We start from the raw sequence: 41,513 nt of genomic DNA on the forward strand, positions 1-41,513 counted from the left end.
ACCTCACCGGAGGTGTCAGCCATAAACACGGTATCGCCGCTCACCACCGGGCGCAGACGGGTATAAGCCGTACCAGCCCCCACACCAAGCTGCTTACGCCACTCGATGGAGATATCGGTTTCATCGTTATAATCGGGCAGCCCTGTCTCGTCGGCAGCGTCAGCCGCTTCTGCCTGATTGGCTGGCTGACTGGCACAACCACTCAGCTGCACAGCCAGCAGAGCACTCAACAGGACGACAACAGGACTCAGGCGCATCAGGCGTCTCCGCTCGCAGCCAGATTATCAATCTTACGCTGCAGCTGCTGGGTGTTCAGACCCAGATTCGCAGCGGCTTCCTGCGCACGGACATAAGCCGCACGGGCTTCACTCAGTTCGCCTTTACGGAACAGGGCATCGCCTTTAGCTTCTTCAAACTGCGCGGCATAGGCAGCGTCCGGTACAGTCGCAACCAGCGCCAGCGCTTCGTCCATTTTTTCCTGTTGAATCAGGACATTGGCCAGACGCGCCTGAGCGGTAAATTTGATCGGACCTTCGTCAGCCGTGGCAATGATGCTGTTCAGTTCAGCAGCGGCGGTATCAAAGTCACCGGCATCGGCAGCAAAGCGCGCCAGGAACAGAGCACCAAACTGTCCATAACTGGTTTTGCCGAAGTCTTTTTTCAGCTGAGTCGCCAGTGCTTCCATTTCGGCTTTAGCCGCTTCATCCTGCTGCGCTGCCGGCTGTGCGACTTTGTCGACCAGCTGTGAGTACAGCATGGAAGCTGCTTCGGCTGTTGCCTGCTGATTAGCCTGATAGCTGTTCCAGCCAAACCAGCCACCGGCAACAATCACGATGGTCGCCAGCAGGCTTTTACCGTTCTCTGCCCACCATTTTTTCAGCAGTTCTGCTTGTTCTTCATCCGTACGATATTCAGTCATGCGTCCACTTCCCCAAAAAAACGAATATTGTGAGTTATTGGTTATTAAAAAGTTTCTTGTGCCAGCCATTCGCCCACGTCGCTCAGCGCCAGCGTCTGCTGCCCACCTTCACCACGCAGATCTTTAACGGTCACAGTACCGTTGGCAATTTCGTCTTCGCCCAGCAACAGTGCCAGATGTGCACCGCTCTTGTCGGCTTTTTTCATCTGGCTCTTGAAGCTGCCACCACCACAGTGGGTCTGAATGCGTAACCAGCTGTGCTCGTCGCGCAGACGGTCTGCCAGCAGCAGTGCCACCTGAGCACTGCCCTCACCGACCGGACAGATGTATACATCGATGGTCTGCAGCACTTCGGCCGGAATCAGCTCCAGCGTTTCCAGCAGCAGAATCAGACGCTCAACGCCCATGGCAAAACCAACCGCCGGGGTTGGCTTACCACCCAGCTGCTCGACCAGGCCGTCGTAACGGCCGCCGGCACAGACGGTGCCCTGCGAACCGAGTTTGTCGGTGACCCACTCGAACACGGTTTTACAGTAATAATCGAGACCGCGCACCAGACGCTGGTTGATTTCGTACTTCACCCCGGCGGCATCAAGGATGCTGCGCAGCAGAGCAAAGTGCTCGCGGCTTTCGTCGTCGAGGTAATCGTGCAGCTGTGGCGCATCGGCCAGCAGTGCCTGGGTGTTCTGATCTTTGCTGTCGAGTACGCGCAGCGGATTGGTTTCCAGACGGCGCTGGCTGTCTTCATCCAGCTGGTCTTTGCGCTCGCTCAGATAAGCTACCAGGGCATCGCGGTAATTGGCACGCGCTTCGTTGGAGCCCAGGGTGTTCAGCTGCAGGGTAACCGCATCGGTCAGACCCAGCTGCTGCCACAGACGCGCGGTCATCAGAATCACTTCAGCATCGATATCGGCGGTAGCCATACCAAAGGTTTCCACACCAATCTGATAGAACTGGCGGTAACGGCCTTTCTGCGGACTGCTCGTGATCGGAACATCGGGCCGGTGTACCACAGACGCTGCGTCTGCGTTGTACAGCAGACCGTGTTCTTCACAGGCGCGCACGCAGCTGGCGGTGCCTTCCGGACGCAGGGTCAGGCTGTCGCCATTGCGGTCGTCGAAGGTGTACATCTCTTTTTCGACGATGTCGGTCACTTCGCCGATGGAGCGTTTGAACAGCGCAGTCTGCTCCACAATCGGCATGCGGATTTCGTCATAACCGTAAGAAGCCAGCAGGTCTTTCACTGTGCCTTCCAGATACTGCCACACCGGGCTCTGGGCCGGCAGGATGTCGTTCATGCCACGAATGGCCTGGATTTTCGTTGCCATAATGTCCGTTCTTGTCTGGGTCAGCGCTCAGCTGTCGCTGGCAATCAGATTTTTGCGTTCTTCATCGAGGCTGGCGGCGCGTTCGCGGATCATACGCTCAAGGTCATCCACCAGAGTCTCGTTACTCAGTTTGCCGGCTGGTTTACCGTCGATATACACCAGATTCGGCTGCCCACCGGCCAGACCGATATCAGTTTCCTTGGATTCGCCGGGGCCATTCACCACACAGCCAATCACCGCCACACTCATATCGGTGCGGATATCATCAACGCGCATTTCCAGCTCGTTCATGGTTTTGATCACGTCGAAGTTCTGACGTGAACAGCTCGGACAGGCAATAAAGTTGATGCCGCGCGAACGCAGCTTCAGCGATTTGAGCATGTCCCAGCCCACTTTGACTTCTTCTATCGGATCAGCCGCCAGCGATACGCGGATGGTGTCACCGATGCCTTCCCACAGCAGCAGGCCAAGACCAATAGACGATTTAACCGTACCACCACGCAGGCCACCGGCTTCGGTGATGCCAAGGTGCAGCGGCTGCTCAATCTGGCTGGCAATCTGCTTGTAAGCCGCCACGGTCATAAAGATGTCGGAGGCTTTCAGGCTGAGTTTGAAATCCGGGAAGTTCAGGCGATCGAGAATATCGATATGGCGCATGGCGGATTCCACCAGCGCGGCCGGGGTCGGCTCGCCGTATTTCTTCTGCAGATCTTTTTCCAGTGACCCGGCATTCACCCCGATACGGATCGGAATGCCGTTATGACGCGCCGCATCCACCACCGCGCGCACACGGTCTTCACGGCCGATATTGCCGGGGTTGATACGCAGACAGTCAACACCCAGATCAGCGACGCGCAGGGCGATTTTGTAGTCAAAGTGAATGTCTGCCACCAGCGGAATATTCACTTCTTTGCGGATTTTGCCAAAGGCTTCCGCTGCGTCCATGGTCGGCACAGAAACGCGCACGATGTCGGCACCGGCATCCTGAGCGCGCTGAATCTGCGCCACAGTGGCCGCCACATCGGTGGTTTCGGTGTTGGTCATGGTCTGAATGGCAATCGGCGCATCACCGCCGACCGGCACATCACCAACCCAGATTTTGCGGCTTTGACGACGCTTGATGGGATTTTCGAAATGCATGCTCATTATTTGGCTCCGGACAGGGAGTCCTGATACAGACGGTATTCAACCGATTCCGGGAAGTTACGCTTCAGGTCGGTCGCCAGCGCAATCGCCCGCTGAGTGTTCTGCTGCAGCGTTGCCAGCTTGATGCCCAGCCACAGGGTGTGGGCGGTCTGACGCGCCTGATCGCGCTGCACCAGACGCTCAAAACGATCGTAGTATTTCAGTGACTCATCGTAACGCTGCGCTTCAAACAGCAGGGTCGATATGTTGACCAGCCCATCAACATTGTAAGGAGCAATACGCAGGGTCTGACCGTAGCTGTCGATTGCCTGCTCAGTGTTGCCCTGGCGGTAAGCATTCAGCGCCAGATCGTTGTAGGCTGAAGCACGATTATCGTAATAACGGTCGTTGGTAACCCGCTGGAGATTGCCCTCGGCTTCATCGTAACGCTTCAGTTGCACATACAAGCGCCCCAGATGGTGACGCGCCAGAGTAAAGCTGCTGTCGTTGCTCAGCGCTTTCTGAAAATATTCTTCCGCCAGATCCATCTCGCCTTCGGTCTGCCAGACCAGCCCCATGGCATCGTTGGCCGGGGCGTAATCAGGATCAATCGCCAGTGCTTTCTGCAGACGCTGACGCGCCCAGTCCGGACGGCCTTTCTGCAGGTAGCCCAGACCTAACTGGGTATAATTTTCCACCGCTTTTTCCGGTGATTTTTTCTTGGTAAAACGACTTTCAGTGACGGTAACGCAGGAAGCCAGAGTCAGGCTCAGCAGCACTATCAACAGGCTCGCTGCGCGTGTGGTGATTAATTTTTTCATGCCCATCCCGGTCATTTTATTGGTTGCCCTGTGAAGACTCGTCGATCTGCACCGCATTGATATAACGCTCACTGCGGCGCGTGCGGTCCTGAACTTTGCCCACCAGCTGACCACAGGCGGCGTCGATGTCATCGCCACGGGTCGAGCGGATGGTGACAATATGCCCCTGATTCACCAGATAATCGCGGAAGCGGTACACACGATTGTTACTCGGGCGTTTATAGCCGGAGTTAGGAAACGGGTTAAACGGAATCAGGTTGATTTTGCACGGCACCTGTTTCATCAGCACGGACAGCTGCTCCGCGTGCTCCATCTCATCGTTAACGCCTTCCATCATGGTGTATTCGATGGTGGCCTTACGACGGTCCGGCAGTTTCGCCAGATAACGGTTAGTGGCCGCAATCAGCTCTTTAATCGGATATTTTTTATTAATTGGCACCAGCTGGTTACGCAGCTCGTCATTCGGTGCGTGCAGCGATACCGCCAGTGACACATCGGTAACATCGCCAAGCTTATCCATCATCGGCACGACGCCGGAGGTGCTCAGGGTGACACGACGCTTGGACAAGCCATAGGCGTTGTCGTCCATCATCAGGTTCATGGCATCGACCACGTTGTCGAAGTTCAGCAGCGGCTCGCCCATGCCCATCATCACCACGTTGGTAATACGGCGTTCGCGACGCTCGCCCGGTGCATGGAAGCTCATAGCCGCCACGTATACCTGACCAATAATTTCCGCCACGCTGAGGTCGCGGTTAAAACCCTGCTTACCGGTGGAGCAGAAACTGCAGTCGAGCGAACAGCCGATCTGCGAGCTCACACACAGGGTGCCCCGGTCTTTTTCCGGGATATAAACGGTTTCGACGGCACTGCCGCCATCCATACGCATCACCCACTTACGGGTGCCGTCTTTGGAGAAATCTTCGTAAATCACTTCCGGCAGGCGGATCTCACACACTTCGGCCATGCGCGCACGCAAGGGCTTACCCATGTTGGTCATGTTGTCGAAGTTGGCTTCGCCATATTGATGAATCCATTTCAGCATTTGCTGAGCACGGAATTTCTTCTCGCCCATATCGGCAAAAAAGGCTTCCATTTTGGCGGGCGACAAGCCCAACAGATTAATTTTTTCTGGTGTTTCGGACATCAATTGGTTACCTGGGGCCTGTTGGCACTGGTGCATCCCGGAGGATTGATCAGAGGGCATTCCTGCCCTCTGAGTTCCGCTCATTAACGTGAGCAGATTTCGTCGGCAGCGAAGAAGTAAGCGATTTCGCGCTCAGCAGAAGCTGCAGAGTCAGAACCGTGTACTGCGTTAGCATCGATGCTTTCAGCGAAGTCAGCGCGGATAGTACCGGCAGCCGCTTCTTTAGGGTTGGTAGCACCCATCAGTTCGCGGTTAGCAGCGATAGCGTTTTCGCCTTCCAGAACCTGTACAACAACAGGACCAGAAGTCATGAAAGACACCAGATCTTTGAAGAAAGGACGCTCTTTGTGCTCTGCGTAGAAACCGCCCGCTTTTTCGTCGTCCAGTTTGATCATTTTAGCGGCAACAACTTTCAGGCCAGCTTTTTCGAAACGGGTCAGGATTTCACCGATTACGTTTTTGGCCACAGCGTCTGGTTTAACGATGGACAGAGTGCGTTCAACAGCCATTTTTAGCTCCCAAGGGTAAATTATCAGGGTTACGGAAAATAAAACCCGCGGATTATACGCACCTTTTCATTAAAGTTGTACGCGTACGCGGGCGCGCTGGCGGATTATTTGACCGCCAGCGGCAGGAAATACGGAACTCAGCGATCAGCCGCGCAGCATCTGCACCACACGCGTAACTTCACTCAGGGCAAAACCGATCTCTTCGGCCGTAGTGAAACGCCCGAGACTGAAGCGCAGACCGGCATGGGCCAGCGCATCGCTGCGGCCAATGGCCTTCAGCACATAGGAAGGCGCAATCGTCGCCGAGTTACAGGCCGAACCGGAAGACACCGCCACCTTAGCCAGCGAGGCCAGCAGGATCTCACCATCCACACCATCAAAGCTGACGTTCAGATGATTGGCGGTACGCTGCTGCGCATGGCCATTCAGATACACCCCACCCAGCGCCTGCAGCCCGTCCCACAGACGGGCCGACAACTCACGGATACGGGCTTCATCGGCCGCCAGCTCTTCCTGCACCAGACGTGCAGCCTCACCCAGACCCGCCAGCTGATGGGTTGGCAGCGTGCCGGAACGCATACCGCGCTCATGGCCACCGCCGTGCATCTGGGCCGCCAGTTTCACCTGCGGTTCACGGCGCACATAGAGCGCACCAATGCCTTTCGGGCCGTAGAACTTATGCGCGGACACCGACAACAGATCGACCTGCCAGTCTCTGACGTTCACAGCAACTTTACCCAGCGCCTGAGCGGCATCCACATGCAGATACGCCGGGTGATCTTTTAACAACGCGCCGATGGCGGCGATATCGGTAATGGTGCCCAGCTCGTTATTAACCGCCATCAGACTGACCAGACAGGTATCGTCACGCAGGGCATCAGCCACCTGCTGCATACTGATCAGACCATCAGCATCCGGTGTCAGGTAAGTAACCTCAACCTGATGCTGCGCCTGCAGCCAGGCACAGACATCCAGTACCGCCTTATGCTCAATCGCCGAAGTAATAATGTGCAGCGGACGGCCGGCATCGTCAGCACGCAGCGCTTCGACCACACCTTTTAAGGCCAGGTTGTTGGACTCGGTTGCACCTGAGGTCCAGACGATTTCACGCGGATCGGCGGCGAGCAGATCAGCCAGCTGGCGCCGGGCATTTTCCACCACCTGCTCAGCCTGCCAGCCATACCGATGGGAACGTGATGCCGGATTACCAAAGGTACCATCCAGAGTCAGGCAGGCTGCCATCACCTGAGCCACACGGGGGTCGACCGGCGTGGTCGCTGCATAATCGAGATAGATGGATTTCATGGGTCACCGCTGGAAAATCTGAAACCTGAGGCGGCGCATTGTCCGCGCTGCAGCGCTCAGGTCAAGGGGCGCTCAGATCAAGAGGAGCGCTCCGGTCAAGGACCGGCCATTCAGCCGGTAATGTCTTCTGTACTCAGTACTGCATCAATACGGTTTCGTGTATTGCTGTCCTGACGGTCGGCGGTATTACGGATCTCTTTACGCTGAATCAGTTGCGCCAGCGTGATGCCGCGCAGAAATGCGTGAATCTGATCACTCAGCTCCAGCCATAAATGATGGGTCAGGCACTCTTCGCCATCCTGACAATCACCACGGCGGTTGCAGCGTGTGGCATCCATGGATTCGTTTACCGCGTCCACCACCTCAGCCACATTAATATCACTGCCATCACGGCTCAGGCGATAACCACCACCCGGGCCACGCACGCTGGCTACCAGACCACCGCGGCGTAACTTGGCAAACAACTGCTCCAGGTACGACAGGGAAATGCCCTGACGACCGGAAATATCATTCAGACTTACCGGCCCGTCCTGCGCATGAATCGCCAGATCCAGCATGGCCGTCACCGCATAGCGGCCTTTGGTCGTTAAACGCATGGTCTATCCCCCACATAAATCGTGGTGGCATTATGCGTATATCCGACTATTTCAGTCAACTTTAGCCTGCATGCCTTTACACAACAAAACACGCCGGACTGGTTTCAGTGCTTTTCCACACCCGGACCAGCACTGTCAGCCGTTTCGGCACTGTCAGCATCGTCACTGCTGACCGCTTCGCTGAGGCTGACAAAGGTTTCCGCCTCAAGCTGCGGCAGCGCCTCAGAGCAGGTGCGGTCACCCAGATCGTGCAGCGCTTTGCACATGGTGTCGATTTTACGGTCCACCGCGTGCATGTGATCCATCAGGTTATGGATGGAACGGGCAATCGGATCGGGCATTTCGTCGGCCATACCATAGGCATCAAAGCCGATTTTCTCGGCGATTTTGCGCCGCTGCTCATCTTCAGCCGTGCTCGCTTTACGCACAATACGGCCCGGAATACCGACCACCGTCGCCCCCGCCGGAACTTCTTTGGTCACCACGGCATTGGAGCCGATACGGGCGTTTTCACCAACGACAATCGGCCCCAGCACTTTGGCGCCGGCACCAACCACCACGCCATTTTGCAGGGTCGGGTGGCGCTTGCCTTTATTCCAGGTAGTACCACCCAGCGTCACGCCGTGATACAGGGTGCAGTCATCGCCGATTTCAGCGGTCTCACCAATCACCACGCCCATGCCATGGTCAATAAAGAAACGCCGGCCAATGGTTGCTCCCGGATGAATCTCAATGCCGGTCATCCAGCGACTGAAGGTCGACAGCATGCGTGCCAGCCATTTAAAGCCCTTGCGCCACAGCCAGTTGGCCACCCGGTAATGCAGCAGAGCATGCAACCCCGGATAGGTGGTGACCACCTCAAAGGTATTGCGCGCTGCCGGGTCACGCTCAAATACACTGGCAATGTCTTCACGCAGTTGTCTGATCACTCAGTATCCCCTTGTGTTTTATGGCTGGTGTCGCCCTGACGCTGTACCGCCGCCAGAATGCCACGCAAAATATTCACTTCTGTTTTGTCCGGTGCAGCGCGCTGATACAGACGACGCATACGGGACATCAGGTGCTTCGGAGTATTGGGGTCAAGGAAGCCGATATCAATGAGCACAGTTTCCATATGACGGAACAGTCCATCCAGCTCGCCCTGGGTTGCCAGCGGATAATCCCAGGGCACGCCCCAGGCTCCGGCCTCATCTTCCGGTTCGGCTTCGGCGCGGAAATCATCAGTCACCATTGCCAAACGCATTTCATAGCACAGCACCTGAATGGCCTGGGCAACGTTCAGGGATGAGAAGTTTTCGTCGGTAGGAATATGCACGTGCGCAGTACACAGGTGCAGCTCTTCATTGGTCAGACCACGGGATTCACGGCCGAACACCAGCGCCACTTCATTACCGGCGGGAATCATTTCCGCAGCTTTTGCAGCCGACTGGCGCGGCGACATCAACGGCCAGGGAATATGGCGGCTGCGCGCGCTGGTGCCAATCACCAGACCACAGTCGGCAATGGCGTCTTCCAGCGTCGGTACGATGACCGCGTTGTGCAGAATATCTTCTGCGCGCGAAGAACGCTGGATCGCTTCTTCGTCAATGCTGGCGATCGGATCAACCAGCACCAGCCGGCTCAGGCCCATGTTTTTCATCGCACGGGCGGCCGCTCCGATATTGCCGGAGTGGGTGGTATTAACCATTACGATACGGATTTTATCGAGCATAACGCCTTGTCTGCGCCGCAACGGCGCTTATCGGAGAATGGCGGCCGGTCTGAAACCCGTGCAATCCGCAGGTTAACCTCACAACGGAGCATCTGCGGGAGCCAGGCCGGTACAGAATAAGGGGCACGAAGTGTAACGCAAAACGGGCTTCGCTAACCAGTCAGGTGCTGATATAATCCCGCGCCCGAAAAATGTTCTTTAACTTTAAGAGATAGCGATCCCTATGCAACCCATGGTGAACTTGGCGTTGCGCGCTGCGCGTAATGCTGGTCAAGATCTGGTCCGTCGCCTGGACCGCTTCGATTCGTACAAAAGCACGGATCAGGAGAAAGCAAAGTTTGTGGCAGACTGCACCATTGGTCTGGAAAAAGGCATTATTTTTGAGCTGAAGAAAGCCCTGCCTGAGCACAACTTTTACGGCCGTGAAACCGGTCAGAACGGCGAACAGGCCAACCAGCCTGTGTGGCAGGTGTGTGTCATCGACGACATCTCCAACTTCCGCGTAGGTATCCCATCTTTTGCCATCATCGTCTGCTGCATGCAAAACGGCAAAGCAGAACACTCGGTGATCCTCAATCCTATTAATGGTGATGAATTCACGGCTTCCCGTGGCCGTGGCGCCCAGCTGAACAACCGCCGTATCCGCAGCGGTAACGTTAACAGCCTGAGCGACGCCATCGTCGGCTACACCCAGCCTATGGGCAACAACGAAGCCGCCTTCGATCAGCTGCAGCGTTTACAGCGTCTGATGTCAAAAAGCTTTGACCTGCGCAATATCGGCTCCAACGCCCTGTCTATCTGCTACGTAGCCGCCGACCGTTTCCAGGGCGCCCTGCTGAGCAACGTTGATGAGTTTGCCCTGAACGCTGCCGGCCTGCTGGCTTCCGAAGCCGGTTGTCTGCTGTCAGAAGTGAGTGGCCAGCCATTGCTGCGCGCTCCGGCCAACCTGGTGGTCAGCAACCCACGTCTGCTGAAAGCCCTGCTCGCCAAAGACTGATATACAAGCCATCACCGGCAGCATGTTGTTTTCAACAGATAACGACACTGCCGGTGATCACGGCTTGCCCTGCCTCCTTCCGCACCATCACTAACCGTCAGTTTTCTCTATACCACGCAGTGTTTTGTTACCCAGCAGCAGCACTCCCAGTGTCATCGCGACGGCCCCCAGAGTAAAAATGCTGCCCAGCGATGACATAAACTTGCCCAGCACACCAATCCCCAGAGTACCGAGGGAATCCCCCGAAGCATCCTGCGCCGTCCAGATACCATTAATACGACCCAGATACTGATCGGGAGTATTAATCTGCACCAGGTTGTATTGCAGCAGCGAGGCGATGGACACCAGATAGCCAAAAGCAGCGAGCAAAAACAGTGCGGTAATAAAACTGTGGTTAAGCCCCAGCGCCATCATGCAGGCAAAGGCCGCCAGACTGACAAACAGCATCACCTGCCCGGGTTTCTGCACATGGCTGGCCCAGCCACTCACCAGTGCGCCTAAGGTTGCCCCCAGCGGCACAGCGGAATACATCAGCCCGAGTTCGGCCGCCCCACCGGCAAAAGCGTCTTCCACCAGCGCCGGAAACAGCACACGAATAGCTGTGGTTAACGTCACCAGAGTTCCGGCCAGTACGGTGTAAAACACAATGCGGTTGGCAAACAGATAACGAAAACCCGCTGCCAACGCCTTTAGCGGATGATGCTCTTCCACCTCCTGCGGACGCATGGAAGGCAACGCCAGCAAAGGAATCAGGGTCAGACCAGTGCCCAGTGCGGCAATCAGATAATTCCAGCCGACGTCGGCAAAGGCGATGATCAGCCCGCCCAGCGCCGGGGAAATAACCGTCGCCAGACGTACCGACAACATACTGACGGCACGCGCCTGCAGCAGATTTTCACGTCCGACAATAAAAGGCATGCAGGCTAACAAAGCGGTTACACCAATAGCACCGAAGAAACCGTCCCAGACGGCCAGCAGATAAATAACCCAGAGTTGCGGCTGTGGCAGCCAGGCGTTTACCGCCAACCCGAGAAAACCAATGCCGCACACAGCGCGGGCAAACAGAATCAGTTTTTTACGGTCATCACGGTCGGCCAGCACGCCACCCAGTAACAGTCCGGCAAACATACCCGCGCCTTCCAGTGCCATTACCAGCCCCACCTGAAACGAATCACCACTGAGCTGATACACCTGCATGGGTATGGCAACCGCCAGCATGCCCAGCCCCAGCAGGGAAATGGTACGGGCAATAAATACGTTGCGGAAATGACGGTTGGTTTTCAGCAGGCTGAAATCAACAAAGAACGATTTTTTATTCATAGCATCAACTTAAACAAAGGCCGGTCATGCACTGACCGGCGGGTAATGACGGGAGGAACCTGCGGCTTCACTGTCTCCCTCAGCAAGCAGACGGTCGAGTAACGGGCCGAGCTGCTGCAGGGATTGTGGCGAAAGGATATTTTCATGACTGGCCCAGGGCAGAAATTCATACTCGGCTCCCGGTGCATAAGGCTGCCAGTCGGCTTGCGGGCGGATATAAGCGGGCAGATCCTGGGCGGCGACAAACACGCTGAAGCGACCGTCGTAAGCCGGAGTGCGTGTCTGTTTCAGCAGACGTACCGCATCTTTGTAGTTGGCAAAAATCTGCTCCAGCATGGCGTCTTTTTCTGCCTGTGCCTGGGCCATGGCCTGCTGCTCGTCCTGCGCCAGCGTGGCACTGTCTGTTTCCGCACCGACGGCATCATTCAGCAATTGCGCCTGTTCCCGCTCGGCACCTAAGGCTTCTTCTGCACCTTCCGGATCGTTCCAGTCGTGTACTTCCGCCGGATAGGTATCGAGCAGACCGAGGAAGGCCACCTCCTCGCCCTGCGTGCGCAACTGCGCCGCCACGGCATAGGCTACCGTGCCACCCAGCGAGTAACCCAGCAGATAGTAAGGTCCGTGAGCCTGCTCGCGGCGGATAATGCTCAGCTGACGCTGCACCAGTTCCTCCATACTGGCGCTGCTGGCCATCAAGCCGTGCGGGCGCGGTGACTGCAGGCCGATAATGGCGCGGCCTTCACGCAGGTAACGCGACAGCACACTGTACTGCCAGGCAAAGCCCGAGCCCGGACAGAAGCAGAACAGCGGCTCTGGCGTGTGGCCGTGAGCGTCTTTACGCGCTGTACGAAGCCTTATCACTTCGGCAAAACCATCGTGACCAAAATCGTTGCGCTGGTCGTTTTCGTTAAGCAACGCTGCCAGTCGCGCCACTGTAGGTGCGCCCATAATCTGTCCCACGGTCACCGCACGTTTCAGTTCCCGGCGGATATCGGCCGCTAAGCGCATAGCCAGCAACGAATGGCCGCCAAGGGCGAAGAAGTCGTCATCGGCACGGAGTTCCGTCACCTCCAGCAGGCGCATAAACAGCTGCGCCAGACGTTGCTCCAGCCCGCGTGCCGGTGCGCGCCCGCTGCTGCTGCCAGCGCTGCTGAGCTGAGGTTTGGGCAGGGCTTTGCGGTCGAGTTTGCCGTTGGCGCTTAACGGCAGCTTTTCCAGCGTTACCCAGGCCACCGGCACCATATGCGCAGGCAGCGCAGCACTGGCGGCGGCTTTGAGTGCATCCTCTGCCAGCGTTACGCCGGGCTGCGCCACCAGATAAGCCACCAGCTGGCGGTTATCCTCACCGGAGCCGTTATTGCCCTCGTGCAGCACCGTTGCATGCACCACGGCATTGGCCACGCCCGGTTGCGCCAGCAGACAGGTTTCGATTTCACCCAGCTCAATGCGCTGACCGCGGATTTTGATCTGATCGTCGGCACGCCCCAGATATTCCACCACGCCATTGCTCAGCCAGCGCACCACGTCGCCGGTGCGGTACATACGACTGCCCGGCGGACCATAAGGATCGGCAACAAAACGCCCGGCGCTGAGTGCAGCGCGGCCCAGATAGCCGTGCGCCAGCTGCACACCACTGAGGTACAGCTCGCCGGTAGCCCCCACTGGGACCGGGCGTAATGTCGCATCCAGCACCTGCAGACGGGTGTTCCACACCGGACGTCCTATCGGCACACTGTTACCCAATGACACTGGGCTGCCCGCAGACGACACTGCCTGTGAGGCCGGTTCGTAACTGACATCCACCGCCGCTTCGGTCGGGCCGTAGAGATTGTGCAGCTGCACGCCCTGATCATCCGCGGCGCGAACGCCAAAACGCTGGTTAAAGGCATCGGTCTGAGCCCAGGTCAGGGCTTCACCGCTGCAGAAGACCTGACGCAATGATGTACACAGCGGTTGTTCTTCACCGTACAGCGCCCGCGCTGTGCTGGTAAAAATCGCCAGCATGGAGGGGACGAAATGCAGGGTGGTGACCTGCCAGCGGTTAATGGTGTCGATCAGCGCCTGCGGATCTTTGTGCGCCTCGGGTGCGGCCATCACCAGCCCGGCGCCCACGCACGCCGACCAGAAGAATTCCCACACCGACACATCAAAGCTACACGGCGTTTTCTGCAATACCACATCCGCTGCCGTCAGCGGGTACTGGTGTTGCATCCACTCCAGCCGGTTAACGATGGCGGCATGGCCGACCAGTACGCCTTTCGGTTGTCCTGTGGTGCCTGAGGTATAAATCAGATACGCCGGATGCGCCGGAGTGATATTCACTCGCTTAAGCTGCGCCGGGTCGCTGGTCTGCAGGTCGTTCACATCCAGCAACGGGCTGTTGCCAGCCAGCGGTTGCAGCCGTGCAAACAGGACTTCTGCCGTGATCAGCGCCGCCGCACCAGCATCCTGCAACATAAAGCCGAGACGCTCGTCCGGATAACCGGTATCCAGCGGCAGATAAGCCGCACCGGCTTCAATCACCGCCCAGATGGCCAGGGTCAGATCCACCGAACGCGGCAGTGCCACCGCCACTATGCTGCCCGGCGTGACGCCGGCCTGCTGCAGACCTGCAGCCATAGCATCCACCCGCGCACGCGCTGCGCCATAGGTCAGAGTCTGGTGCTCGTCGGCCACACAGAACGCCTGCATATGATGCTCAGACCGACTGCGCAGCGCCGACTGCAGGGTGGCGCCGGACAATGGCCGCTGCGTGTTATTAGCCTCTGTCAGCAGGCTTTGCTCCACCGGACTCAGCACTGGCCAACGGGCCAACGGCACAGCGGAATTGCTATCGGCTTCAGCCAACGCCAGACGCAACACATGGGCCACGCGCTGCGCCAGCAGAGCTGCGTTCAGGCCCAGCGTCGCCAGTGCCTGGCGGTCTTCTACCAGCAGAGTCAGCTGCTCACCGGGAATCACCAGCAACGCCAGCGGGTAATGGCTGTAGCCGCGGTTATGAATAGCGCGGATGTGCAACGGCTGGCTGCCATTGCCACTGAGCTCGGCGCTGGCCCAGGCTGAATCGGGGTAGTTTTCCACCACCAGCAGAGTATCGAACAGGGTACCCAGTCCGGCCTGACGCTGAATATCCGCCAGCCCCAGACTGTCCTGTTCCATCAGATGCGCGTGTTGCTGCTGCATGGCCGCAAGCTGGGGCCAGAAGGCCTGATCAGCGTCGGTCTTAACCCGCACCGGCAGGGTATTGAGGAACAGGCCAACCTGATCGGCCAGACCGTTAATGGCCGCACTGCGTCCGGACACCGGTGTGCCGAACAGTACGTCGTCGCGCCCGGTTATGCCACGCAGGACCTGAGCCCAGATGCCCTGCATCAGCACGTTGAGGGTAATCCCCTGACGCCGCAGCCTCTGCGTCAGCGCCTGGGTTTCTGCCGTGGTTAAAGTGAGCGTGTATTCGCTGACAGCGGCCACCGCCGTGCGGCTGTCGGCAGCATCGAATACACAGGTCGGGCTGGCCCCCGCCAGTGCCTGCGCCCACACTGCGCGTGCTTCAGTGTCATCACGTTGCAGCAGCTGTTGCATCAGTTGCGGGTAGGACACATCCAGCGCCGGTAGCGGCGCCTGTGTCTGGTAAGCGGTGATCAGATCGCGCAGCAGCAGCGGCGTCGACCAGCCATCCACCACCAGATGGTGAATCACCAGAATCAGTTCACTGCGCGGTGCGTTGTCTTCATTCACCCCGAGATGCACCAATGCCGCTGCCAGCATCCCACCAGCGCGATCGGTGGGGTAATGCGCCTGCAGCAGCTGTTGTTCAAGCTCAGCAAAGGCCCGGGCGCGCTCGCTGGCGGGCAAGATGCTGAGATCGTGTTCGCTCAACGGCCAGTGCCGTTCCGTAACGGCCGGCATTACCAGTAACGACTGCTCCAGACTGTCACTGTCGAACAGCCCGGCCAGTTGCGGATAGCAGCCCACTACATGATTGAGCGCCTGCTGTAAGCGTTCACTGTCCACCACGCCACTGAGAGACAGGCGGGTAAAGGCGTTGTAGTTACCGCCATCCGGGTGCAACTGGGTTTCAAACAGCATGCCCTGCTGCAGCGGCAGCAGAGGTGCGGCCTCCACCTCACGCCCATAGCGCAGCTGCAGGGTCTGGCGCTCCGCCGCGCTCAGCCACTCCAGCTCAGAAGCCGTGTTTGCCTGCAGGGGCGTCATTACAGTGGCCAGTGCGCGTGGGGTTTTCAGGCTGAACACCTGCGCCGGCTTCAGCAGCCAGCCCTGCCCGCGCACAGCGGTACACAGAATAATGGCGCTGATACTGTCACCACCGATGGCAAAGAAATCGTCATCCGCGCCCACCTGCCCGAGCCGAAGCACAGCGGCCATTTGTATGCACAGCAGCGCCTCGTCGTCGCTCAGTGCCCTGTTGGTGTGAACACTGCCGCCGTGCATATCCTGACTGTTCGGTAATGCCTTGCGGTCAATCTTACCGCTGACATTACGCGGGAATTCATCCATCACCAGCAGCAACGACGGCACCATGTAATCCGGCAGCCGCTCGCGCAGCAGACCCAGCAGTTCGCGGCTGCGCTGTGTGCGCTCGTCACCGCTCAGCCCCGGAATCACGCAATAGCCAAGCAAACGCTGGCTGTTGTTGATCGACTCCGCCAGCACCAGCGCGCTTTCCACCGCCGGCAATAACGACAGGGCGTTTTCCACCTCACCGATTTCGACGCGGTAGCCACGGATTTTCACCTGATCGTCACCGCGACCGGCAAATTCCACGCGGCCATCGCTGGTCCAGCGCACCAGATCACCGCTGCGGTACATGCGGCTGTCTGGCGGGCCATAAGGGTCGGCAACAAAACGTCCGGCCGAGAGTGCGCCACGGGCCAGATAACCCGCCGCCAGACCAGCGCCGGCGATATAGAGTTCACCCAGTACGCCCGGCGGCACCGGCTGTAAGCGGGCATCGAGAATGTAAACGCGGGTATTACCGATGGGGCGGCCCACCAGCGGGCGCTCGCTGTCACGCACGCAGGCACGCAGGGTATCCACTGTGTATTCAGTCGGGCCGTACAAATTGTGGGCGGTGAGTTGCGGATACTGATTCAGCTGCTGCCACAGGTTAGCCGGGCAGGCTTCGCCACCGATCAGAATCAGCGACGGCTGATGATGGTCAGCGTCCATCAGGCCCTGATTGAGCAGTTGTGCCAGAAACGACGGTGGCAGGTCGAGGGTATCGATACCACGTTGCCGGATCTGCTGCACCAGCTCGCTGGCGTCGCGCCGCACAGTGTCGTCGAACACATGCACTTCTTCGCCCAGCAGCAGCCAGAAAATCTGCAGCCAGCTGGAATCGAACGAAAACGAATGGGTATGGCCGGCGCGCAGTGGCCGTCCCGGACAGCGCTGCGCGATCTGCTCGCGCAGCGGCTCATAAAAGGCGCTGCGGTGTGAGCTGATCAGATTAAGCAACGCGCCGTGGGTGTTCATCACCCCTTTCGGCCGCCCGGTACTGCCCGAGGTAAAAATGACATAGGCGATATCATCGCCCCCCGGCAGCGGTCGCTCATCAGCGTTCAGCCGCACAGCGGGCTGGGCCTGCAACTCTGCCAGCAACGCCATATCGTCGAGGTTCGCCCGCTTAAGCTGTGCCGGAAACTGTGCCGTCACCGTCTGCGTCGTCAGCAACAACGCCGGACGGGCGTCCTCACACATCATGGCCATACGCCCGGCCGGGTAATCCAGATCCAGCGGCAACCAGCTGGCACCGCTGTCGAGCACCGCCAGCATGGCCAGTACCGAATAGCGCGACCTTGGCAGCGCAGTGGCCACGACCTGAGCACGCCCTATGCCCTGAGCCCGCAGCCAGCGGCTGAGACGTGCAACTTCTGCGCCGGCTTCAGCAAAACTCAGGCGCTCGTCGGCGCCGCTGCCAGCGGCAAAAACCAGCGCGGTGTGCGCCGGTTTTTTCTGCACCTGCTCCCAGAACAGGTCAGCGATGTTGTGCAGATCCTGTGGTGGCGGGAATACCCGCCCCTGTTGCCACAGGCTCAGGCTGTGACGTTCATCGTCGCTGAGCAGGGGCACATCGGCCAGTGGAGATTCCGGCTGCGCCAGCCAGTAATTGAGCAGGCGCACAAAGCGTTCAGCATGGGCTGCGAATTCAGCGGCAGTGTAACGGCCAGCACCGGCGCGTAATTCCAGCAATAAGTGCTGCTCATGCACCAGCAGACCGAATTCAATATCGTCTACCGGGCCGGTGGCGAGGTGATGGGTAATGCCTTCGGCTCCGGCAAAATCCAGGCGGTAATCAAAGTGTTTGTAGTTCACCACAGCGCCGTATAAAGGATCGCCGGCCACGCGCTTCAGGTCGCGTGCAATCTGTTCGGCATCGTATTTCTGATGGCGGCGCACGGCGGCCATCTGTTCGTGCACCTGACGGGTCAATTCAGACAGCGAGGTCAGCGGCGCAATACTGAGTGGTAATGGCAACACGTTCACTACCGGAGCCGCAGAGGTAATGGCCGCCGAACCCAGACGGCGCATAAAAGGCACGCCAAGCACCTGAGTGCTCTGGCCGGTCATGCGGGCCAGATAAGCACCAATCAGGGCCATCAGCACATCCGGCAGACCGGTGCGTTTACCGCATTGCGCGGCAAAGGTTTTCAGGCGGCTGAGCACATCGCCGGCCAGCGGTAATTCCACGGTTAATAACGATGCGGCACCCGCAGTGCTGTGCGGCCTGGCCGATAAGGATGCCGGTGTGGGCAGGTCGGCACAGAGCTCTGACCAGAAAGCCTTATCACGCTGGCAGGCGTCCGAGGCGCGGTAAGCCTGATATTCCGCCGTCACCTCAGTTACCGCAGTAAAGGGCGACGGCCCACAGGCGATACCCGCCAGACGCTCAGAATACAGAGCGGCAATACGACGGCTTAAGGCATTAATGCTGAACCCATCGAGCTGAATATGGTGGTATCTCTGGTACCAGAGCCAGTGCTCCGGCGCGAGCTGAATCAGCAGATGACGGAACAGAGGGGCTTCACCGTCCACCGCCAGATGGGCGTGACTGTCGGCCCACATATATGCAAAGGCCTGTTCACGGCCATCCGCCAATGCGGAGAAATCCAGCTGTTCACAGGCGGAAATATCCACCGCCCTTAAACAACGCAGCGTCTGCTGACCGTCACGATACAACGCACACACCGTATCGGCTTCCGTCATGGCCTGGCGAATGACCAGATCGAGCAGTGCCGCATTTAACGGCCCGCGGATTTCCACCGCATGGGAAATGTTATACAGGTCGCCGCTTTCGCTGACCTGATCCGCCAGCCAGATTCCCTGTTGGGTGCCGGTCAGTGCCTGCCCGTTAATATCTGCACCGCTCATTGTCCGGCACCTGCGGAGAACGGATTAATGCTGAGCCAGTGCGTCTCAATAAAATCGTTACAGGCGCTGCGTTCAGCGGGGCCGAATTCACAGCACCAGCCATCAGGAACGGTGGCAAATACCGGCCATAAACTGTATTGCCCCGCACTGTTTTTCAGCACCAGAAATTCATGCTGGTCATCGTCGAACGGATTTAAATAGGCACTATTGCTCATAACAGATCCTGATTTTTAAATAACCGAAAAAAGGCGTTTTAATCCCGACAGTAATTCGCTGTGCCAGCACAGCCAGTCGTGACCACCACGGAATTGCTGAAAAGAAACATGCGCTCCGGCAGCATTCAGGGCATCGTGCATGGCGTGATTAACCCCAAGCATGCTGTCTTCGTAGCAGCCGATCTGCAGTTCCACATTAAGCTCACTGAGCACAGGGGCAGACGAACGCACATGGCGGCTAAGCAGACCATTACCGGCCTCCTCATTAACATCCGGCCACCAGAAAGAGCCCGACTGACTGAGCACGTTGCCGAAGCGTTGTGGCCAGTTCAGCGCGGCGTACAGTGCCGCTAAACCACCAAAGCTCTGACCGGCCACGATGGTTTTTTGCGCAGCAGTGGAAAAAGCTTCCAGTCTTTGCGCATCGGCTAATAATTCCTGCTGCAGCATCAGCCAGAACGCCGGGTTACAGGTTAATTCGCGCGAGCGCACATCACTGCTGACCGAATCAATCAATAAATACACCGCGGGCGGAAATTCGCCATTGTGAGTTAAGGCATCCAGCTGGGCGAAAAAGCCTTTGCTGCGTGCCCAGCGCTGTCCGTCGAGAAAAATAACCAGAGGTAAATCCCGGCCCGTACCACAGCGGTAACACCACACATCGCGCTCTGCGCCGAGCAGAGCGTTATGCCAGCGCCAGTGATGCAGCCTGCCTTTCGCAGGCAGACATTTTTCATCGCGTAGCTGCGAATGCACAGCAGCACCCGGTAATATCAGCGCCGATAATTCACGGCCATTACCATCCACATGTGGGGCGCGCAGATTCAGCACATCGGCCTGACCGCTTTGCTGCAATAAATTTATCCACCAGCCGCGCACTGCTGCGGCAACATCACTGCTGCTTTGCTGCGCATTTTTTGCCGGTGGTAATTGCGTATTTTTTGCTGGCAACAGCACATAACTGCCAAGCCAGTCGGCGGGTAATTGCGTTTGCCAGAACCAGACATCGGTACCGGTCAGGCGCACCAGACTGGTCAGCTGACGGGTCGGGTGCGGCGTGTGTGAATACACATCAATAAATACCGCTTTATAAGGTGAACAGTTTTCTGCACCTTGCGGATCACGCCACAGAAAGGTGATACCGCACTGGTTATCAGCACGGCTGGTTAACAGTGGCGTACCCTGTTTTTTTATCTGTTTCCAGAATGCATCTGAACCAGGAACTGCGGTTATATCTGAGGCAGAAAAAACCTGCCGTAAAGCGCTCTCCTGCATTACGGCAGAAGCCTCAGCCACAGTTCCTGAGTTCATAATATTCCCGGCGTTCATTACGACACCCACACTCACTGACACGGAGGCTGCAGCTCACCCGCCACAGACGTCCCAGACAGGCTCAGCCGCTGACGCAGGCGGGCAATCAGCAGGTAACACAGAGGCACAAAGAAAATAGCCAGCGCCGTGCCGGAAATGACGCCACCCAGCACGCTGGCACCAATGGCATTCTGTGCCGCAGCACCCGGGCCGGTAGCAAATACCAGTGGAATAATGCCTGCACCAAAAGCCAGTGAGGTCATCAGAATCGGTCGTAAGCGCTGGCTGGCGGCATGCACGACGGCAGCCATTGGCATCTCTCCGCGGGCAATTTCGCTTTCGGCAAATTCAACGATCAGAATGGCATTTTTAGCAGCAAGGCCGATGGTGGTGAGCACGCCGACCTGAAAGAAAATATCGTTTTTCATACCCAGCAACATGACCCCCGCCACGGCACCGAGCAGGCCCAGCGGAATCACCAGCATCACGGCAACCGGAATGCTCCAGCTTTCGTACAACGCAGCCAGACAAAGAAAAACAAACAAAACGGATACGACATACAGCACCGGGGCCTGATCGCCGGAAATTTTGTCCTGATAAGAAAGCCCTGCCCATTCCAGATTGGTATCCGTCATGCTGGCCGCCGCTTTTTCAATCATGGCCATGATGTCACCAGAGCTGGCTCCGGCCTCTCCGGCGCCACTGATTTCAATCGCAGGTAAACCATTAAAGCGTGCCAGCTGCGCCGGTCCGGAGGTCCAGCGAGTGGAGGCAAATGCAGAAAATGGTGTCATGCTGCCATTCACACCACGTACATACCATTCACCCAGATCCGACGGCTGAGCACGGTATTCGGCGGCGGCCTGCACCATGACCTTTTTTACCCGGCCGTGATGAATAAAATCATTCACATAAGCGCCGCCCCAGGCCGCACTTAACGTGGAATTAACATCGGCCGGACGCAGCCCCATAGCCGCCGCTTTTGGCTGATCTATATCGATGCGTAATTGCGGAATAATGTCGCTGCCTTCGGCATCGGCAAACAGAACGTCCGGTGATTCGCTGATGCGCTCCACCAGCTCATGCGCTTTGGCGGTCAGAGCCTCAATTCCCACCGCTGCCGTATCCTGCAACCAGAATTCGAAACCGGCGCTGTCACCGAGACCATCCACCGGTGGCAGCACCATGGCGAACATGCGCCCGTCGCGTAATTCTTCATTCAGAATACGGGTTGCCCGTCCGGCAATCGCCTGTGCGGTATTGTCACTGCCAGGACGTTCATCCCAGTCGCGCAGGTTAACAAAAGCAATACCGGCGTTCTGACCTGAGCCGGAAAAGCTGAAGCCGGAGACGGTATAAATAGCAGCGGTATTATTTTTTTCCCGGGTCAGAAAATAGTCTTCGATCTGGCGCATTACTTCAGCCGTACGCTCATAGGTCGCCCCCGGTGGCAGCATATAGCGCACCATGACCGTACCCTGATCATCTTCCGGTAAAAAGGTGGTGGGTAATTTCTGATACCCGTAATAAACGCCCAGTCCCAGCAACAGATAAATAACAGCAAAACGGCGCGGACGGTTAAGAAATGCCTGTAAACGCCGGCGGTAAGCAGTCTGCAGCCCGCCGATTGCCCGGGCCAGACGGGCGCTCCAGCCCGTGGCCGGTGCAGCGTCCTGTTTTGTGCGTAACAGGCTGACACACAATGCCGGCGTCAGGGTCAGTGCCACCAGAACGGACAAGCCCATAGCCGATACCAGCGTCACAGAAAACTGGCGGTAAATCACACCAACAGAGCCGGGGAAAAATGCCATGGGCAAAAATACCGCGCCGAGTACCACCGCTACACCAATTAACGCACTGGTGATTTCCTTCATACTGCGCCGCGTAGCAGTCAGGGCATCCACACCCTCTTCCTGCATAATGCGTTCGGCGTTTTCCACCACCACAATGGCATCGTCCACCAGCAGACCGATGGCCAGCACCATGCCAAATAACGTCAGGGTATTAATGGAAAATCCGCCCAAAGCCAGCACTACGCAAGTACCCAGTAAAACCACAGGCACTGTAATGGCGGGAATTAAGGTTGTGCGCCAGTTCTGCAGAAACAGAAACATCACCAGCACCACCAGCGCCACGGCCTCAGCCAGGGTTTTAAATACCGCACTGATAGAGCGTTTGACGAAACGGGTGGCGTCTTCCGGATACATCACTTTAACGCCATGGGGAAATGAACGGCTGAGCTGCTCAATCCGCTCTTTTACTGCGGCAGCCGTCGCCAGTGAATTGGCGCCGGGGGTTGTCATAATCGCCAGTCCGGACGCCGGCATACCATTTAAACGCGAAATACTGCCATAGCTTTCCTGCCCGATTTCGACCCGGGCAACATCCTGCAGCCGCACCAGTGCACCGTCAGTGCTGGTTTTCAACACCAGATTGCGGAACTCATCCACCGTCCGCAAACGCGACAGCGCCGTTACTGTAACGTTGAGCTGTTGCTGATCCGGCGCTGGCAGAGCGCCCAGTTCGCCCACCGGCACTTCCGCATTCTGCGCTTCAATAGTGGCGATAACGTCCTGCGGCATCAGGCTATAGCTGGCCAGCTTGTCCGGCTCCAGCCAGATACGCATCGCATAAGGTGAACCGAAATTCTGTATGCGGCCAACACCCGGTACCCGGCTTAACGCATCCAGCATGCTGTTACTCAGCCAGTCGGCAATATCCGAGTTACTGCGCGCGCCGCTTTCGTCATAAAACACCGCCACCATCAGAAAGGTGTTCTGCATCGCCGTCACCGAAAGGCCGTTCTGCTGAACCTGTTGCGGCAGACGATAGGTCACCTGATTGACCTTGTTCTGCACCATCACCTGCGCGACTTCGGCATCCTGACCGTGCTGAAAAAACAGCATGATGTCGGTTTCACCACTGGAAGAACTGGTGGAATTAAAATACAGCAGTCCTTCCAGTCCTTTCAGCTCCTGTTCCAGCACCTGAGTCACGCTGTTTTCAACAACAGCGGCTGACGCACCGGGATACATCGCTCCCACGCGCACGATCGGTGGCGCAATATCCGGATACTGCGCCACCGGCAATGTACGCAGGGTCATCAGGCCGGCCAGCATAATGGCAATGGCCACCACCCACGCAAAAACCGGACGATCAATAAAAAAATGCGACACCATAATTTACTGAGCCTCCGCCTGTATCTGCAGGGTATCTGCCCAGTTGCGGGCTTCGGTAATCCGCCCCGGCCACAGACGCAGGCTGCCTTCCATCACCAGCCGCCCGCCATCCGGCACTCCGGCCGACACCAGCCAGTCACTGCCGGACTGGCCCTGAACATCCAGAACACTGAGTTGCGCCCGGCCATCACTGTCCAGAATCCAGGCTGTGGCATCACCGCGCTCGTTGTAACGTACGGCCTGCTGCGGGATTCTGTACAGTGCAGGTGCCACGCCCTGCTCAACCTGGGTGCGGACATACATCCCAGGCAACAGCAGGCCCTGTGGATTGGCAAACTGGGCGCGCATGGTGACCACGCCGGTATCGGCATCGACATTCATTTCCGTCAGCTTGAGCTCTCCGGCCAGTGGGTAAGCACTGCCATCCTCCAGCGTCAATCTGACCTGCTGGCTGCCTGACAGCAGCTCGCCGGAAGCCAGGCGACGGCGGATATTTACCTGATCGCGACTGGATTGAACGATGTCCACATAGACAGGATCAGACTGGCGTACCGTTGCCAGCGGTTCATTCTGTCCGACCACCACTAACGCGCCTTCGCTGATCAGTGAGCGGCCGATACGGCCATCAATGGGTGAGCGGATACCGGTGCGTTCAAGATCAATACGCGCAGCATCTACTTCGGCACGCGCCGCTTTTACCTCGGCCACGCCCTGCTGATAAGACGCCAGCGCCAGCTCATATTCATGCTGGCTGACCCCTTCGCTGTCCACCAGTTGACGATAGCGCTCCACACTGATGTTTAAGTTCACCAGGCTGGCCTCCGCGACGGCCAGCCCGGCTTCAGCACGGGCAACCACCGCACGGTAACTGGCATCATCAATCTGGTATAACAGCTGCCCTGCCGTAACATCAGCGCCCTCCTCAAACAGGCGCCGCACCACAATGCCACTCACCTGGGGACGCACTTCCGCCGAACGAAAAGCCGATACCCGGCCAGGTAATTCACTGGTCAGAATTTCCGGACCGGACTGCAGAGTGAGCACCGAAACCTTTGCCGGAGTTTCTTCTTCGGGAGCCGGCTCCGGAGCGGACGAACAGGCGGTCAATAACAGCAGCGACCACAACAGAGACAACAGACACAGCCTCCGCCGAATGGATATCGAATAACTCATGGTGGTTATAAATTCCTTCACAAAAGATGGCAGCGTCATGCCGCCAGCGTGGCACCGCCATCCACCACCAGATCATGCATGGTGATATGGCCTGCCAGATCAGAGGCTAAAAAAATAACGGCGTTGGTGATGTCGGCCGGGGTCGCGACCTTGCCCAGCGGAATACCGAGTTTGTACTGCTCGGGCAGACCGTCGATGGTGCGCTGATAGCCATCGGGGAGCATGGCACGCAGCATTGGGGTATCGGTGGAACCCGGCGAAACCAGATTGCAGCGCACAGCAAAAGGCGCCAGCTCCAGAGCCGCACACTGGGCAAAACTGCGCACGGCTGCTTTAGAGGCACAGTACGCTGCCATATTCAGCCGTGGTACATGGGCCGCGTTGGACGACACCGTCACAATGCTGCCACGGCGCTGCTGTTTCATCGCCGGACTGAGTGCACGGATCATAGAAAAGACTGCACGCACATTAACGGCAAAACAGGCATCCCAATCGGCCATCGTCAGATTGTCGAGACCGCCCAGGCGTAAAATACCGGCCGCATTAATCAGAATATCGGGCACAGCATGGTGCAGATGATCCGCCACACAGGCCTGTACATCCCCGTCACGACTCAGATCAAGTGTTTGCCGGCGAAACGCATAGGCTGCCGGCGGCTGACTGAAAGCCAGATCAAAACCTGTGACGTCAGCACCCAGCGCCGTTAATTGCTGCGCGATCTGCCAGCCAATCCCCTGACCGGCACCGGTAACCCAGGCATGGCGTCCGGAAAAATCAAATGCGGCCATATTTATGCCGCCTTTGCCGCTTGCCGGCGACTGAGTAAATCCCACCAGGCATTAAAGGTGGCCTGGCGCGCCAGCTCTTCAAACTGCACGCGGATACCGGCTTTATCCCATTCACCAATCAGCTGCATTACCTGCACCGAATCCAGACCGTAATCGACCAGCAGTTCGTCGCCGTCGAATTCATCGGCGCTGATTTCCAGCAATTGCAACAGACGCGCCTGCAGACCTTCACGGGTCAGTATTCCGGCCTTGTTATTTTCAGCAAATAAATCCTGAGTTGTGATCACAGAACCGCAGCGGCCTGCCACATATTTCAGTGCCATGACATGTTCAGCGTGGGAAAAATCAGCGACCGCATCCGCCACCATAAAAGGCTGAATATCACGCATAAAGGCATCCAGCGCCGTGGTCAGGCAGCCAATATGTGCATAAACACCAACAATAATTAACTGATCACGCTGCCAGCCGAGCATTTTTTCCTGCAACTCAGAACGCTGAAAAGCGCTGTAACGCCATTTAACCAGTACAGTGTCATCTGTAGCCGGGGCAATGGCCTGAGCAATTTTGCATTGCGCAGGATCGGCCTTAGTTAGCCCCGGCCCCCACATATCATTTAATAGCGCACGCTCGGCATCGCTCTGCTCCACCGGCTGTGCTGTATACAGCACAGGAATACCCTGCTGCTTTGCCCACTGATAGATACGTGCAATATTGTTGGTAAGAGCACGCATAAGCGGGCTGTCTTTGCCGTAAAAACGCAGAAAATAATCCTGCATATCATGCACCAGCAATACCGCACGCTGGCTGTCGACCGTCCAGTTAACCTTATTTTTTGGCAGCTCATCGGCTGCGGGCAATAAATAGGAGGTGATATCGGGAATGCTCATAAAAAACCTCAGATAGCAGGTGCAGTAGTAAAAATCTGCTGACGTAATTCTTTTTTGTCGGTTTTACCGACGGCGGTGAGTGGCAGCGAGGCCATAAACTGAAAGCGGTCAGGCAACTTAAATTCAGCGACCCCCTGAGCACGCAGGTATTTGCGCAGCGCGACAGGCTTTAATTCACTCTGCTCTGCGGTTTTGTGCGCAACGATACAGGCCAGGCTTTTTTCACCGAGCAAAGCATCCGGCACAGAAACCAACGCTGCCTGCAATACATCAGGGTGACGCAACAGAATATTTTCAATTTCTTCAGCGGCGATTTTTTCACCGCCACGGTTAATCTGATCTTTTACCCTGCCGACTACTCTCAAGTAGCCGTTTTCGTCCTGTGTCACCAGATCTCCGGAGATATAAAATCCATCCGGATTAAAGGCGCTGACGTTATACTCTGCGGCGTTAAAATAACCGCGAAACGTGTAAGGGCCACGGGTCATTAACATTCCGGTCTGACCACAGGCCACAGGTGTGTGACTTTCAGGATCAACGACCCACACTTCATCAGCGCTGCTCATCGGACATCCCTGAGTAGTGAAAATACGCTCATCACTGTCATTCAGGCGGGTGTAATTCACCAACCCCTCGGCCATACCAAACACTTGCTGTAACTGACAGCCAAGCTCAACGGGTACACGTCGTGCCAAAGCTTCAGCAAAACTGGCTCCACCTACCTGCAGTAATTTAAGGCTGCTTAACTTCTGTTGATAACCGGGGGCCGCCTGTAACCACAGAATGACCGCTGATGGCACCAGCGCAGTCATAGTCACACCGTATTTTTCAATTAAGGAAAAGCAGCGCAGAGGTTCAGGATCACGTGCCATAACGACACAGCCACCGGCAAAGAAGACACCTAATGCTCCCGGCGAACTGAGCGGATAATTATGCGCCGCAGGTAATGCGCACAAATAACGTGTGGCACCATCAAGCTGACAGATTTCTGCACTGCGGCGTACGCTATAGTAGTAATCGTTATGTGTCCGGGGAATTAATTTGGGCGTACCTGTACTGCCGCCTGAGAGCTGAAAAAATGCAACCTCTTTTGCTGCACTATTACAGTCAATATCCGCGTCAACATCCACGTCAACATCCACGTCAACATCCACGTCAACATCCACGTCAACGGTCATGGAACACAGACTGCTGAGATGCAGTGCAAAATTGCATTCCCCTGCAGAACAGACCAAATCCAGTGCCGGAGCCAGTGTCTTTAATTCAGCAGCAAATACCTCATCGGTAAACAGCGGGTGCTCATCACTGATCACCAGTAATGCCGGATTCAACTGACTGGCATAAGCACGCAGCTCCAGTTTCTGATGACTGAAAAGTGCATTAACCGGGGCAATACCGGCTTTCATTAAGGCAAAAAAAACAATGTAAAATTCAGCGATATTCGGCAGCTGCACCAGTGCAGTATCACCAACACCTAAACCACGGCGGACAAATTTCGCTGCCAGGTTATTACTTAAACGATTCAGCTCTGCATAAGAAAAATGTCGTTCCTCACAGATAACAGCAGTGCCTTGATTATCACGATGGCGCTGCAGAATATTGCTGAGCGGTAAGTCCAGCCAGAATCCCTGCCCGCGATATTCATCCTCCAGAACCTGCGGCCAACGGTTAAACGGCAGAGAAGGCCTCATGGTGTTACTCCGGAAAAATCGGCATCCAGCGCATTGAGCATGGTCTGCATTTTTGCACGGGTTTCTGCCCATTCACTTTCCGGCGACGAGTCTGCGACGATACCCGCACCAGCAAAGATCTGGATCCGGTTTGCAGTGATACGCCCACAACGGATAGTCACCACCCACTCACCATTGCCTTCACCGTCACACCAGCCGACCATTCCTGCAAATGGCCCTCGTTCATAGGGTTCTATAAGCTGAATAAGTTTATAGGCCTGAGCGGTAGGAGAGCCGCAAACAGCAGGCGTAGGGTGTAACTCAGTAGCGATTTTCAATGGATTCATAGTCGCATCATTAACCTGACCGTGAATGCAGGTTGATAAATGCCACATAGCCGGAGTGCTGATTAACGACGGAGCATCGGGAATATCAAGTTCCTCGCACCAGGGGGATAAAACCTGACGAATATCATCAATTACCAGCTTATGTTCGTATGCATCTTTCGCTGAACGTAATAACTGCTCACTGACCTGGCGATCTTCTGTTGCATCAGCACGCCGGCGTGCTGAACCCGCCAGAGGATTCGACATAATTTTCCGCCCCTGCTTGCGCAGTAATAATTCCGGGCTGGCACCAATCAGCTCAGAACCATCAGCCAGTGGAAAACGAAAATGATATCCCGATGGATTTTGTGCACGTAATCGCTGAAAAACAGAACCAGCATCCAGTGGCCGGTCAAGGTCCACATTCAGAACCCGAGACAGAACCGTTTTGCGAATATCACTAAGACGGAAATTCGCCACAGCCTGCTCTACAGATTGCTGGAAACGCTGCTCACCCGGCACGCTGTCACAGGAAATAACACGCGATCTTATTGCCAAATCAGGCACCGGTAAAACCGGCGACTCCGTCAGAAATTCGCTCTCGCGGGGTACATAAAGAGTGGCTAGCTGCGTACGATCAAATGGAATACAGCCCATTACCAAGGGGCGTTTCTGACCATAAGCGCGCGCACGATTTAATGCTGAATCAACTGAACGTAAAAACTGCAGCCGCTGAACAGCATCAACACCTACAGGCTGACAAACAGCCTCTGCGATACCCCGCGCCTGAATGCACCCCTGAGATGAAGCATAAAAAAAGCAGGCGTTTTCCACATCAGGATGAGCGCTGATGCCAGAAGCCAAAACAGGATGAGAGGAATTTTCCTCAATACCGGATACAGGGTTATTCACTTGACACCTCAGCCTCAAACGCTAATGATAATGCTTATCATTTTACGGTACATCACCATCAGGATGAGTGTCAACAAACGTCAAGCAAGAATTGGCTATTTTTTTCTTCTGCTATTTAAACGGATTTTATGAAATTCTTTTTTAATCCATTCCGCCGCCAGAAACCGGGATTTATTTTTTCTCCTTTTCCGCTTTCTTCAGGTTTTCTCTCAGTAATTCTTCTTACAAATCATGCCCAGGCTGAAACCCATAATTTATTATCACTATTTAAAGCGGGCCAGATGACAGACCCGGCTTTAAACAGCTCAAGGGCGCAACTGGCCGCTGACCAACTCACCGCAGATATTGCTCTTGGTAAATTATTGCCGCAGATAAATGCACGGCTGGAAGTGACCAGTACAGATGATGAGACAGGTAATGGCGGCAGCCGGTCAGGGGAAATAATTCTGCAACAAAGTCTGTTCGATCCGGTTGCCTGGTATGACTACCGCGCAGCTTATGCAGAAAGCGCAGCAGCAAAAACAGCCTTCAGTGACACTCAGCAACAATGGCTGCTGACACTTATCCGGACTTACGCAGACACCCTGCGGGCAATCGCCGCACAGGAAGCCGCCAACACTGATACCCTGGCGTTTACCGAAGCATTGCACCACGCCAGCCAGCGCCATACTGCGGGGCTTGTTGTGAAAACAGAAGTGCTGGAAGCACAGGCCGCACTCGACAATGCGTATGCAGCGGCTCATTCAGCCAAGGCAGAGCTCAGCCTGCAACTGGAAATACTAAGCCGTATCAGCAGTCAGCCGGTAACTGCTGTTACACCATTTACACCCGGCCTTGAATTACAGCTGCCTGATGAGCAACAGCTGAACCAGTGGTTGCTGTCGGATGGAATTAATCATCCACAGATTCAACAGGCTCAACAGGAAGAAATTAAAATGCGGCTGCTGAATAAATCAGCTGCAGCTGCACATTTCCCCAAGGCCGATTTTACCGCCACCGTTCAGCATACGCAGGGTTACGGTAATAAACATGACGAAGGAACGACAACGATGCTCTCGGCCAAAATCACCCTGCCATTACTGGCCGGAGGCAGCCATTATGGTGAGCAGCAGAAAACTCATTGGCAAGCTATCGCTGCCGGACATCAGCAGGAAGAAAGCCGGCGGGCAGTACGCTTTGAGCTACGCCGCCTGTTACGACAGATACGTTATGATGTGATGAATATTAACGGACGCCGACAAGCAATCATTTCTGCTACGTCTGCCATGAACGCAACACGCAGTGCCCATCGCATTGGAACCCGTAACATGGTGGATGTACTCAATGCTCAGCGTACATTATCGGCGGCAGAAAAAGAGTTCGCCAATGCGCGCAGCGACTATATGACTCACCTGATGGAACTGAAATATTATGCCGGCGCTCTTGATGAAACAGATGTAGCTTTGATGAACCGCTGGTTTTCAGCTGACGAGAACTGAAGTCAGAACCTGTTTATCTGTCAGAATCCAGTCAGCACGATAACAGCGTCCCTGTGTTACTCCCGGAGCCAGTGTTCTTTTCAGCGTTATATCACAATAGCCACACTGTATTTGATCAGGTAAATACAGATAATAATGAGTCTGACAAAGCAGATGAACAGCAGTTACCGCGACATCGGTAAAATCAAAAACCTGCCTCACTTCCGGCCACAGGGCTTTATATAACGCTTCTTTAACAGAAAATATCAGGCTTAATGCCACGTTTTCAGTAAAATTCAGATTGCTTTTTAACAGCAGTTTTTCAGATGCATCACATACCTGATTGAACACCGCCGCAGCGATATCCCGGCTCATTATATTTTCCAGATCAACACCCAGGGATCTGGCCGATGTTGTTCTGGCCAGCAGACAAACCGCCTCGATACGCTCGCCCGTACGCACATGACTGATCGACCCCACCACCACTGGCGGAAACTGCGGACAACCACCGGCATCACTGCCAATATTAAATTCCCCGCACTCACCCGCCATACGAAAAGCCTGCCGGGCTGCCAGGCGTCCGGCCAGATAAGACGCCTGACGCACAGGTGAAGCCGTTGCTATTTTCTGCGGCAATTTAATATTTTTCCGCTCAAAATCATCCGCGTTAAAATCCGAAAGCGACAACTCCTGCCGGCAAAGAAATACGTCTCCCTGTGTAAAAACCATGATCTCTCCCTGACGAACATTCTGATGGACAATAAAAAGCACACAAAAATTTATGTGTGCTTTTTCCTTACCCGGATTCAGTAATCCTGATGCTACGGACTATCAGAAGTTATAAGTTCCACTGACGTAGTAGTTACGGCCCAGTTCGAACAGGGTATAACTTGGATCGATTTCACTCAGTTGCACATCGGTGAGGTTTTTCACACCACCACGCAGCGTAAAGGTATCAGAAACCTTACCCACAACACCCAGATCGGTGCGGTAGTAAGATTTTGCAACCGGAAACTCCTGCACCCAGGTACCACCGTTATTTGCCCAGCTGGAGTACTGCATACCCGCCAGATAATTCACACTCAACAAGGCAGAAACTGCATCGCTGGCCTGCCAGTCGACTGTTGTATTGGCTTCATATTCAGGGCGGCCGGTAAGCACAAACTTCTCACCGGCTGCATCTTCATATTCGGTGTCCAGATACGTCATATTGCCCGACAGAGTCAGATTACTGAGCACATCAGCCGAGGCTGTCAGTTCAAAACCATTGGTGTTTGCTTTGGCAACGTTGATCCATTCAGCGGCAACCGGATCATTGTTGGTATCATAAGTAATCTGGCGCTCAATCAGATCATCAATATCATTATTGAACCAGCTCAGTGCCATTTCCCAGGTATCCTGACGCAGTTCGATACCCGCTTCATAGTTAATACTGGTTTCGGCTTTCAGATCCGGATTACCGGCCAGATCACAGGCACCACCACAACTCCTAATGCTGTATTCCGCACTCAGGTAACTGCCATCCGGCGCCTTAAAGGCTTTACTCACTCCACCTTTAACGGTAAGTGCATCGTTAACCTGATACACCACATAAGCTTTCGGCGATAAATTCGAGCCAAAAATTTCGTGATTATCCAAACGTCCGCCCAGAGTAACGAACAGATTATCAGCGACGGTAATTTCATCCTGAACAAAAGCTGCCAGCTCATCAATCGACAGCTTACCGGTTTTAAGGTAGGTCGTTTTGTCTTCAATTTCCTGATGGCGGTAATCCATACCGGCAACAATGGCATTACTGCCGGCCGTTACATTGGCGTAGGCTTTGGCATACAGATTTTGTTCACCGGTATTGTGAGTCTGTGGAGCAGCATAAGATGAATTAAAGTCTTTTACCTCAGAGTCTTCATGTTTGACGAACGCTGTTGTTGTACCCCACCCCCAGCGACCGGTGTGAGTCAGAGCCAGCTCCATACGCTCCAACTCCTGTTCACGGGTACGCGGACCGGAAGCATAGACACCCAGTGGACGATCATCTTTATTCAGCGCCAGATCAACATCCAGCGTTTGTTCTGCATTCAGATCCTGGCTCAGTGTGACAAACAGATTGGTCGAGGTTTTCTCCTCCAATCGCGGAGGCTCATTCGCTTTTTTATCGGCGCGGTCTTCATACCAGGCATCGTGTTGCTTTTGCTCAATGGCCACAAACAGACGCGAACCCGGTGCCAGCTCACCACGGACAGAAGCTCCCAAGCGCTGCTGCTGACCATCTTCACCCGATTCAATCGTACGGTATTCAGCAGATACGTTGCCGCTCCATTCCTGAGTCGGTGCTTTGGTAATAATGTTCAGCACACCACCAATCGCATCGGCACCATAAACAGAAGACATGGGGCCACGGATGATTTCAACGCGATCAATACTGTTCAGCGGAATTGAGTTGTAATCCACATCGCTGCCTTTGGCGAATGCAGAGCCAGAGGAAACACGTTTGCCATTCACCAGAATCAGGGTGTAATCGCCTCCCAGGCCACGGATACGTAATTCATCACGTCCCAGGCTGTCGTTGGAATTATGCACGCCTACGGTATCGCGCAGCAGATCTGCCAGGCTGGTTACCGCCGACCGTTCAATATCTTCCGCGGTGATTACCGTAGTAAAAGCCGGTACTGTTGCCGAATCCCGGGCCGACAGCGTTGCTGTCGTCACCATATTCTCTAACTCTCTGGTCTGCTCTTCTGCGGCGACAACCATTGATGCATTTGCCAGAGCAAATGCCAGTACTGAATATCTGAAGTTCATGTACTCCTCCCCAATAAATAACATTGATTATCATTTAGAACTCGACAGATAGTATGCGACTATCACAGCCATTACAATATTTGATAATCATTCGTATTTAATAATGAGTATTGAGTACTCCAAATAAGTCGTCTGTGGAAGATTATGGCGGCCGGTAGTCGGCAAGGCGCCAGTTCCTGAAAAAACGGCCTGCTGGCAACCTCCCGAGCCCTGTCTACACTCAGATAAGACAATGCGGGAGGACTCGCTATGACACTGCTCTGGCAATATTTCACTCTGATTCTGCAATGGTTCGCCGAGCCCCAGGGCTGCGATGAACCCGGCCTGCATCAGACCGATACCCAGCCCATCAGTCAGGCACAAAGCCACAAGGCATAGCAGAACTGAAAACTGCAGATACAAAAAAAGCGGCAACAGCCGCTTTTTTTGTATCGGTTTCAGGCTTCAGCGAACCGCTGAAACATCTTCCGCCTGCGGGCCCTTCTGACCACGCACTACGGTGAATTTCACGCGCTGACCTTCAGTCAGAGAGCGGTGCCCCTGACCGCGGATAGAACGGAAATGCACAAACACATCTTCGCCCTGATCCCAGGTAATAAAGCCAAAACCTTTTTTCACGTTGAACCACTTAACCACACCACGCTCGCGACCATCTTCAACATCGCTTTCCACAACGGTACCACTGGAGCGGAAACGACGGCGACGGGAAGGAACCAACTGCGCTGACAGCAGGCTGGTAACCAGTGTCAGAACGGCAACAGCCAGCAGCAGCTCGGTCATACCGGCGACATTCATCAGGTTATCGGCGGTCAGCGCCGTACCGTCGGTCAATTGCAGACCTGTCACCAGCGAAGTAAAGATGCCGGCAACAATGAAAGGAACAATTGCAGCAAACACCAGCGCTACAATAATTTTACGTAATATCAATTTACCCATGCGTTCTCTCGTATCACTCGTTAATATCACAGCTGTAACAAAATCGTTGGCCCGCGGGCCTTTGACAAGTGGGCTATGAAAGCCCAATTCATTAAAAAAATCAACACGATAGCTAAAGGGTATAAACACACCTATGAGCCAACAGCCACCGGCTTCCGCTGCAGCGCCTGATAAACAACCGCTGGCGCAACAACGTATCGACGAACTGGAAATGCGTATTGCCTTCCTGGAAGACACCATCGATAGCCTGAATGACCAGGTATCGACCCTTAGCCAGGAATTCCTGCTGGCCAAACAGGCCATGCAACTGATGCACCGTAAACTGGAGCAACTGCAGCAGAACCCTTCTGCCGGCGAAGCAATGGCCGATGAACCACCACCGCCACATTACTGATAGCCCATAGCGGAGCAGTAACAGGCAGATATAAAGAAGCCGGGCTAAGCCCGGCTTCTTTATTGGCACTATTAATCAAATGATCAAAGGCTCTGCCGGCGCCGCTGCCAGGCCACCAGTCCCCACAATAACAGGGTAAACAACAACGGCAGCACAAAGATATTCAGCACTTTCAGGCGCATGCCCAGCGCTTCGATATCTTTATCCAGCTCATGCTGCACATTGCGCAGTTCTTTGCGGATTTCAATTTTCTTCTGCTGAAACTGCTCCAGCGCGGCCTGCTGCTCTGCCGACAGCGTCAGCACGCCATTATCACCGTCACGCTGGTCCTGCAGAGCACTGAGCTGCTGCTCGGTTTCTTCCAGTTCCTGCTGCAGACGCTGCTCGCTGGCCAGAAACTGTTGCTCGGCATCGCGGCGCAAAGTATTTACCCGTTCAAATGGACGGTTGTATTGTCCACGGGCACGCAGGCTGATCAGGTCAGCACTGCCGCCCAGATGATCGGCCAGGTTCACCAGCAGGGCGCCGTTATCTGCCCAGGGAGAGGCGATGCGCTGACCAAAGAAGTTCTGCACCTGCACCCATAAACGGTCAGACAGCACGTCGGTATCGGCCACCAACGTGACCGCCAGGCGCTCCGTTGAGGCCAGATGAGTGTCGGCTTTTACGCCATCAACACCATCCGGGAAAGCAGAATCCGCTTTGCCCTGCACGCGCACAGCCAGATTAAATTCTTCATTGGCCGGTACAAAGTCACGCTGCAGCGCCATTAAATCGCCCCCCATGCGCAGCCGGTTGGCGTCCGTCAGCATGGCTTCCGTGCTGCTGTACAGCCAGGGTTCGATGCTGCTGAGCGCATTTTCAAGCGCGGTAAAATGCCCAACGCTGCTGAGGTTAATGGCTTCAAGCTGAGCGGTGACCACATCATCGGCGTTCAGGCTTTCCGGATGCAGCGCCAGCAAACCAAAGTGGCGCAGCGGCGGACGCCCCGGCCCCTGATTCACCACCAGCGCATTGGCAGCATCCAGCACCACCTGATCCGGGTTCCAGCCCACACCCCAGTTTTGCAGGAGTTTATTAAGACTGCTGGCCGAGCCGCTGTCGCCCATTCCCATCAGGCCGCCATTCGGTGCGGTTTCAGCAACCGGATCAAGAAACGCCAATACGCGTCCGCCTTTTAACGCAAACTGGTCAATGGCATACAGCGCGCTGTCGGTCAGCTCCGGCGGCTGCACCAGCAGCAGCAGGTCAATGTCGTCATCGATATGATCCAGTCCGGCCGTCAGTGAGCGCAACTCATAAGGGCCATCCAGCTGATCTATCGCCATCCAGGCTGGCGCCGGGCGGCCGGTTTGCGGGTTAAAGCCGCCGCGTACATCCAGTCCGCTGAGTAAACCAATCACCACCGGCTTGCTTTGCTGTACCTGATAAATCAGCTGGGTAATTTCATACTCAAGAAAGGCCTCACGGTCAGGCTGCAGAAAAGGCAGCTGCGCCACCTGCTCTTTGCCTGCGTCTGCGGCTTTCTCATCTGAGCCCTGATTTTCTGCGGCTTGCGGCAGCTGGGCTTTCGCAACCAGACCGAAATACAGATTATCGCCACTGACCGATACCGGCACGGCCTGCAGGCCATAAGCGGTGGCCTGATCTTCTTCTTCTGAGAACGGTGCCGGGTCGATAACTTTCAGACTGAGCTTTCCACCAGCCAGCATCACATATTCATCCAGTAATTCCCGCACACGCTGCTGATAAGCGCGCACTTTCACCAGATCGGCGCTGGCTTTCTGCGAGAAATACAACTCCAGCTCAACCGGCTGGTTCAGCTGTGCCAGAATGTTCCGCGTTCCCTCTGACAGGGTGTAGAGTTTCTGTTCAGTTAAATCGAGACGCGCACCACTGCCCAGCTGGTTCAGTAAAAACGCTCCGCCAATAAAGCCCAGCAACAGTGCCAGGAGTGAAAACAGTTTGAATTTCATATCGCTCTCCTGTCCTGATTATGCAGATTTTTTAACGGTTAAAACCTGTGTTGTGGCCAGCAGCCACACAGCAATAACCAGAATGAAATAGAGCAAATCACGGATATCGACCACACCACGCGCCAGGGCTTCAAAGTGCGTAAGGAAACTCAGGCTGGCAATCAGATCCAGCAAACCTTCGGAGGCCCAGCCGCGGAAAAAATCCAGCACCAGCGGAAAACCACTCAGCATCAGCACAAAGCAAACCACCACGGTCAGAATAAAGGCAACGATCTGATTACGGCTGAGTGCCGACATACAGGAGCCTACCGCAATAAAGGCACCGGCCATTAACCAGCTGCCCAGATAGCTTGCCAGAATCACACCGTTATCCGGCGTGCCCAGATAATTAACGGTCAGCCACAGCGGCAGGGTTAACAACAACGCCAGACCCGCAAAAAGCCATGCGGCGAGGAATTTTCCCAGTACCGCCTGCCAAAGGGTAACAGGCAGCGTCATCAGCAGTTCAATGGTGCCCAGCTGGCGCTCCTGCGACCACAGCCCCATCGCCACCGCCGGCATAAAAAACAGATACAGCCAGGGGTGAAAGTTGAAAAATGGCAGCAGATCGGCTTGCCCGCGCTGATAAAAGTTACCCAGATAAAAGGTAAAGACGCCGGACATCACCAGGAAGATAAAAATAAAAACATAGGCAACCGGGGTTGCAAAATAAGCAGAAAATTCGCGCTTACAAATCGTCATTAATGTATTCATAGTGCTGTTCAGACTCCGGTCAACTGACGGAAAACATCATCCAGACGTCCACGCTCAATATGCAGCGTGTCGAGATCCCAGCCCTGCTGTTCAATCAGGGCATTCACCGCGTGATACGGACGCGCACCCGGCTGCGGAAACAACAAATAACTCTGCCCCTGTTCCAGCTCATCAACCTCGTTGATTTCAGGCAATGCAGAAAAGGCGGCGGCAGCATTTACCGGCTGCTGAAAACGCACCGAAATCGCCTGGTGATAACGCGAGCGGGCTTCCAGCTCTGCCGGGGTGCCATCAGCGACTTTTTTACCCGCAGCAATAATCATCGCCCGCGAGCAAACCGCTGAGACTTCTTCAAGAATATGGGTGGAAATAATCACCATTTTATCTTCCGCCAGATTAGTGATCAGCTGGCGGACCTGCTGCTTCTGGTTAGGGTCGAGACCGTCGGTTGGCTCATCCAGAATCATAATGGCCGGATCATGCAACAGCGTTTGCGCCAGACCAACGCGGCGCTTATAGCCTTTAGAAAGGGTTTGCACTGCCTGTTTAAGTACGTCCTGCAGGCCTACCTGTTCAACCACACGGGCCAGGCGCTGACGCAGCTCGGCACCACGATAACCGCGCACCTCACCAATAAAACGCAGAAATGCCAGCACGCTCATATCGCCATAACTGGGGGCACCTTCCGGCAGATAGCCGATCTGGCGTTTCACCGCCACCGGATGCTGTGCCACGTCATAACCACCAATACAAACCGTACCGGAAGTTGCCGGCAGAAAACCTGTCAGCATTTTCATGGTGGTTGATTTACCGGCACCATTTGGCCCGAGAAAACCCAGCACTTCGCCGGGCCTGACTTCAAAAGAGAGATCGTCTACAGCGGTAAAACCGCCGAAACGCTTGGTCAGATGTTGCACTTCAATCATATCAACTCCCTATTTTGCCATGATCAGTAACGCCGGCAGGCCGCAACCACCTGCCGCACAGAACAACCTAAAAGGTAAAAACCAGACCATAAAGATGGCATTTTGTTTCCTGAAACAGCCGGTCTGCGCCATAAACAGCGACAACCGGGCCATTTCCGGACAATAACCTGTACAACCACCGATAAAGGCGCCATGACTGCCTATTACGTCACAGCCCGCACGATCAGACCGTTTAAACCTACAGACTTGCAGGGTAAACTCCGCAGGCATTTACAACGCGGGGGCGTCACGACCCGCAGACACACCAGAGACTGACTATGAATATTATTAAAAAAATCCGCAGCACCCTGTTCCGCTGGCAACAAAAATGGCTGTATGGCGTTATCAAAACCCAGATCATCGGGCCGGATATTAAAGATTTCAACCTGGACCCTGACAAGCCAATCATCTATGCCATGCTCTATCCATCCCATGCTGAGCAGCTGGTGATAGATGCCGAAGTCAATAAACTGGGCTGGGGCAGTCCTCATCAGGACCGCATTGAGCGCCGCCTGCCGGGTAAGCCGTTTTTTAATATTTACCGCCGCGCCGGAACCCCCTTCCGCAAACAGGGCACACCGATTGTGGCCAAGCAGCTGATCCGTCAGGCCGAATGGCTGGCAGAGCAGGATGAGCGCGATATTCAGGTTGTGCCTGTGCGGGTTTTCTGGGGACGGGCACCGGAAAAAGAAGGCTCTTTCCTGCGTATCTGGCTGCAGAACAGCGGTACTCTGGGTGGCCGTTTATTTACTCTGATGGCCATTTTACTCAACGGTCGTAATACCTTTGTGCATTTCAGCCGGCCAATGTCGCTGCGTGAACTGTACGAGCCGGGCAAATCGCCGGAAATGCTGGCGCGTAAAGTAGCCCGCGTATTGCGTGTGCATAACCGTCAGGTTTCCGCCTCGGTACTGGGACCGGATTTATCCCACCGCCGCACTCTGGTGCATCAGATTCCGCACAAGCCGCTGGTGCTGAAAGCGATTGAAGAAGAAGTAGCGACCCAGGGCATCAGTAAAGCCAAAGCGCAGCAGAAGGCGCTGAAGTATGCCGACGAAATTGCCTCCAATATTTCCTACACCAACGTGCGCTTCCTGGATGTGTTGCTGACCTGGGTATGGAATAAAATTTACGATGGTATTTCGCTGCACAATATCGAAAACCTGAAAAACATCAGCAAAGACAACGAAATTATTTATGTGCCCTGCCACCGCAGCCATATCGATTACCTGTTGCTGTCTTACGTTCTGTATCACCACGGTCTGCAACTGCCGCAGATTGCCGCCGGCATTAACCTTAATATGCCGGTCGTTGGCCCGATTCTGCGCCGTGGCGGTGCCTTCTTTATGCGCCGGACGTTCCGTGACAATAAACTCTATGCCGCGGTTTTTGATGAATACCTGCATTCGGTATTTTCCGGTGGTTACGCCACCGAATATTTCGTTGAAGGCGGACGTTCACGTACCGGCCGCACCCTGAGTCCGAAAGCCGGTATGCTGGCCATGACCCTGCGCAGCTATCTGCGCGACTCGCGCAAGCCGATTATGTTTGTGCCTGTATACACCGGTTACGAGAAAGTATTCGAAGCCAACAGTTATCTGGGCGAGTTACGCGGCCAACAGAAGAAAAAAGAAAGCCTGCTGGGTGTTGTGGGTACACTGCGTTCTTTTAAACGTTCCTTCGGAAAAGTAAACGTTACTTTCGGCGAGCCGATTTACTTCACCGAATTCCTTAATCAGCAGCGCCCGGACTGGCGTGCGGAAGATTACAGCACTTGTGATTACCGCCCGGAATGGGCACCTAAGGTAGTTGATCAGCTGGCAAAAGAAGTGGTCACCGGTATCAACAGCGCAGCCTCCGTCAACCCGATCAACCTGATTGCCCTGAGCATTCTGTCGGCACCGCGTCAGGCGATGGATGAGCAGCAGCTGATTGTGCAGATGGAATCCTACCGCAATCTGCTGGCACAAACCCCATACAGCAAACTGACGGCCCTGCCGGATGGTAATGGTGCTGAGTGGCTGGCCTATGCCGAAAAACTGGATGCCGTATCGCGCTCCAAGCACCCGCTCGGCGATCTGATTCAGACCAGCGACCGTCAGGCCGTTACCCTGACCTATTACCGCAACAACGTATTGCATTTAATCGCTCTGCCATCACTGCTGGCCTGTTTGTTTGTGAACAACCAGCGCTACAGCAGCGAACAGGTTCAGGCCATGGTTGCCAGCTTCTATCCTTACCTGCAGGCTGAATTATTCCTGCACTGGAACAGCAGCGAACTGAGCAGCGAAGTACAGCGCTGGCTGGATGCATTGGTGGATTGTGGTTATCTGCATCTGAACGATAAGGGCTACCACGCCACGCCGGCCAGCAGTAATGAATATGCTCTGCTCGAAGGACTGGCTGCTAACGTGATGCAGACGCTGGAACGTTACTTCCTCACCCTGAGCGTGCTCAGTCGTAAAGGTTCAGGCGAACTCAGCGCCAAAGAACTGGAAGAACAATGCACCCTGCTGGCACAGCGTATCAGCCTGCTGTACGGCATTAACGCGCCGGAGTTCTTTGATAAATCGCTGTTCCGCACCCTGATTCAGCAACTGGT

The 41,513-nt window shown here is 55.3% G+C and carries 31 protein-coding genes and 1 pseudogene; 5 read left to right on the forward strand and 27 right to left on the reverse strand.

Going from position 1 to position 41,513, the window contains the following annotated elements; all coding sequences use genetic code 11:
- From B3P58_RS10195 to B3P58_RS10245, 11 genes and pseudogenes are all read right to left on the reverse strand, one after another.
- A pseudogene (locus B3P58_RS10195) lies at positions 1–257 on the reverse strand (hypothetical protein); the annotation flags it as partial.
- Positions 257–919, reverse strand: coding sequence for a YfgM family protein (locus tag B3P58_RS10200; protein WP_286717345.1), 663 nt, complete (start codon positions 917–919; stop codon positions 257–259). The pseudogene B3P58_RS10195 and the gene B3P58_RS10200, both read right to left, overlap by 1 nt.
- Positions 920–963: 44 nt before the next feature.
- Positions 964–2,247 carry a histidine--tRNA ligase gene (hisS, locus tag B3P58_RS10205; protein WP_286717347.1) on the reverse strand — a complete coding sequence of 428 codons (1,284 nt, stop codon included), beginning with the start codon at positions 2,245–2,247 and terminating at the stop codon, positions 964–966.
- A 27-nt stretch (positions 2,248–2,274) separates the two neighbouring features.
- Positions 2,275–3,387 (reverse strand): flavodoxin-dependent (E)-4-hydroxy-3-methylbut-2-enyl-diphosphate synthase, encoded by a 1,113-nt coding sequence (gene ispG / locus B3P58_RS10210; protein ID WP_145469523.1) that lies wholly within the window; start codon positions 3,385–3,387, stop codon positions 2,275–2,277.
- Between the two features lie 5 nt (positions 3,388–3,392).
- Entirely contained in the window at positions 3,393–4,193 is an 801-nt protein-coding gene (locus B3P58_RS10215) for a tetratricopeptide repeat protein (RefSeq protein WP_286717348.1), read from the reverse strand.
- Between the two features lie 16 nt (positions 4,194–4,209).
- Complete coding sequence (rlmN, locus tag B3P58_RS10220) at positions 4,210–5,340, reverse strand: 23S rRNA (adenine(2503)-C(2))-methyltransferase RlmN (RefSeq protein ID WP_145469208.1); 1,131 nt, start codon at positions 5,338–5,340, stop codon at positions 4,210–4,212.
- Positions 5,341–5,423: 83 nt separating this feature from the next.
- On the reverse strand, positions 5,424–5,849 hold the full coding sequence (ndk, locus tag B3P58_RS10225; protein ID WP_145469207.1) for a nucleoside-diphosphate kinase: 426 nt from the start codon (positions 5,847–5,849) through the stop codon (positions 5,424–5,426).
- A gap of 144 nt (positions 5,850–5,993) precedes the next feature.
- Entirely contained in the window at positions 5,994–7,154 is a 1,161-nt protein-coding gene (locus tag B3P58_RS10230) for an aminotransferase class V-fold PLP-dependent enzyme (RefSeq protein ID WP_286717349.1), read from the reverse strand.
- 110 nt (positions 7,155–7,264) lie between these two features.
- Entirely contained in the window at positions 7,265–7,750 is a 486-nt protein-coding gene (gene iscR, locus B3P58_RS10235) for a Fe-S cluster assembly transcriptional regulator IscR (RefSeq protein WP_145469205.1), read from the reverse strand.
- 104 nt (positions 7,751–7,854) lie between these two features.
- Positions 7,855–8,679, reverse strand: coding sequence for a serine O-acetyltransferase (gene cysE / locus B3P58_RS10240; protein WP_286717351.1), 825 nt, complete (start codon positions 8,677–8,679; stop codon positions 7,855–7,857).
- Positions 8,676–9,461, reverse strand: coding sequence for an RNA methyltransferase (locus tag B3P58_RS10245; protein ID WP_286717353.1), 786 nt, complete (start codon positions 9,459–9,461; stop codon positions 8,676–8,678). The genes cysE and B3P58_RS10245 overlap by 4 nt, the downstream gene beginning before the upstream one ends.
- Positions 9,462–9,693: 232 nt before the next feature.
- On the opposite strand from B3P58_RS10245, the gene B3P58_RS10250 reads away from it, so the two are divergent.
- Positions 9,694–10,458 carry an inositol monophosphatase family protein gene (locus tag B3P58_RS10250; protein WP_230331150.1) on the forward strand — a complete coding sequence of 255 codons (765 nt, stop codon included), beginning with the start codon at positions 9,694–9,696 and terminating at the stop codon, positions 10,456–10,458.
- 90 nt (positions 10,459–10,548) lie between these two features.
- Here the strand turns inward: B3P58_RS10250 and entS are convergent, their stop codons facing one another.
- The 10 genes from entS to B3P58_RS10300 are packed head-to-tail and all read right to left on the reverse strand — an operon-like array spanning position 10,549 to position 29,277.
- Positions 10,549–11,778, reverse strand: a complete 1,230-nt coding sequence (gene entS / locus B3P58_RS10255; RefSeq protein ID WP_230331137.1) for an enterobactin transporter EntS — start codon at positions 11,776–11,778, stop codon at positions 10,549–10,551.
- 24 nt (positions 11,779–11,802) lie between these two features.
- Positions 11,803–19,170, reverse strand: a complete 7,368-nt coding sequence (locus B3P58_RS10260; RefSeq protein ID WP_286717354.1) for a non-ribosomal peptide synthetase — start codon at positions 19,168–19,170, stop codon at positions 11,803–11,805.
- Positions 19,167–19,385 (reverse strand): MbtH family protein, encoded by a 219-nt coding sequence (locus tag B3P58_RS10265; protein ID WP_286717355.1) that lies wholly within the window; start codon positions 19,383–19,385, stop codon positions 19,167–19,169. Before B3P58_RS10265 ends, B3P58_RS10260 begins: the two co-directional genes overlap by 4 nt.
- A gap of 15 nt (positions 19,386–19,400) precedes the next feature.
- Positions 19,401–20,696, reverse strand: coding sequence for an enterochelin esterase (fes, locus tag B3P58_RS10270; RefSeq protein WP_286717356.1), 1,296 nt, complete (start codon positions 20,694–20,696; stop codon positions 19,401–19,403).
- A gap of 32 nt (positions 20,697–20,728) precedes the next feature.
- Positions 20,729–23,875 carry a multidrug efflux RND transporter permease subunit gene (locus tag B3P58_RS10275; protein ID WP_286717358.1) on the reverse strand — a complete coding sequence of 1,049 codons (3,147 nt, stop codon included), beginning with the start codon at positions 23,873–23,875 and terminating at the stop codon, positions 20,729–20,731.
- Between the two features lie 3 nt (positions 23,876–23,878).
- Entirely contained in the window at positions 23,879–25,048 is a 1,170-nt protein-coding gene (locus B3P58_RS10280) for an efflux RND transporter periplasmic adaptor subunit (RefSeq protein ID WP_286717360.1), read from the reverse strand.
- 35 nt (positions 25,049–25,083) lie between these two features.
- Positions 25,084–25,836: a 2,3-dihydro-2,3-dihydroxybenzoate dehydrogenase gene (gene dhbA / locus B3P58_RS10285; protein WP_286717361.1), complete on the reverse strand. Its 753-nt coding sequence runs from the start codon at positions 25,834–25,836 to the stop codon at positions 25,084–25,086.
- Between the two features lie 2 nt (positions 25,837–25,838).
- Positions 25,839–26,723 carry an isochorismatase family protein gene (locus tag B3P58_RS10290; RefSeq protein ID WP_286717363.1) on the reverse strand — a complete coding sequence of 295 codons (885 nt, stop codon included), beginning with the start codon at positions 26,721–26,723 and terminating at the stop codon, positions 25,839–25,841.
- 8 nt (positions 26,724–26,731) lie between these two features.
- The gene (locus tag B3P58_RS10295; RefSeq protein WP_286717365.1) at positions 26,732–28,414 is read right to left on the reverse strand and encodes a (2,3-dihydroxybenzoyl)adenylate synthase; all 1,683 of its coding nucleotides are present in this window, start codon (positions 28,412–28,414) and stop codon (positions 26,732–26,734) included.
- Entirely contained in the window at positions 28,411–29,277 is an 867-nt protein-coding gene (locus B3P58_RS10300; RefSeq protein WP_286717367.1) for an isochorismate synthase, read from the reverse strand. The genes B3P58_RS10295 and B3P58_RS10300 overlap by 4 nt, the downstream gene beginning before the upstream one ends.
- A 635-nt stretch (positions 29,278–29,912) precedes the next feature.
- On the opposite strand from B3P58_RS10300, the gene B3P58_RS10305 reads away from it, so the two are divergent.
- Complete coding sequence (locus tag B3P58_RS10305) at positions 29,913–31,109, forward strand: TolC family protein (RefSeq protein ID WP_286717369.1); 1,197 nt, start codon at positions 29,913–29,915, stop codon at positions 31,107–31,109.
- On the opposite strand, the gene B3P58_RS10310 is transcribed toward B3P58_RS10305, so the two are convergent.
- The gene (locus B3P58_RS10310; protein WP_286717370.1) at positions 31,092–31,817 is read right to left on the reverse strand and encodes a 4'-phosphopantetheinyl transferase family protein; all 726 of its coding nucleotides are present in this window, start codon (positions 31,815–31,817) and stop codon (positions 31,092–31,094) included. The genes B3P58_RS10305 and B3P58_RS10310 overlap by 18 nt on opposite strands.
- A gap of 102 nt (positions 31,818–31,919) precedes the next feature.
- The gene (locus tag B3P58_RS10315; RefSeq protein ID WP_286717372.1) at positions 31,920–33,887 is read right to left on the reverse strand and encodes a TonB-dependent receptor plug domain-containing protein; all 1,968 of its coding nucleotides are present in this window, start codon (positions 33,885–33,887) and stop codon (positions 31,920–31,922) included.
- A 249-nt stretch (positions 33,888–34,136) separates the two neighbouring features.
- Between B3P58_RS10315 and B3P58_RS10320 the strand changes: the two genes are divergently transcribed.
- Complete coding sequence (locus B3P58_RS10320; protein ID WP_255449035.1) at positions 34,137–34,265, forward strand: hypothetical protein; 129 nt, start codon at positions 34,137–34,139, stop codon at positions 34,263–34,265.
- Positions 34,266–34,331: 66 nt separating this feature from the next.
- Here B3P58_RS10320 and B3P58_RS10325 read toward each other — a convergent pair whose 3' ends face one another.
- Complete coding sequence (locus B3P58_RS10325; RefSeq protein WP_274704259.1) at positions 34,332–34,823, reverse strand: cold-shock protein; 492 nt, start codon at positions 34,821–34,823, stop codon at positions 34,332–34,334.
- A 133-nt stretch (positions 34,824–34,956) separates the two neighbouring features.
- Between B3P58_RS10325 and B3P58_RS10330 the strand changes: the two genes are divergently transcribed.
- On the forward strand, positions 34,957–35,217 hold the full coding sequence (locus B3P58_RS10330; RefSeq protein ID WP_145469187.1) for a SlyX family protein: 261 nt from the start codon (positions 34,957–34,959) through the stop codon (positions 35,215–35,217).
- A gap of 83 nt (positions 35,218–35,300) precedes the next feature.
- Here the strand turns inward: B3P58_RS10330 and B3P58_RS10335 are convergent, their stop codons facing one another.
- The 3 genes from B3P58_RS10335 to B3P58_RS10345 are packed head-to-tail and all read right to left on the reverse strand — an operon-like array spanning position 35,301 to position 38,872.
- Positions 35,301–37,193, reverse strand: coding sequence for a Gldg family protein (locus B3P58_RS10335; protein WP_286717375.1), 1,893 nt, complete (start codon positions 37,191–37,193; stop codon positions 35,301–35,303).
- Positions 37,194–37,211: 18 nt separating this feature from the next.
- On the reverse strand, positions 37,212–37,946 hold the full coding sequence (locus B3P58_RS10340) for an ABC transporter permease subunit (RefSeq protein ID WP_230331124.1): 735 nt from the start codon (positions 37,944–37,946) through the stop codon (positions 37,212–37,214).
- A gap of 8 nt (positions 37,947–37,954) precedes the next feature.
- Complete coding sequence (locus tag B3P58_RS10345) at positions 37,955–38,872, reverse strand: ABC transporter ATP-binding protein (protein ID WP_225691541.1); 918 nt, start codon at positions 38,870–38,872, stop codon at positions 37,955–37,957.
- Positions 38,873–39,189: 317 nt separating this feature from the next.
- Here B3P58_RS10345 and plsB point away from each other — a divergent pair.
- The coding region (gene plsB, locus B3P58_RS10350) for a glycerol-3-phosphate 1-O-acyltransferase PlsB (protein WP_286717377.1) at positions 39,190–41,513 on the forward strand (2,324 nt) is incomplete at its 3' end.

Origin of the sequence: Thalassolituus sp. UBA2009, from assembly GCF_002335285.1 — a bacterium.
In the GTDB taxonomy this organism is placed as follows: Bacteria; Pseudomonadota; Gammaproteobacteria; order Pseudomonadales; family Oceanobacteraceae; genus Venatoribacter; species Venatoribacter alkanivorans.

Bases quoted from the DNA above. Each gene is read 5' to 3' on its own strand.
- fes (WP_286717356.1), bottom strand. From the start codon at position 20,696: ATGAACTCAGGAACTGTGGCTGAGGCTTCTGCCGTAATGCAGGAGAGC.
- B3P58_RS10305 (WP_286717369.1), top strand. From the start codon at position 29,913: ATGACAGACCCGGCTTTAAACAGCTCAAGGGCGCAACTGGCCGCTGAC.
- B3P58_RS10335 (WP_286717375.1), bottom strand. From the start codon at position 37,193: ATGAAATTCAAACTGTTTTCACTCCTGGCACTGTTGCTGGGCTTTATT.
- hisS (WP_286717347.1), bottom strand. From the start codon at position 2,247: ATGGCAACGAAAATCCAGGCCATTCGTGGCATGAACGACATCCTGCCG.
- B3P58_RS10345 (WP_225691541.1), bottom strand. From the start codon at position 38,872: ATGATTGAAGTGCAACATCTGACCAAGCGTTTCGGCGGTTTTACCGCT.
- B3P58_RS10340 (WP_230331124.1), bottom strand. From the start codon at position 37,946: ATGAATACATTAATGACGATTTGTAAGCGCGAATTTTCTGCTTATTTT.
- B3P58_RS10315 (WP_286717372.1), bottom strand. From the start codon at position 33,887: ATGAACTTCAGATATTCAGTACTGGCATTTGCTCTGGCAAATGCATCA.
- B3P58_RS10200 (WP_286717345.1), bottom strand. From the start codon at position 919: ATGACTGAATATCGTACGGATGAAGAACAAGCAGAACTGCTGAAAAAA.
- B3P58_RS10295 (WP_286717365.1), bottom strand. From the start codon at position 28,414: ATGAGGCCTTCTCTGCCGTTTAACCGTTGGCCGCAGGTTCTGGAGGAT.
- B3P58_RS10260 (WP_286717354.1), bottom strand. From the start codon at position 19,170: ATGAGCGGTGCAGATATTAACGGGCAGGCACTGACCGGCACCCAACAG.
- B3P58_RS10310 (WP_286717370.1), bottom strand. From the start codon at position 31,817: ATGGTTTTTACACAGGGAGACGTATTTCTTTGCCGGCAGGAGTTGTCG.
- B3P58_RS10330 (WP_145469187.1), top strand. From the start codon at position 34,957: ATGAGCCAACAGCCACCGGCTTCCGCTGCAGCGCCTGATAAACAACCG.
- ndk (WP_145469207.1), bottom strand. From the start codon at position 5,849: ATGGCTGTTGAACGCACTCTGTCCATCGTTAAACCAGACGCTGTGGCC.
- B3P58_RS10265 (WP_286717355.1), bottom strand. From the start codon at position 19,385: ATGAGCAATAGTGCCTATTTAAATCCGTTCGACGATGACCAGCATGAA.
- B3P58_RS10250 (WP_230331150.1), top strand. From the start codon at position 9,694: ATGGTGAACTTGGCGTTGCGCGCTGCGCGTAATGCTGGTCAAGATCTG.
- rlmN (WP_145469208.1), bottom strand. From the start codon at position 5,340: ATGTCCGAAACACCAGAAAAAATTAATCTGTTGGGCTTGTCGCCCGCC.
- entS (WP_230331137.1), bottom strand. From the start codon at position 11,778: ATGAATAAAAAATCGTTCTTTGTTGATTTCAGCCTGCTGAAAACCAAC.
- dhbA (WP_286717361.1), bottom strand. From the start codon at position 25,836: ATGGCCGCATTTGATTTTTCCGGACGCCATGCCTGGGTTACCGGTGCC.
- B3P58_RS10280 (WP_286717360.1), bottom strand. From the start codon at position 25,048: ATGAGTTATTCGATATCCATTCGGCGGAGGCTGTGTCTGTTGTCTCTG.
- B3P58_RS10320 (WP_255449035.1), top strand. From the start codon at position 34,137: ATGACACTGCTCTGGCAATATTTCACTCTGATTCTGCAATGGTTCGCC.
- iscR (WP_145469205.1), bottom strand. From the start codon at position 7,750: ATGCGTTTAACGACCAAAGGCCGCTATGCGGTGACGGCCATGCTGGAT.
- B3P58_RS10215 (WP_286717348.1), bottom strand. From the start codon at position 4,193: ATGAAAAAATTAATCACCACACGCGCAGCGAGCCTGTTGATAGTGCTG.
- B3P58_RS10230 (WP_286717349.1), bottom strand. From the start codon at position 7,154: ATGAAATCCATCTATCTCGATTATGCAGCGACCACGCCGGTCGACCCC.
- B3P58_RS10325 (WP_274704259.1), bottom strand. From the start codon at position 34,823: ATGGGTAAATTGATATTACGTAAAATTATTGTAGCGCTGGTGTTTGCT.
- B3P58_RS10290 (WP_286717363.1), bottom strand. From the start codon at position 26,723: ATGAGCATTCCCGATATCACCTCCTATTTATTGCCCGCAGCCGATGAG.
- ispG (WP_145469523.1), bottom strand. From the start codon at position 3,387: ATGCATTTCGAAAATCCCATCAAGCGTCGTCAAAGCCGCAAAATCTGG.
- B3P58_RS10245 (WP_286717353.1), bottom strand. From the start codon at position 9,461: ATGCTCGATAAAATCCGTATCGTAATGGTTAATACCACCCACTCCGGC.
- B3P58_RS10275 (WP_286717358.1), bottom strand. From the start codon at position 23,875: ATGGTGTCGCATTTTTTTATTGATCGTCCGGTTTTTGCGTGGGTGGTG.